53 protein-coding genes (1 of these 53 cut by a window edge) are annotated in these 56179 nt (G+C 65.3%); 34 read left to right on the top strand and 19 right to left on the bottom strand.

What is annotated here, in order from left to right:
* Together GGQ64_RS16995 and GGQ64_RS16990 are read left to right on the top strand one after the other, a co-directional pair.
* Positions 1-742, top strand: partial view of a TIGR02587 family membrane protein gene (locus tag GGQ64_RS16995; RefSeq protein ID WP_183806508.1) — the 3' portion only. The gene continues 122 nt to the left of window position 1, outside the view; 742 of the gene's 864 nt are visible here — the last part of the coding sequence; its start codon lies beyond the left edge, outside the window; the stop codon is at positions 740-742.
* Between the two features lie 35 nt (positions 743-777).
* Positions 778-1188, top strand: coding sequence for a TIGR02588 family protein (locus GGQ64_RS16990; protein ID WP_183806507.1), 411 nt, complete (start codon positions 778-780; stop codon positions 1186-1188).
* A 56-nt stretch (positions 1189-1244) separates the two neighbouring features.
* Here the strand turns inward: GGQ64_RS16990 and GGQ64_RS16985 are convergent, their stop codons facing one another.
* From GGQ64_RS16985 to GGQ64_RS16955, 7 genes are all read right to left on the bottom strand, one after another.
* Positions 1245-1583, bottom strand: coding sequence for a DUF2218 domain-containing protein (locus GGQ64_RS16985; RefSeq protein ID WP_183806506.1), 339 nt, complete (start codon positions 1581-1583; stop codon positions 1245-1247).
* Entirely contained in the window at positions 1583-2143 is a 561-nt protein-coding gene (locus GGQ64_RS16980; RefSeq protein WP_183806505.1) for a PadR family transcriptional regulator, read from the bottom strand. The genes GGQ64_RS16985 and GGQ64_RS16980 overlap by 1 nt, the downstream gene beginning before the upstream one ends.
* Positions 2144-2272: 129 nt before the next feature.
* A complete protein-coding gene (locus GGQ64_RS16975; RefSeq protein ID WP_183806504.1) occupies positions 2273-2983 on the bottom strand; it encodes a fumarylacetoacetate hydrolase family protein in 711 nt (236 codons plus the stop codon).
* A complete protein-coding gene (locus GGQ64_RS16970) occupies positions 2983-3735 on the bottom strand; it encodes an ABC transporter permease (protein WP_183806503.1) in 753 nt (250 codons plus the stop codon). The genes GGQ64_RS16975 and GGQ64_RS16970 overlap by 1 nt, the downstream gene beginning before the upstream one ends.
* A 6-nt stretch (positions 3736-3741) precedes the next feature.
* Positions 3742-4539 carry an ABC transporter ATP-binding protein gene (locus tag GGQ64_RS16965; RefSeq protein WP_183806502.1) on the bottom strand — a complete coding sequence of 266 codons (798 nt, stop codon included), beginning with the start codon at positions 4537-4539 and terminating at the stop codon, positions 3742-3744.
* Position 4540: 1 nt separating this feature from the next.
* A complete protein-coding gene (locus tag GGQ64_RS16960; RefSeq protein WP_183806501.1) occupies positions 4541-5383 on the bottom strand; it encodes an ABC transporter permease in 843 nt (280 codons plus the stop codon).
* Positions 5384-6373, bottom strand: coding sequence for an ABC transporter substrate-binding protein (locus GGQ64_RS16955; protein WP_246422737.1), 990 nt, complete (start codon positions 6371-6373; stop codon positions 5384-5386).
* A 248-nt stretch (positions 6374-6621) separates the two neighbouring features.
* On the opposite strand from GGQ64_RS16955, the gene GGQ64_RS16950 reads away from it, so the two are divergent.
* The 9 genes from GGQ64_RS16950 (at position 6622) to GGQ64_RS16910 (ending at position 17098) form a co-directional block, all read left to right on the top strand.
* Positions 6622-7296, top strand: coding sequence for a FadR/GntR family transcriptional regulator (locus GGQ64_RS16950; RefSeq protein ID WP_183806500.1), 675 nt, complete (start codon positions 6622-6624; stop codon positions 7294-7296).
* A gap of 83 nt (positions 7297-7379) precedes the next feature.
* Positions 7380-7784, top strand: coding sequence for a YkgJ family cysteine cluster protein (locus GGQ64_RS16945; protein ID WP_183806499.1), 405 nt, complete (start codon positions 7380-7382; stop codon positions 7782-7784).
* 193 nt (positions 7785-7977) lie between these two features.
* Positions 7978-9747, top strand: coding sequence for a sensor histidine kinase (locus GGQ64_RS16940; protein ID WP_183806838.1), 1770 nt, complete (start codon positions 7978-7980; stop codon positions 9745-9747).
* The gene (locus GGQ64_RS16935; RefSeq protein WP_183806498.1) at positions 9744-11090 is read left to right on the top strand and encodes a sigma-54-dependent transcriptional regulator; all 1347 of its coding nucleotides are present in this window, start codon (positions 9744-9746) and stop codon (positions 11088-11090) included. Before GGQ64_RS16940 ends, GGQ64_RS16935 begins: the two co-directional genes overlap by 4 nt.
* A gap of 210 nt (positions 11091-11300) precedes the next feature.
* The gene (locus GGQ64_RS16930) at positions 11301-12284 is read left to right on the top strand and encodes a tripartite tricarboxylate transporter substrate-binding protein (RefSeq protein WP_183806497.1); all 984 of its coding nucleotides are present in this window, start codon (positions 11301-11303) and stop codon (positions 12282-12284) included.
* A 169-nt stretch (positions 12285-12453) separates the two neighbouring features.
* The gene (locus GGQ64_RS16925; protein WP_183806496.1) at positions 12454-12915 is read left to right on the top strand and encodes a tripartite tricarboxylate transporter TctB family protein; all 462 of its coding nucleotides are present in this window, start codon (positions 12454-12456) and stop codon (positions 12913-12915) included.
* Between the two features lie 9 nt (positions 12916-12924).
* A complete protein-coding gene (locus GGQ64_RS16920; RefSeq protein ID WP_183806494.1) occupies positions 12925-14430 on the top strand; it encodes a tripartite tricarboxylate transporter permease in 1506 nt (501 codons plus the stop codon).
* A 66-nt stretch (positions 14431-14496) separates the two neighbouring features.
* The gene (locus GGQ64_RS16915) at positions 14497-15486 is read left to right on the top strand and encodes a Bug family tripartite tricarboxylate transporter substrate binding protein (protein WP_183806493.1); all 990 of its coding nucleotides are present in this window, start codon (positions 14497-14499) and stop codon (positions 15484-15486) included.
* A 238-nt stretch (positions 15487-15724) separates the two neighbouring features.
* Positions 15725-17098 (top strand): amidase, encoded by a 1374-nt coding sequence (locus GGQ64_RS16910; protein WP_183806490.1) that lies wholly within the window; start codon positions 15725-15727, stop codon positions 17096-17098.
* A 38-nt stretch (positions 17099-17136) separates the two neighbouring features.
* Here the strand turns inward: GGQ64_RS16910 and GGQ64_RS16905 are convergent, their stop codons facing one another.
* Together GGQ64_RS16905 and GGQ64_RS16900 are read right to left on the bottom strand one after the other, a co-directional pair.
* On the bottom strand, positions 17137-18198 hold the full coding sequence (locus GGQ64_RS16905; RefSeq protein WP_183806488.1) for an aldo/keto reductase: 1062 nt from the start codon (positions 18196-18198) through the stop codon (positions 17137-17139).
* A gap of 136 nt (positions 18199-18334) precedes the next feature.
* A complete protein-coding gene (locus GGQ64_RS16900; protein WP_183806486.1) occupies positions 18335-19426 on the bottom strand; it encodes a LacI family DNA-binding transcriptional regulator in 1092 nt (363 codons plus the stop codon).
* Positions 19427-19626: 200 nt separating this feature from the next.
* On the opposite strand from GGQ64_RS16900, the gene GGQ64_RS16895 reads away from it, so the two are divergent.
* The 6 genes from GGQ64_RS16895 to GGQ64_RS16870 all read left to right on the top strand — a co-directional run bounded on the left by GGQ64_RS16895 (position 19627) and on the right by GGQ64_RS16870 (position 26051).
* Positions 19627-20658 carry an ABC transporter permease gene (locus GGQ64_RS16895; protein WP_183806484.1) on the top strand — a complete coding sequence of 344 codons (1032 nt, stop codon included), beginning with the start codon at positions 19627-19629 and terminating at the stop codon, positions 20656-20658.
* A 24-nt stretch (positions 20659-20682) separates the two neighbouring features.
* On the top strand, positions 20683-21693 hold the full coding sequence (locus GGQ64_RS16890) for a substrate-binding domain-containing protein (protein ID WP_183806482.1): 1011 nt from the start codon (positions 20683-20685) through the stop codon (positions 21691-21693).
* A gap of 99 nt (positions 21694-21792) precedes the next feature.
* Positions 21793-23346, top strand: coding sequence for an ATP-binding cassette domain-containing protein (locus GGQ64_RS16885; protein ID WP_183806480.1), 1554 nt, complete (start codon positions 21793-21795; stop codon positions 23344-23346).
* On the top strand, positions 23343-24377 hold the full coding sequence (locus GGQ64_RS16880; RefSeq protein ID WP_183806478.1) for an ABC transporter permease: 1035 nt from the start codon (positions 23343-23345) through the stop codon (positions 24375-24377). The genes GGQ64_RS16885 and GGQ64_RS16880 overlap by 4 nt, the downstream gene beginning before the upstream one ends.
* A gap of 22 nt (positions 24378-24399) precedes the next feature.
* Positions 24400-25401 carry a dihydroxyacetone kinase subunit DhaK gene (locus GGQ64_RS16875; protein WP_183806476.1) on the top strand — a complete coding sequence of 334 codons (1002 nt, stop codon included), beginning with the start codon at positions 24400-24402 and terminating at the stop codon, positions 25399-25401.
* An 8-nt stretch (positions 25402-25409) separates the two neighbouring features.
* On the top strand, positions 25410-26051 hold the full coding sequence (locus tag GGQ64_RS16870; RefSeq protein ID WP_183806474.1) for a dihydroxyacetone kinase family protein: 642 nt from the start codon (positions 25410-25412) through the stop codon (positions 26049-26051).
* 69 nt (positions 26052-26120) lie between these two features.
* On the opposite strand, the gene GGQ64_RS16865 is transcribed toward GGQ64_RS16870, so the two are convergent.
* The 7 genes from GGQ64_RS16865 to GGQ64_RS16835 form a co-directional block, all read right to left on the bottom strand.
* Positions 26121-27839 carry a glycerol-3-phosphate dehydrogenase/oxidase gene (locus GGQ64_RS16865; RefSeq protein ID WP_183806472.1) on the bottom strand — a complete coding sequence of 573 codons (1719 nt, stop codon included), beginning with the start codon at positions 27837-27839 and terminating at the stop codon, positions 26121-26123.
* 55 nt (positions 27840-27894) lie between these two features.
* On the bottom strand, positions 27895-29430 hold the full coding sequence (locus GGQ64_RS16860; RefSeq protein ID WP_183806470.1) for an FGGY-family carbohydrate kinase: 1536 nt from the start codon (positions 29428-29430) through the stop codon (positions 27895-27897).
* 115 nt (positions 29431-29545) lie between these two features.
* Entirely contained in the window at positions 29546-30346 is an 801-nt protein-coding gene (locus GGQ64_RS16855; RefSeq protein ID WP_183806837.1) for a DeoR/GlpR family DNA-binding transcription regulator, read from the bottom strand.
* A 172-nt stretch (positions 30347-30518) separates the two neighbouring features.
* Entirely contained in the window at positions 30519-31466 is a 948-nt protein-coding gene (locus GGQ64_RS16850) for a D-ribose ABC transporter substrate-binding protein (protein ID WP_183806468.1), read from the bottom strand.
* 128 nt (positions 31467-31594) lie between these two features.
* Positions 31595-32635, bottom strand: coding sequence for an ABC transporter permease (locus tag GGQ64_RS16845; RefSeq protein WP_183806466.1), 1041 nt, complete (start codon positions 32633-32635; stop codon positions 31595-31597).
* 23 nt (positions 32636-32658) lie between these two features.
* Positions 32659-34203, bottom strand: coding sequence for a sugar ABC transporter ATP-binding protein (locus GGQ64_RS16840; protein ID WP_425488524.1), 1545 nt, complete (start codon positions 34201-34203; stop codon positions 32659-32661).
* Between the two features lie 2 nt (positions 34204-34205).
* Positions 34206-34862 (bottom strand): DUF2291 domain-containing protein, encoded by a 657-nt coding sequence (locus GGQ64_RS16835; RefSeq protein ID WP_183806461.1) that lies wholly within the window; start codon positions 34860-34862, stop codon positions 34206-34208.
* A gap of 867 nt (positions 34863-35729) precedes the next feature.
* Here GGQ64_RS16835 and GGQ64_RS16830 point away from each other — a divergent pair.
* The 6 genes from GGQ64_RS16830 to derI all read left to right on the top strand — a co-directional run bounded on the left by GGQ64_RS16830 (position 35730) and on the right by derI (position 42239).
* A complete protein-coding gene (locus tag GGQ64_RS16830) occupies positions 35730-37280 on the top strand; it encodes an FGGY-family carbohydrate kinase (protein WP_183806459.1) in 1551 nt (516 codons plus the stop codon).
* Between the two features lie 75 nt (positions 37281-37355).
* Entirely contained in the window at positions 37356-38867 is a 1512-nt protein-coding gene (locus GGQ64_RS16825) for a glycerol-3-phosphate dehydrogenase (RefSeq protein ID WP_183806457.1), read from the top strand.
* A 25-nt stretch (positions 38868-38892) separates the two neighbouring features.
* Positions 38893-39825: a sugar phosphate isomerase/epimerase family protein gene (locus tag GGQ64_RS16820; RefSeq protein WP_183806455.1), complete on the top strand. Its 933-nt coding sequence runs from the start codon at positions 38893-38895 to the stop codon at positions 39823-39825.
* A gap of 185 nt (positions 39826-40010) precedes the next feature.
* Positions 40011-40952: a sugar-binding transcriptional regulator gene (locus GGQ64_RS16815; RefSeq protein WP_183806453.1), complete on the top strand. Its 942-nt coding sequence runs from the start codon at positions 40011-40013 to the stop codon at positions 40950-40952.
* Between the two features lie 49 nt (positions 40953-41001).
* Positions 41002-41787, top strand: coding sequence for a triose-phosphate isomerase (locus tag GGQ64_RS16810; protein WP_183806451.1), 786 nt, complete (start codon positions 41002-41004; stop codon positions 41785-41787).
* Entirely contained in the window at positions 41784-42239 is a 456-nt protein-coding gene (gene derI / locus GGQ64_RS16805) for a D-erythrulose-4-phosphate isomerase (protein WP_183806449.1), read from the top strand. Before GGQ64_RS16810 ends, derI begins: the two co-directional genes overlap by 4 nt.
* Positions 42240-42329: 90 nt before the next feature.
* On the opposite strand, the gene GGQ64_RS16800 is transcribed toward derI, so the two are convergent.
* Together GGQ64_RS16800 and GGQ64_RS16795 are read right to left on the bottom strand one after the other, a co-directional pair.
* Positions 42330-43535, bottom strand: coding sequence for an HPP family protein (locus tag GGQ64_RS16800; RefSeq protein WP_183806447.1), 1206 nt, complete (start codon positions 43533-43535; stop codon positions 42330-42332).
* 251 nt (positions 43536-43786) lie between these two features.
* A complete protein-coding gene (locus tag GGQ64_RS16795) occupies positions 43787-44866 on the bottom strand; it encodes a sn-glycerol-3-phosphate ABC transporter ATP-binding protein UgpC (protein ID WP_183806445.1) in 1080 nt (359 codons plus the stop codon).
* A 133-nt stretch (positions 44867-44999) separates the two neighbouring features.
* On the opposite strand from GGQ64_RS16795, the gene GGQ64_RS16790 reads away from it, so the two are divergent.
* The 8 genes from GGQ64_RS16790 (at position 45000) to GGQ64_RS16755 (ending at position 52797) form a co-directional block, all read left to right on the top strand.
* On the top strand, positions 45000-45656 hold the full coding sequence (locus GGQ64_RS16790; RefSeq protein ID WP_246422735.1) for a GntR family transcriptional regulator: 657 nt from the start codon (positions 45000-45002) through the stop codon (positions 45654-45656).
* The gene (locus GGQ64_RS16785; RefSeq protein WP_183806441.1) at positions 45653-46642 is read left to right on the top strand and encodes an alpha/beta hydrolase fold domain-containing protein; all 990 of its coding nucleotides are present in this window, start codon (positions 45653-45655) and stop codon (positions 46640-46642) included. The genes GGQ64_RS16790 and GGQ64_RS16785 overlap by 4 nt, the downstream gene beginning before the upstream one ends.
* Before the next feature lie 27 nt (positions 46643-46669).
* Entirely contained in the window at positions 46670-47869 is a 1200-nt protein-coding gene (locus GGQ64_RS16780; protein WP_183806439.1) for an ABC transporter substrate-binding protein, read from the top strand.
* A 91-nt stretch (positions 47870-47960) separates the two neighbouring features.
* Entirely contained in the window at positions 47961-48887 is a 927-nt protein-coding gene (locus tag GGQ64_RS16775; protein WP_246422733.1) for a carbohydrate ABC transporter permease, read from the top strand.
* The gene (locus GGQ64_RS16770; RefSeq protein ID WP_183806437.1) at positions 48884-49717 is read left to right on the top strand and encodes a carbohydrate ABC transporter permease; all 834 of its coding nucleotides are present in this window, start codon (positions 48884-48886) and stop codon (positions 49715-49717) included. Before GGQ64_RS16775 ends, GGQ64_RS16770 begins: the two co-directional genes overlap by 4 nt.
* Positions 49718-49794: 77 nt before the next feature.
* A complete protein-coding gene (locus GGQ64_RS16765) occupies positions 49795-50676 on the top strand; it encodes a sugar phosphate isomerase/epimerase family protein (RefSeq protein WP_183806435.1) in 882 nt (293 codons plus the stop codon).
* Positions 50673-51668, top strand: coding sequence for a Gfo/Idh/MocA family protein (locus GGQ64_RS16760; protein ID WP_183806433.1), 996 nt, complete (start codon positions 50673-50675; stop codon positions 51666-51668). The genes GGQ64_RS16765 and GGQ64_RS16760 overlap by 4 nt, the downstream gene beginning before the upstream one ends.
* Before the next feature lie 22 nt (positions 51669-51690).
* Positions 51691-52797, top strand: a complete 1107-nt coding sequence (locus tag GGQ64_RS16755) for a mannitol dehydrogenase family protein (protein ID WP_183806431.1) — start codon at positions 51691-51693, stop codon at positions 52795-52797.
* Positions 52798-52825: 28 nt separating this feature from the next.
* Here the strand turns inward: GGQ64_RS16755 and GGQ64_RS16750 are convergent, their stop codons facing one another.
* Positions 52826-53848: an LLM class flavin-dependent oxidoreductase gene (locus GGQ64_RS16750; RefSeq protein WP_183806429.1), complete on the bottom strand. Its 1023-nt coding sequence runs from the start codon at positions 53846-53848 to the stop codon at positions 52826-52828.
* 266 nt (positions 53849-54114) lie between these two features.
* On the opposite strand from GGQ64_RS16750, the gene minC reads away from it, so the two are divergent.
* From minC to minE, 3 genes are read left to right on the top strand one after another with little or no spacing between them, the layout of a single operon-like run.
* A complete protein-coding gene (gene minC, locus GGQ64_RS16745) occupies positions 54115-54849 on the top strand; it encodes a septum site-determining protein MinC (protein ID WP_183806835.1) in 735 nt (244 codons plus the stop codon).
* Between the two features lie 32 nt (positions 54850-54881).
* Positions 54882-55697: a septum site-determining protein MinD gene (gene minD / locus GGQ64_RS16740; protein WP_183806427.1), complete on the top strand. Its 816-nt coding sequence runs from the start codon at positions 54882-54884 to the stop codon at positions 55695-55697.
* Positions 55694-55957 (top strand): cell division topological specificity factor MinE, encoded by a 264-nt coding sequence (gene minE / locus GGQ64_RS16735; RefSeq protein WP_183806425.1) that lies wholly within the window; start codon positions 55694-55696, stop codon positions 55955-55957. The genes minD and minE overlap by 4 nt, the downstream gene beginning before the upstream one ends.
* Positions 55958-56179: the final 222 nt, after the last annotated feature.

Below are 56179 nucleotides of genomic sequence, written 5' to 3'. Positions count from 1 at the left end.
GGGCTTCTACATCGACAGGTCCCGCCTCTTCCTGCTGCTTCTCGTCAATATCCCCCTGCTCGTCCTTTTGGCCCGCCGCATCGGCTTCGAGCGGACGACGACGCTGCGGGAGGCGATCCGCGATGCCAGCATCGCCTATTTCCTCGGCATGATCTCCAGCGGCCTCATCCTCTGGGCGATCGGGGTGCTGCGGTGGGACCAGTCGCCCGGCGAGATCGTCGGGACGATCGCCATACAGTCGGTCCCGGCCAGCATCGGCGCGCTGCTCGGGCGGAGCCAGCTGGGCGGGCCGGAGGTGGGCGACGAAGAGCGCGAGGACGACAGTGGCAGGGACGACGGCGGGGTCGAGACGAGCTATGCGGGCGAACTGTTCATGATGGCGGTGGGCGCGCTCTTCCTGTGCCTGAACGTGGCGCCCACGGAAGAAATGATCCTGCTCTCCTTCAAGATGACACCGTGGCACGCGATCGCCGTCATCCTCGCGTCGATCGCGCTGATGCACGGCTTCGTCTATGCGCTCTCCTTCATGGGTGGACATGACCTCGAGGCCGGTACGCCCGGTTGGCACGCGCTCGTCCGCTTCACCCTTCCCGGCTACCTCGTCGCGCTGGCCATCAGCCTCTATTGCCTCTGGACGTTTCACCGCCTGGACGATGTGGCGACGACGCAGGCGATGGTGACGGTCGTCGTCCTGAGCCTGCCCGGCGCCATCGGTGCTGCCGCGGCGCGTCTTATTCTCTAGGATTATCCTCCCGGTTTGCGAAGCAAGGAGACGTCATGACGAAGAGTTCCGTATCCGGACACACAGAGAGCCGCGATCCGCACGTGCTGGAATGGCTGACAGGAATGGTCTCCGCCGCCTGCGTCCTTGCCATGATCGGCTGGATCGGCGTCCAGGCGATCCGCCAGCGCGACGATGCGCCCGATCTCTCGGTCCGCGTTGTGCGCCAGGAGGCTCGGAGCGGGGGCTATCAGGTCGAGTTCGAAGTCAGCAACGCTGCCAGCGCGACCGCCTCCCAGGTGCTGGTGCGCGGCGAACTCCTCGACGGCGATGCCGTCGTCGAAACGGTCGAGACGACGCTGGACTACGTGCCCATGCAGTCGAAAGCGACCGGCGGCGTCATCTTCCGGCACGATCCTGCCGGTAGAACTGTTCGCATCGGCGCGGTGGGATATACAGATCCGTAAGCGATGATCGCTCCATGTCCCGTGTTGAGCGGGTGTGACCGGTCGCGAAGGGCCGACTATTTCGGCTTCTGCTCTTCGACCGAAGGGTCCGTTTGCCATTCAACGCTCAGTTCCTCGCGGAAGGCGAAGCGGACGAGGTGCCGGATGACTACGTCCTTCAGTTCGGCCATCTGTTGCGGATCGCCGGCGCCGAGCGAGATCCGCAGCGCCGTGGCATCCGCGGCGAGGCGGCATTCGCCGATCGCAAACGAGATCTGCCCCGACGTCGCGTCGAATTCGACCGGGCGCTTATGGGCAAAATGCTTGCAGAGCTGTTGCAGATACCGGCTGGCCTGTTCGGTGGGGATGGCAGTCGTGCTCGTGACCGGATGGGGGATCGACGGTGTGGTGTTCATCAGCTGCGCTCCACTGTCTGTGCGGCCTCGTCCAGCGCTGCGGCGATCGCCTGGATGGCCGCCTCGTCGAGCGGACGGCTCTTGAGCCGCAGGCGCATGGCGAGCTTGAGGTTCTCCATGGCCCGCAGCACCTGCAGCGGCAGGTCCTTCCTGCCGCCGGGCTCCATGGCGCGGCCGCGGGCAAGCAGATCGTCGAGAAGCTGGCGGTTTGCCGCCAGGAACGCCTTTCCTTCCGCGGTGATCCGGTAGCGCTTGCGCCCGCCCTCGATGGGTTCGACCAGCGCATAGCCCATGTCGTCCAGCCATGAGAGGGTCGGATAGATCACGCCCGGGCTTGGCGAGTAGGCGCCGCCGAACCGCTCCTCGATCGACTTGATCAGCTCGTAGCCGTGGCTCGGCGCCTCGGCGATCATGGCGAGCATCAAAAGGCGCAGGTCCCCGTAGTCGAAGAGCCTGCCGCGTCTGCCGCGCCCATGGTGGTCATGATGGTTGTGGTGGCCCGATCGGTCGTCGGACGGCGAAAAGGTGCGGCCGAAGCCAAAGTGTCCATGATGTCTCATGGATCCCGATATAGAACGCGATATATCGGAAATCAAGATATATCTAGAAAAAAGATATATCGGGAAATTTTGCGGCCGACTGAACCAGGGCTGGTGGTGGACGGGCGCGCCGGAGCGCGCCCGAAGCACTCAGGCAACCTTGAAGGTGATCTCGTCGACGCCTTCCACATGGGCGACCATCACGTCGCCCTTGACGATCCCGCCGACGCCGGCGGGCGTGCCCGCGAAGATCAGGTCGCCGGCCTGGAGGGTGAACAGCTTCGACAGGTAGGAAATCATCTCCGGCACTTTCCAGATCATCTGGTTGAGGTCGCCGCTCTGGCGAAGCTCGCCGTTGACCTTGCACCAGAGCGCGCCCTGGGTCGGATGGCCGATCTTTTCGACCGGGTGCAGCGGGCCGCAAGGGGCCGAGCTTTCGAAGGCCTTGCCGGTTTCCCACGGGCGGCCGAGCTTCTTGGCTTCGCCCTGCAGGTCGCGCCGGGTCATGTCGAGGCCGACGGCATAGCCGTAGACGCAGTCGAGCGCCTTATCGAGCGGGATGTTGTCGCCGCCGCTCTTCAGCGCCACGACGAGTTCGGCCTCGTGGTGGACGTCGTTGCTCTCCGACGGGTAGGGGAAGTCGTGGCCGGGCAGGACCAGGGTGTCCGGGTTCTTCTGGAAGAAGAACGGCGGCTCCTTGTTCGGGTCGTGGCCCATCTCGATGGCGTGGTCGGCGAAGTTCCGGCCGACGCAGTAGATGCGGTGCACCGGAAAGAGCGCCTGGCTGCCTGAGACCGGCAGGGTCGGAACGGGCGCCGGCTTGAAGACGTAAGCGGCGTTGATGGAAGTCATGTCGTTCATTATCGCGCTCCTGCGTAATACTCGATGCGTTTTTCGAAGTGTTCCACGACCGCGGACAGAACCATGGCTGCCGCGAAGAGGATGATTGTCAGAGCCCAGAACCGCTCCATGTCGAAGCTGCGGGAATAGAGCTCGAAGAGTTCGCCGTAGCCGATGATCGAGACGAGGATCTGGCCGATCACCACGCCCTTCACCCCGCGGATCAGCCCGATGCGGATGCCCGCAAGGATCTCGGGAAGGGCGGAGAGAAGAATGATCTTGGTGAAGATCGTGAAGCGCGAGGCGCCGTAGCAGCGCCCCATCTCGATCAGCGAGGGCGGCACCTGCATGACGCCGGCGCGGGCGTCGAGCACGATGATCCAGACGGCGAAGAGGAAGACGGTGACGAAGACCGTCGTCTCGCCGAGCCCGAACAGGATCATCAGGACCGGAACCAGGGCCGACAGCGGCGCGCTGACGAACATGTTCACCCACAGGCCGAAGATGTTGTCGACGATCTTGAACCGTCCCATGGCCACCCCGAGCGGCACGCCGACCGCAATCGCCATCGCCATGCCGAGGACGAAGGTGCGCAGCGTGATCAGCGTGGCGTTCTGCCACGACCCGGTCTGCACCAGCCCGAAGCCGGCTGCGATTATCGAGGACATGGGGGGGATCAGGAAGATGACGTCCATCCTGCCGACGATCTCCCAGACCAGCGCCCAGAAGATCAGCGAGGTCATCATCGGAATTTTAATGCCGAAGAGTTTCATGGCGCCTCACTCCGCATATTGCCTGAGCCCCTGCCAGATCTCCTCGACCACATCGAGATAGCCCTTGTCGCGCCGGATCACATCCGGTGCGGCGGAGCGGTCGATGGCGGGCTCGATGATCTGGGAGACACGGCCGGGACGCGGCGATAGGAGCACGATCCGGTCGGAGACATAGACGGCTTCCTCGATGGAATGGGTGACGAACAGGAAGGTCTTGCGCTCCTTGTCGACGAGGCGGAGCAGGTCTTCCTGGAACTTGCGCCGGTTCTGCTCGTCGACGGCGGAGAACGGCTCGTCCAGCAGCAGCACGTCGGCGTTGACCGAGAACGCGCGGGCGATGCCGACGCGCTGGCGCATGCCGCCGGACAGTTCGTGCGGATACTTCTCCTCGAAGCCGGACAGGCCGACCTCGTTGATGTAGTGCCTTGCGATCCTGTGGCGCTCGGCCTGTGGCATGCCCTTGAGCTCGAGGCCGAAGGCGACGTTGCGCAGCACGGTCGCCCAGGGCATCAGCGCGAAGTCCTGGAAGACGAAGGCGCGCTCGGGCCCTGGCCCCGTCACCTGCCTGCCGTTGACGATGACCTGGCCGGAGGTTGCGGGAACGAGACCGGCGATGATCTTGAGAAGGGTGGTCTTGCCGCAGCCCGACGGGCCGAGCAGGGTCGTCAGCTTGCCGCGCTCGAATTGGAGGTTGATGCCGCGAAGGGCCTCGACATCGCCGTAGCGCTTGCAGATGTCGCGCACTTCGACGACGGCGTCCGGCGTGGCGTTGTCGGCCGTCCGCAGGGGGATGGGGTTGGCCATGTCACTTTCTCCTCTTTTCGGGACGCAGGAAGCGCAACTCGACATACTGCAGGGCTGCGAGCGTCAGCGTCGACACGGCGATGATGGATGCCACGGCCGCATACATGTGGGCGTAATTGGCGACCGAGCGGTGATAGGTGATGAGGTCGCCGATGCCGGTGGGGGTGATCAGGAGTTCGGCGAGCATGACGCCGATGAAGCCGGCGGCGATGCCGAGCCGAAGGCCGGCGAACAGCACCGGCGTCGCATCGGGAATGACGATCTTGAAGATCTGCTGCATGCGCGTGCCCTGGAAGGAGCGGCACATGTCGACCAGCGACGGATTGACGTGGCGCACGGCCTTGTACGAATTGAGCACGATCACCGGCAGCGCCAGCATGATCACGGCAAGCGTCTTGGCGACGAGGCCGATGCCGTAGACGAAGGTGACCAGCGGCACGAGCGCGGCCATGGGGGCCGCCTGGAGCACGATGAAGACGGGCGCGAGCAGCCATTCGGCCTTGTCGGAGAGCCCCATGGCGATGCCGAGGCCGATGCCGAGGACGGCCGAGACGGCGACGCCGAGAAGGAGCGGCTGAAAGGTGATGAAGTAGGCGGGCAGCAGCGTGCCGTCGAGCGCCATCTCGATCAGGGCAGAGAGCGTTTCCAGGAATGTCGGAAAAGCGAAGCTGATCGGAACGCGGCCTGCGATCTCCCACGCTGTGAACAGGATTGCGAGCGACACGGCGACCCAGAAGGATTTCCGGCGCCGGGCGAAGTCGGCGAGCGTTTCGACGATGCTGGAGGAGCCGCTGCCGGCTCCTCCAGTCGCGCCCACCTTTTGCGGTGAAGCAGCCATGTGCATCTACTTGGTTCCGGTCTTTGCGAGCACCGCGTTCAGCGCGGTGAGGTCCCAGAAGTCCTCGACCTTCAGTTCCTCGGCCTTGCCCTCGAGCGCACCCGAGATGGTGTAGAAGTCGAAGTCGTCGCGCGCTGCGTCGGCGCCGCCGCCATTCAGCGGAAGCGTCGCGACGGCTTCCGTGAAGTAGGGCTCGATGTCGGCTATCATTTCCGGCGTGGCATCGGGCAGCAGTTTGTACTTCTCACGGAGCGCGATGGCCGCCTTGGGATCCGCCGCGACCTCGCGCCAGGTGGTGATGATGCTCTCGACGAGGATCTCGATGTCCTTCTGGTTCTTCGCCAGGTAATCGGTATTGGCAAAGAGCGCCTCGTCCGTTGCGCTGACCTCTCCCAGTGGCAGGAAGATGAACTTGCCGGGAGCTTCCTTTTCCAGGATGCGCTTGCCGGACGAGTCCACGATCGTTGCCTTGACGTTGCCCTGCAGCAGCGCCCCGGTCCGGACTTCCGCGCCCGGCACGTAGGAGATGTTAGAATAGGCGATGCCGTTCTTGTCGGCCATCAGTTTCATGATGGCTTCCGTGCCCGACCCGCGGGAGTGAACGGCGATCTCCTGGCCGTCCAGGTCCTTCCACTCCTTGTAAGCCTCGGAATTGACGACCGGGTAGAACTGCAGCTTGGAGAGCTGCATGAAGATGCGGATCGGCGCCTTGACCTTCTGCAGCAGCGCATAGGGGCCGCCGACGCCGATGTCGGCCTGGCCGCTGACCACGGCCTGGGCGGCGATGTCCTCGCTCTTCAGGAAGGTGACCTGGACGTCGACGCCCTTTTCCTTCGCCCGCTCGAGCGCGGCCAGAAGGTGCAGGGATTCGACGGTGGCGATATCGCCGAAGGCGACGCGCATGGGATCGGCGAATGCCCATCCCGGTATTGCGGTGGCAATGCAGAAGGCGGCGGCAGCCGCCGACGCCCTCATTCGTCTGGCAAACATGTTCATTTTCGTTCCTCCCAGAAATCGGGCTCCTCGACCCAATCTGGAACCAATTCTTCATTAATCTGATATTGTGTCAACGGGTAAGTGTTGTTGCATGGCAGCATCGAGGGGCGGCAGAAGCCTCTTACAGTGCATAAGTTATTGAATATAATTACGATAATAAAATTCAGATTCAAGGCTACCGATCGCGTTGACAGGGAGGAATATGTCTCATATAACCAAAACCAATTCAAAATTGGTTCTGATTGAACATGATCGAAATCACCGATGCGGCAGTTCTGACGAGGGTGCGCGATTTCCTGGCCACGGCGGCATTGCCCGACGACGGACGGCTTCCGCCCGAGCGGGAGCTGGCGCAGTCGCTCGAGGTCGGGCGGGGTGCCTTGCGAAAAGCGCTGGCGACCCTCCAGTCCGAGGGCGTCGTCTGGCGGCACGTGGGCAAGGGCACGTTCACGGGTGAGCGACCGATCGACACGGTCGCCGACATCAACGCCATGGTCCAGCGGACCAATCCGCTCGAGGTCATGAGCGCGCGCATCGCCTTCGAGCCGGAGGTGGCCCGTTGCGCCGCGCTGTATGCGACGGCGGGCCAGGTCGCGGAGATGCGAAGCTGCATGCTGAAAGCACAGCAGGCGCCGACCTGGCGGCAGTACGAGCAATGGGACAACAAGCTGCACCGGACGATCGGCGAGGCGTCGCAGAATTCGCTGCTGCTGGGCCTGCTCGATACGCTGAACGCCGTCCGCAGGGCCGTGACCTGGGGGAGGCTGCGCGACACGCCGTTGCGCCCGCCGGGCGACCACCACAGCTTCGAGGAGCACACCCGCATCGTGGCCGCGATCGCCGATCGCGACGGCGCCGGCGCCGCCGATGCCATGCGCCGGCACCTGCGCAGCGTCGAGAGCCACATGCGCGATCGTCTCTGACGGTCGATCATTCATCGCCCGGAATTCCCGAACGTAACCGGGCAGGGGTACCGGGGCGGGCGCCTTGCTGCTATGCGTCACGCATGGACATCCAGGCTCCCTCCTCCCCCGGCCGTTCCTGCGGGACGTGCACGCTCTGCTGCCGGCTGCCCGATATCGATGCGCTTTCGAAGCCTGCCAACGCGTGGTGTCAGCATTGCCGCGCGGAAGGAGGCTGCACGATCTACCAGGACCGGCCGCAGGTCTGCCGCGACTTTCTCTGTCTGTGGATGGTCGACGACGCGCTCGGGCAGGAATGGGAACCGGCACGCTCCCACATGATGATCTATCGGCAGGGGCCGCAAGTCACCGTCCTCGTCGATCCGGCCCATGCCGCAGTCTGGAGGCGGGAACCCTACTACTCCCGGCTCGAGACATGGGCGAAGGAGGCAGAGGCCGACCACGGATACGTCATCGTCTTCGCCGGGGACGACGTCTTCAAGATCTGATGCGCCGTTGCCCGTCCGCCGACAGGCCTCGGCACTGGAAGGCCATCAGACGTCTCTTGGAAATTGCGGCATTGCTCTCTAGACTTCGCCCGCGGCGGGAGGCCGCGGCGAGGGAGGGAGGAGCCCGCGTTTCGTGAAACAGCGTTTTCGTATCCTTGTCTGGCTCGTGTTCCTGCCAGCCGTCCTCTATGCGATGATCGTGCCGGGTGGGGCACTGGCGACCCGCAGCTACATGGACGAAGCGTCGTTGCAGGCGGGTTCGGCGCTTCGCCTCGCCGTCTCGGCGCTGCAGGGGCACCTCAGCCGCTACGAGCCGCTGCCGGCGCTGATTGCCGATCACGACGACATCAAGCACCTGATCAGCGACCCCGACGACCGGACGCTGCGCGAGGCGGCGAACGCCTATCTGAAAGACATCAATGGCCTGCTGGAATCCTCCGACATCTATGTGATGAAGATGGACGGCGACACGATCGCCGCCAGCAACTACGACGGGCCGACGAGCTTCGTCGGGCAGAATTTCAGCTACCGGCCCTACTTCCAGGACGCGGCCAAGGGCGGTCAATCGCGCTTCTATGCGCTCGGCACGACGTCGCTGAAGCGCGGCTACTATTTCGCCTCGCCGATCCGCGTGGACGAGGAGATCCGCGGCGTCATCGTATTCAAGGTCGATATCGATTCGATCGAGGGCTCCTGGCAGGGCGGCGAATACAAGATCTTCGTCTCCGACCCGGAAGGCATCATCTTCATGACCGGCAGCCCGGAATGGCGCTATTCGGCCATCCTGCCGCTGACACCGGAGCGGCTTGCGCGGACCCAGGCGTCGCGTCGCTACGCCGAGGCCGTGCTGAAGCCGCTGCCCTTTCACGCGGACGAGACGACGGGACACCGGCTGATCACCCTTGCCGACGGCGGCGCGACGCGCGAATACCTGACGCTTTCCCAGTACATGCCTGAGGCCGACTGGACCGTCAGCGTCCTGATGGACACGAGCTCGGTGCGCACCCAGGCACGCACGATGCTGATTGCGGTGCTGCTGTTTCTAGGCTTGGCGGGGCTGGCGATCGCGATCGTGATCCAGTGGCGGGCCCGGGCGCAGGAGCGCATGCGCATGCAGATCGAGGCGCGCAACGAGCTGGAGCACCGGGTCGAGCAGCGTACCGCCGATCTGGCGCGCGTCAATCGGCGCATCGAACTGGAGATCGCCGAGCGCCGGATGACCGAGCAGAAGCTGCGCGAGACCCAGGCAGACCTCATCCAGGCGGGCAAGCTCGCCGGGCTCGGCCAGATGTCGGCGGCGCTGTCGCACGAGCTGAACCAGCCGCTCGCCGCCGCCAAGACCTATGCCGACAGCGCGGCGATGCTGATCGACCGCGACCGTGTCGACGAAGCCCGCGACAACGTCCGGCGCATCTCCGGGCTGATCGACCGCATGGCATCGATCAGCCGGCACCTGCGGAACTTTGCCCGCAAGCCCAACGAGAAGCTCGGCCCGGTCGTCCTCTCGGCCGTCCTGACGGATACGCTGGAGATCGTCGCCGCCCGCCTGAAGTCCGCCGATGCGACGCTTCTGGTCGATCTCGGAAAGACCCCCGTGGTGGTCCATGCCGGCTCGGTGCGGCTGCAGCAGGTTCTCGTCAACATCATCACCAATGCCGCCGACGCGGTCGAGGGGCTGTCGGACCGGCGCATCCACATCGATGCCGTGCGCGACGAGGGCAGGGTGGCGATTACCATCCGCGACCATGGGCCGGGCGTGCCCGCGGCAATCGCAGAACGCATCTTCGATCCCTTCTTCAGCACGAAGGGCGTCGGCCGCGGCCTCGGGCTCGGCCTTTCGATCTCCTACAATATCGTCAAGGATTTCGGCGGCAGCCTCTCGGTTTCCAATCCGCCCGACGGGGGCGCCGAATTCCGCATCGCGCTTGACGCCGCACCGGCCATCAGCGAGGCCGCCGAATGAGCTCGAGCCGCATTCTCCTCATCGATGACGAAGAGGAAATGCGCCGTTCGTCGGCGCAGGCGCTGGGCCTGTACGGGCTGGACGTCGTCACCTTCGCCAATGCGGAACCGGTGCTGGAGCGCGTAGGCTACGGATTCGACGGCGTGGTGGTCAGCGATATCCGCATGCCGGGAATGGACGGCATGACGCTGCTGCAGCGTATCCGCGAGATGGATGCCGAACTCCCCGTGATCCTCGTCAGCGGGCATGCGGACGTGCAACTCGCGGTCACCGCCATGCGCGCCGGCGTCTACGATTTCGTCGAAAAGCCGTTTACCGCCCAGCAACTCGCAGCCATCATCCGGCGCGCGCTGGACAGGCGCAGCCTCGTCCTGGAAAACCGCCGCCTGCGCGCGGTCGCCGGCAAGCGCGATGACGTCGAGGCGCGCCTGCCGGGGCGCACCCAGGTGATGGTGGACCTACGCTACCGTCTCCGCGCGATCGGTGCGACCGATGCGGACACGCTGATCATCGGCGATACCGGCGTCGGCAAGGAGGTCGTGGCGCGTGCGCTGCACGACATCAGTGCCCGCGCCGACAGGCCGCTGATCGCCATCAACTGCGCGGCATTGCCGGAAAACCTGATCGAGAGCGAGCTGTTCGGCCATGAGGCCGGCGCCTTCCCGGGTGCGCTCCGTCCGCGATACGGCAAGTTCGAGCACGGGCGCGGCGGGACCATCCTGCTCGACGAAATCGGCTCGATGCCGATCGAGCTGCAGGCCAAGTTCCTGCGGGTGCTGCAGGAGCGCGTGATCACGCGACTCGGCTCGAACGATCCGGTGCCGCTCGACGTGCGCTTCATCGCGACGAGCAAGGTGAACCTCGAAGGCGAGGTAGCGGCGGCCCGCTTCCGCGCCGATCTCCTCTACCGGCTCAACGTCGCGACCCTGCACGTTCCCTCACTCGCCCAGCGCCGGGCGGACGTCCCGCTTCTCTTCCTCCAGCTCGTCCGCGAGGCGGCGGCCCGCTACGGCCGCAGCGACATGGAGGTGCCGCCGGAAACGGTGACGGAGATCGCCGGACGCAGTTGGCCCGGCAACGTGCGCGAACTGCGCAACGCCGCCGACCGGCTGGTGCTCGGCCTCGAACCGCAGCCGGAGGACGGGCCGGAGCAGAGCCAGCGGCTATCGGACAAGGTCGCCGCCTACGAACGGAGCCTCATCGCCAGCGCGCTTTCGGCCCATGGCGGCAGCCTGCGCCCGGTCTATGAGATGCTGGGGATCTCGCGCAAGACCCTTTATGAGAAGATGCAGAAGTACGGCCTCGACAAGAAGATCCGCGCCAATGGCGATGACTATGCGTGAGGGTGACCATGGACTGAGAGATGGGTGGAAATCCACCCATCGCAAGTTCTGTTTGTCCCCAATTTCACACATGCTGCGGCGCACGCGGCCAAATATTCGCATGAAAGACTTGGCTGGTTGGTTGTTCCAAGCGGCAGCTGTCCCACAGTTGCCCATCCATGATCGGGGCGGAGGGAGCCGCGCCGGCAGGTTACACTGGGGAGGACCGCAATGAAGGTACTGAAAACCGTATTCGGCATGACGGCAGCTGCCGCCATCGCACTCATGTCCACGTCGGCGTTCGCGCAGAGCTATCCAGACCGGGCGATCACCATGGTCGTTCCCTTCTCCGCCGGCGGTCCGACGGACACGGTGGCGCGCCTCGTCGCCGAATCCATGTCCAAGGACCTCGGCCAGCAGGTCCTGGTCGAGAACGTCGGCGGTGCCGGCGGCACGCTCGGAGCCGGCCGCGTCGCGCAGGCCGAGCCGGACGGCTATACGATCCTGCTGCACCATATCGGCATGGCGACGAGCGCCACGCTCTATCGCAAGCTCGCCTATGATACGCTGAACGCCTTCGAATATGTCGGACTCGTCACCGACGTGCCGATGACGATCGTCGCCCGCAAGGACTTCGAGCCGGCCGACCTCAAGGGTCTCGTCGAATACGTCAAGGCCAACAAGGATACCGTCACCGTCGCCAATGCCGGCATCGGCGCGGCCTCGCACCTGTGCGGGATGCTGCTGATGAGCGCAATCGACACGCCGCTCACCACCGTTCCCTACAAGGGCACGGGCCCGGCCATGACCGACCTGCTCGGCGGCCAGGTCGACATCATGTGCGACCAGACCACCAACACGACCAAGCAGATCCAGGGCGGCACCATCAAGGCCTACGCCGTGACCTCGCCGGAGCGCCTCCAGGTGCTGCCGGATGTGCCGACCGCCGTCGAAGGCGGCCTGGCAGACTTCCAGGTTGGCATCTGGCATGGCGTCTACGCTCCGAAGGGCACGCCCGCAGACGTCACCGAACGCCTGTCGAAGTCGCTGCAGGTCGCGCTCAAGGATCCGAACGTCGTCGCCCGCTTCGGCGAACTCGGCACGGTTCCCTCGCCGGAGGCCGATGCGACGCCGGCAGCCCTCAAGGCCAAGCTCGAGGGCGAGATCGCCCGCTGGAAGCCGGTGATCGAGGCGGCCGGCCAGTACGCCGACTAACGATGATCTTCGCATGGCCGCCCGCTGAGTTTGCGGGCGGCCATGCCGCATCCGGCGCCGAGGCCTGCAGCGGGGCTGCGGGTGCCGATGGTGAATTCTGCATGCCGCCGCGTCGGAGCTGTCCGGAACCGGCGGCACATTTGCGGTCGCGGCCGTGCCAGGGGGAAACATGAGATCATTGACATTCGACAGCACGAACGCGCTCTGCGGTGCGGTCTTCATCGGCCTGGGTGGCTTCTTCATCTATCAGAGCCTGAACCTCGATATCGGCACGGCGCTGCGGATGGGGCCCGGCTATTTCCCGCTGGTGCTGGCCATCATCCTCGCTCTTCTCGGCGTGGTCATTCTCGTGCAGTCGACACGGGTCGAGGGTGAGCCCTTCGGGCCGATCGCGCTGCGCGGCATGGCGTTCATCCTGCCCGCGCCCATCGTCTTCGGGCTGACGGTGCGCGGGCTCGGTTTCGTCCCCTCCCTGTTCCTCATCGCCCTGATCGCCGCCTTCGCCTCGGCGCGGATGAAAGCGCCGATGGCGGTCGTGATCGCGATCGCGATCACCCTCTTCTCCGTGGTCGTCTTCAGCTATGCGCTCGGCCTGCCCTTTCAGCGCTTCGGCCCCTGGGTCCGGTTCTAGGAGACGCACATGGATCTCTTCAGCAATCTCGCGCTGGGCTTCTACACGGCCGCCTCGCCTGAAAACCTCTTCTTCTGCCTGGTCGGCGTGTTGCTCGGAACGCTGGTCGGCGTCTTGCCCGGGATCGGTGCGACCGCGACGATCGCCATGCTGCTGCCGATCACCTTCCAGCTCGAGCCCGTATCCTCGCTGATCATGCTCGCCGGTATCTACTACGGCGCGCAGTATGGCGGCTCGACCACGGCGATCCTCATCAACATGCCGGGCGAATCGTCCTCGGCGGTCACCGCCATCGACGGCTACCAGATGGCCCGGAGGGGCAGGGCGGGTGCCGCCCTTTCGATCGCGGCGCTCGGCTCCTTCTTCGCCGGCACGGTCTCGACCTTCCTGGTTGCGATCTTCGCCATCCCGCTGACGGTGATCGCGCTGAAATTCGGCGCGGCCGAGTATTTTTCGCTGATGATCGTCGGTCTCGTGTCCTCGGTGGCGCTCGCGCACGGCTCGATCGTCAAGGCGCTGGCGATGGTTGTCCTCGGGCTGCTCCTGGGCCTCGTCGGCACCGACATCTATACCGGCGCGCCGCGCTTCACCCTCGGCATCCGCGAATATGCGGACGGGCTGAACTTCGTCGCGGTCGCCGTCGGCGTCTTCGGCGTGGCGGAAATCCTGCGCAACCTGGAAGGCGAGAAGACCCGCACCGTGCTGATGTCGAAAGTCAGCGGCCTGTGGCCGACGCGCGAGGACTTCAAGCGCATGGTCGGTCCCGTGCTGCGCGGCACCGTGATCGGCTCGGCGCTCGGCATCCTTCCGGGCGGCGGCGCCATTCTCGCGGCGTTTGCCTCCTACACGGTGGAAAAGCGCATTTCGGACAAGCCACAGGAATTCGGGCAGGGCGCGATCGCAGGCGTGGCAGGGCCGGAATCGGCCAACAATGCCGGTGCGCAGACCTCGTTCATTCCGCTCCTGACGCTGGGCATCCCGGCCAACCCGGTCATGGCGCTGATGGTCGGCGCCATGATCATCCAGGGGATCGTGCCGGGGCCGAACGTGGCCGCCGAGCAGCCCGCTCTGTTCTGGGGCATCATCGCCTCGATGTGGATCGGCAACCTGATGCTCGTCGTCCTCAACCTGCCGCTGATCGGCCTCTGGGTGAAGCTGCTCACCATCCCCTACTACGTGCTGTTTCCGATCATCATGGCCTTCTGCTCGATCGGGGTCTACAGCGTCAATTCCAACGTCTACGACCTCTACGCCGTCGCGTTCTTCGGCTTCGTCGGCTATGTGCTGGTCAAGCTGCGCTGCGAACCGGCGCCGCTGCTGCTGGGCTTCGTGCTCGGGCCGCTGCTGGAGGAGAACCTGCGCCGCGCCATGATCCTGTCGCGCGGCGACCCGACCACCTTCGTCACCCGCCCGATCAGCGCCATCCTGCTTCTGATCGCGCTGGCGGTGCTGGTGGTCGTGTTCCTGCCTTCGGTGAAGGCCAAGCGCGAAGAGGTCTTCCAGGAGGAGGACTGAACTCCGGGACGCATCCGGTCCACGACCGCACCTTCCATGAACCCGCTACAACGAGGAGAAGAGAAGATGACCAAGCTCCACCTGACGCGCCGCGGCACACTTGCCGCGGGCTTCGCGCTCGCTACGATGCTGGCGGCGGGTTCGCCGTCGCTGGCGGCGGACTTTCCCGACCGCCAGATCACCCTCGTCGTCCCCTTCGCCGCCGGCGGATCGACCGACGTGGTATCCCGTATCCTGGCGCAGAAAATGTCGGACGATCTGGGCCAGCAGGTGATCGTGCAGAACGTCGCCGGCGCCGGCGGCAATCTCGGCGCCGACAATGTCGCGCGCGCGGATCCCGACGGCTACACAATCCTGATGGGAACGGTCGCAACGCACGCGCTGAACCCGCTGATCCTGAAATCGACCCCCTACGATCCGCAGAAGGACTTCACCCCGATCTCGCTGCTGGTGCTGGTGCCCAACGTTCTGGTGGTGAACCCCGAGCTGCCGGCAAAGGACGTCGCCGAGCTTCTGGCGCTGCTCAAGGCCGAGCCGGGCAAGTACAGCTACGCCTCGTCCGGCAACGGCACCCCGTTGCACCTGTCGGGCGAACTCTTCAAGTCGATGGCCGGGGTGGAGATGGAGCACATCCCCTACAAGGGCTCCGGACCCGCGCTGAACGACCTGCTCGGCAACCAGGTCTCGATCATGTTCGACAACCTGCCGTCGTCGTCCGGGCACATCAAGAGCGGCACCTTGCGGGCGCTTGCCGTCACGACCAAGGAACGCGCGCCGTCCTTCCCCGAGGTTCCGACGATCGCGGAGACCATCCCGGGCTACGAGACCTATACCTGGAATGCACTCTTCGCGCCGCCCGGAACACCGGCAGACGTGGTCGCCCGCCTGAATGCCGCGGCCAACAAGGCGCTCGCCGATCCGGCGGTCGGCGAACGCATGAAGGAGTTCAGCGCCACCATCGTCGGCTCGACGCCGGAAGAACTCGGCGCCCATGTCGATGCAGAAATCGCCAAGTGGACGCCGATCGTGCGCGACGCGAAGATCCAGCTCGAATAGTTTCCGCGAACAGCGCCGCATGCAGCACGCCCCGGACCCTGAGCAGGCCCGGGGCGTGCTGCGTTTCAGGGGTGCCCTGTGTTTGCTGTTGACGGAACCGGCGGCAGGCTGTTGAACGCTGCTTGGGTGTTCGCAACGCGGGGCCGACGCCGATCCGGGGCCATACGGAATAGCGCTGGCGAACACGATTGCCATCTGCGCTGCCGATTGCCCGGTGGCGGTCAAGAGAGGACGGGGAATGACGAAGAACACCGGCCAGTCGATCGCGACCCTTTCGGCCCGCATCCAGTCGGGGACGCTGGATCCCGTCGCCTTGGCCGAGGAAACGCTCGATGCCATTGCCGGCTACGAGGATGGATCGGTCTTCGTCGCGCTGACACGGGAGCGGGCGCTGGAGGAGGCCGAGGCGGCGTCGCGGCGTGTTCGCGACGGCCGTTCGATCGGCATTCTCGACGGCATACCCGTCGCCTGGAAAGACCTCTTCGACCTCGAAGGTCTCGCGACGACTGCAGGCTCGAAGGTGCTGGCTTCTGCCGCACCCGCCACCCGCGACGCGGCCGTGGTCGAGGCGATGAAGGCCGCGGGCATGGCAGCGGTCGGCCGCGTCAACATGAGCGAATTTGCCTTTTCGGGCCTCGGCATCAATCCGCACTATGGCACGCCGCATAATCCGGCCTCGAAGGATGTCGCCCGCCTGCCCGGGGGCTCTTCGTCCGGATCGGGCGTCGCCGTCGCGGCCGGCATCGTTCCGGTCTCGATCGGGACGGACACCGGCGGCTCCGTTCGCATCCCGGCCGCCTTCAACGGCATCGTCGGTTACAAGGCGACGCGCGGGCGATACGATATGAGGGGCGTGTTTCCGCTGGCCGGCAGCCTGGATTCGCTCGGCCCCCTCTGCCGGACCGTGCAGGATGCGGTCTGGATCGACGCGGCCATGCGGGGACGGACTGCTTCCGAGGTGGTGCGGGGGACCGTCCGCGGGCTCTCGCTGGTGGTGCCGGAAACCGTGGTGTTCGACGATATCGAGGACGGGGTCGCGTCCGCGTTCGAGCAGGCGCTGGAGCGGCTGGCGCAGGCGGGGGCGAAGATCCGCCGGCAGGCGTTTCCCGTCTTCCCGGAGATTTTCCAGCTGGCGGCAAAGAACGGCGCCCTGGTCACCGCCGAAGCCTATGCAGTGCATGCGGCGCGCCTTGCCGGACCCGAGGCTGCAGGCATGGATCCGCGCGTCGTCGTTCGCACAAGGCTGGGCGAGAAGATCACCGCGGCCGGCTACATCGAGATCCTCCAGACGCGGGAACGGCTGATGGCCGAATTTGCAGCCGACATCGGCGCCGGCGAACTGATCGTGTCGCCGACGGTGCCGCACGTCGCCCCGCCGATCGCGCCGCTGATCGAAGACGACGCACTGTTCTTCAAGACGAACGGACAGACCTTGCGCAATCCGTGGATCGGCAACTTCCTCGACTGGTGCGCCGTATCGATCCCGTGCGGCACGGGCGATGCCGGCATGCCGGTCGGGTTCCAGATCGCGGCACTGCCGCATGAAGACCTGAGCCTGCTCTCCGCAGCACTGGCGGCGGAAGAGGTGATCCGGGACCGGCACTCCCGATAGGATCGAGGGAGGCCGGCCTCCCTCGAGGGGCGCCGTCTTCAGATCATGCCCAGATCCTCGTAGGCCTCGTGCAGCGCCCAGTCGCCCGGGCTGAACCGATCCCGGGCGAAATTGTGCTGGTGCCAATAGGGATAGATATAGGCCGGCCGGCTTGCCTTGTTGAGCCGGTCCAGTTCGCCGGTGTCGAGCTTCAGGTCGGCGGCGGCGATGTTCTCGATGAACTGCTGTTCTGTCAGGCCGCCCACCACGGCCGTTGCTATGGCCGGTCGCGACAAGGTCCAGGCGAGGGAGACCTGGGCAGCCGTCGCGCCCCGCTCCGCGGCGATCTGCTCCAGAACGTCGACGATCCTCCACAACCGCTCCTCGTCGCGGATCGGAGGTTCCGTCCAGCCGGCAGCCTGTCGCGACTGCGCCGGCGCCTTGTTGCGACCGAAGGCGCCAGACAGCAAACCGGCCGCCAGCGGGCTCCAGACCATGACGCCGAGGCCCTGGTCGACGGAGATCGGCAGGAGTTCGTATTCGGCTTCGCGCGCCTCGAGCGTGTAGTGGATCTGCTGGGTCACGAAGCGCGGGAGGTTCTTCGCCTCGGCGACGCCGAGCGCCTTCATGATGTGCCAGCCCGAATAGTTCGAGCAGCCGATATAGCGGATCTTGCCCTGTTGGCGGAGCGTGTCGAGCGCGGACAGCATCTCCTCCAGCGGCGTCTGCCCGTCCCATTCGTGCATGAAGTAGATGTCGATATGGTCGGTTCCGAGCCGCTTCAGGCTTAGCTCGCATTCGCGGATCAGATGATAGCGCGAGACGCCCTCGTCGTTCGGCCCGTCGCCGATACGCATGCGGGCTTTGGACGAGATCAGGACGCGATCGCGCTTGTCGTCGAGCGCCTCGCCGAGGATCTCCTCCGAGCGGCCGAGCGAATACATGTTGGCGGTATCGAACAGGTTGACGCCGCCGTCGATGCAGGCGTCGACCAGCCTTCGCGCCTCCCGCACGTCCTGGCTCGCCACCTTGGCGAAGGCACCCACGCCGCCGAACGAGAACGTGCCCATTGCGATGGCCGAGACCTTGAGGCCGGAGCGGCCGAGCGTCCTGTATTCCATGGTTCCAACTCCCGAGAATGGTTCTGTGTCGTGTTTCGTCAGGCTGCAGACGGGCGTCAGTCTGCCGTGATGCCGGCCGCGGCGCCGATGGACGGTGGCTGCGGCCGTGAAATCCTCCCTGTTCCTCCGCCCGGCGTCAGTCCGCGGGCAGCTTCGTCGCCCGGGCTTCTGACGTGCGGCGGTTCGCGGCCCTGGCGGCGCCCCGCTCGTGGCTTGCACGCAGCACCAGGTCGGCGCCGACCAGCATCTTCACCGGTGGTTGCGGCTCGGCGGCGTTGATCAGGTCATCGAGCATGGTGACGGCCAGGTAGCCGATCTTGCGTTTCGACACCTCGATGGTCGTCAGCGCCGGTTCCATGGTGGCGCTCTGAGGCAGGTTGTCGAAGCCGATGACCGAAACGTCGTCGGGGATCGAGACGCCGTGCTCCTTGAGCGCGCGGATGAAGCCGTAGGCGATGATGTCGTTGGTGCAGAAGTAGCATTCGGCGAGGTCCAGCCCGCCTTCGAGCTGCGCCCGGGTGTCGAGATAGGCGCCGTCATAGGTCGACTCGACCGAGAGGATGTCGGATTCGCGAACCTTCAGCCCGAGCCGCGCCATGTTGGTGAAAAAGGCGTCACGGCGGAGCCGGAAATTGGTGGTGTCGACGTGCGAGGCGACGAAGCCGACGCGCTCGTAGCCCTGCTTGTGGAAGCGCGCGAGCACCTTGTGCACCGCATCCTCGTTGTTCATGTCGACGAAGTTGGCATCGAGGACCGGGTAGAAGGTGTCGATGAACACTGTCGGCAGGCCGAGGCCCTGGATCAGGCGAATATCGGCTTCGGTCAGTTCCGTGCCGAGCGCGATCACGCCCGATATAGGGGCGCCGGCCAGCGATTCCGCCACCGCGCTGATCGGCTGGCCCTCGAAGCTCACCACTTCGAGCGTGTAGTTGCGCCGCGTCGCCTCGGCCGACATGCCGTCGATGTAATCGGAGATGAAAACGCTGTGGTCGCGATTCACGGTGTGGCCGTGCTTGGCGATCTTCAGGAAGCGCAGTGTCTCGCTCGGCTCCGCACTGCTTCTCGAGGCGCGGGGCACGTAGTTGAGGCTTGCGACCGCTTCCAACACGCGCGCCCGGGTCACGCCGGAAATCTCGCCCTTGCCGTTCAGGACGAGCGAGACGGTGGCCGGCGACACGCCCGCCGCCCCCGCAATATCCCGGATCGTCAATGCCTTCTGTTTCTTCATGCGTCCCCGAACGGCTCCCAGATTTTGCTGCAGACGCGAAGAAGTTTAGTAAACGCATCTGCAATATGTGGCGAGAGTTAGGCCAAAACCGACGACTTCGCAACCAGGATTCATCGAAAACAGGCTTGCGTTCCCGAATTTGCTTTGCTAATCCTTTAGTAAAGCTCGCGCTTGTTTAGTAAACATGGGAGGAGGAGACCATGCAGAAAACCGGCGGGCAGCTGGTCATGCTCGTTGCGATCAATGGCCTGCTGCTGGTTCTTGGCGCCATCATTTCCGGCGGCACCTTTCTTTCGCTTTTCAATCTTCAGTCCATGGCAAGCCAGTTGCCTGAAATCGGCCTGCTTGCGATCGGCGTCATGCTCGCCATGTGCGCCGGCAATGGCGGGATAGACCTTTCCGGCATCGCGCTTGCCAACCTCTCCGGCGTTCTTTCCGCCGTGATCGTGTCGTCCTTCCTTTCTGTTTCGGAAAGCGAGACGGTCTTCAGCCTGGCGTTCATCTTCGCCGCGGTGTCGATCGGGTGTGCCGGCGGCGTGATCAACGGCCTGCTGATCTCGAAGCTGAACATCACGCCGATCTTGTGCACGCTCGGCACGCAGATGGCTTTCATGGGGCTCGCCGTCGTCGTTTCGGGCGGCAAGGCCGTCATGGTCGGCAGCCCGGCGCTGCTCTCCAGCATCGGCAACGACATGTTCCTGGCGGTGCCGATCAGCTTTCTCATCTTCATCATCGCGGCCGGCCTGATCGCGGCGGCGCTGAAGTTCACTCCATACGGCTTGTGGCTGATGCTGATGGGCACCAATCCGAAGGCCGCGGTCTATGCGGGCTTTCCCAGGACCGGCGTTCTGGTCGCCACCTATGCGATCAGCGGCACGCTTTCGGGACTGGCGGGCGTGATCATCGCCGCGCGCAACGTCAACGTGAAGTTCGACTACGGCAGCTCCTACCTTCTGATCGCCATCCTGATCGTCGTCATGGCCGGGGTGAAGCCGGAGGGTGGCTACGGGCGGGTGGTCTGCGTGGTGCTGAGCGCGGTGGCGCTGCAGCTGATGTCCAGCCTGCTCAATTTCGGCGGCCTTTCCAATTTCGTGCGCGATTTCGCCTGGGGCCTGCTGCTTCTCGCCTTCCTGGCGGTCGGTCGATACGACCTCACCGGCTTCCTGTTTCCCGCCAGGGGGCAGCCCATTCCTTCGGTGCCGATCCCTCATGCGCCGAAGCAAGACAACTGAGGGAGATCTAATGTGGAGGAGAAAATGAAAACACTTTCCAAGAAGTTTCTGGCCGGCACTACCGTCGCGGCCGCGCTGCTTACCGGATCGGTCGGCACGCTGCTGGCGCAGGAAAAGCCCGTCATCGCCACCGTGGTGAAGATCAGCGGGATTCCGTGGTTCGACCGCATGAATACCGGCGTCGAAGCCTTCGCCGAGGCAAATGCGGACGTGGACGCAAGCCAGAGCGGCCCGGCCACCGCCGACTCCGCGCAGCAGCTGCAGATCATCCAGGATCTCGTCGCCAAGGGCGTCAATGCTCTCGCCGTCGTGCCGATGGACCCTGCCGTACTCGAAGGCACGTTCAAGCGGGCCATGGAACGCGGCATTGTCGTCGTCACCCATGAAGCCGACAACCAGGTCAACACCCAGGCGGACGTGGAGGCGTTCGACAACGCCGACTACGGCTCGGCACTGAACGAGCGCCTTGCCGAATGCATGAACAAGGAAGGCAAGTGGACGACCTTCGTCGGTTCGCTTGGCAGCCGGACGCACATGCAGTGGGTCGGTGCCGGCGAGGAGAATGCCAAGAAGTATTCCGGCATGCAGCTCGTCGATCCGAACAACGAATCCTTCGACGATGCCAACGGCACCTATGAGAAGGCCAAGGAAATCCTGCGCAAGCATCCCGACATCAAGGGCTTCCAGACGTCTGCCGGCAACGACGTGCTCGGCGTCGGCCGCGCGATCGACGAAGCCGGCCTGACAGGCAAAGTATGCCTCGTCGGCACCGGATTGCCGAATCCCTCGGCCGATCTGCTGGAATCCGGCGCGATCACCGCCATCGGTTTCTGGGATCCGCAGAAGGCCGGCATGGCCATGAATGCCGTCGCCAAGCTCCTGCTGGAGAAGAAGGAAGTGACCGACGGCATGGACCTCGGCGTCGAAGGCTACAACAAGGTCGCCGTCAAGAAGGGAGCCGGCGAAGGCCTGCTCGTCATCGGCAACGGCATGGTCCTGGCCGACAAGGCCACCTACAAGGACTTCCTGTTCTAGTCGCTCCCCACTAGACGGCCGGGGCGCTCTTCGCGAGCGCCCCGGCCGCGCGTGCTGCGCCATCGGCGCGGCCAGTGTCAATTCACGAGGGATACCGACGTGTCGGCGAAAGATAACAGCGGGAACGGCCCGGGTCCGTTCCTGGAGCTCAGGGACATCCAGAAATGGTTCGGCGGCGTGCATGCCCTTCGCGGCATCTCGCTGACGCTCGAACTTGGCCAGGCCTACCACCTGCTTGGCGAGAACGGCTGCGGCAAGAGCACCGTCATCAAGATCATGTCCGGCGCGCTGGAGCCGAGCGCGGGCGAGATCGTGCTGGACGGCCAGACGTATTCCGCGCTCACCCCGATCCAGTCGCTGGCCGCCGGCATCGAGACGGTCTACCAGGATCTGTCCCTGCTTCCGAACCTCACGGTCGCCGAGAACGTGGCGCTGAACGAGCAACTCGTCGCCGCCAACGGGCGCCTCGCCCGCCTCTTCGACCGTGCACGCCTCAGGCAGACCGCCGAAAGGGCGCTCGCTGCCGTCGGCCTGCCGACGGATCGCTTCTTCCTCGGCACCACGGTCTCCGACCTGCCGCTGGCCGCCCGCCAGCTCGTCGCCATCGCGCGCGCTATCGCCACGCGCGCCAAGCTTGTCATCATGGACGAGCCGACGACCTCGCTCACCCGGCGGGAGGTGGATAACCTTGTCCGCGTCGTCGAGCGGTTGCGCGCCGAGAACGTCGCCGTCCTGTTCGTCACCCACAAGCTCGACGAGTGCTATCGCATCGGTGGTCACGCTGTCGTCTTCCGGGACGGCCAGTGCGTCGCCCAGGGACCGATCGAGGACTATTCCAAGAAACAGCTCGCCGAGCTGATGACCGGCCGCTCCATCGGTTCGGAGCGCTACCGGACCGGCAAGCCTTCCGACACTGTCCTCTTCGAGGCCTCGAAGCTTTCCGCGCCCGGTGTAAAGGACATCAGCTTCAATGTTCGCAAGGGGGAGATCCTCGGGATCACCGGCCTTGCCGATTCCGGACGCAACGAGCTTGCCATGGCCATCACCGGTGTCGAACCGGCGAGCAGCGGCGCGATGACGCTCGACGGACGCAGTCTTGCAATACGCCGCCCGGCTGACGCGATTGCCCATGGCATCGGCTACGTGCCCGAGGATCGCCTCGCCGAGGGACTCTTCCTGGACAAGTCGATCCTCGAGAACGAGATCGCGTTGATCCTGAGCAGGCTCAGCAATGCCTTCGGCGTCATCGACAGGAACGAGGGCCGCACGATCGCCGCACGCCTTTCCGAAGAGATGCGCCTCAATACGAAGAACCTGGACCTGCCGGTGGGCGCCCTTTCCGGCGGCAACCAGCAGCGCGTCCTGATCGGCCGCTGGCTCAGCATCGCCCCGAAGCTGCTCGTGCTGCACGGCCCGACTGTGGGCGTCGACGTGGGCTCGAAGGACACGATCTATCGCGCGATCCAGTCCCTGGCCGAAGCCGGCATGGGACTTGTGATCGTCAGCGACGACCTGCCGGAACTGCTGCAGAACGCGGACCGCATCCTGATCATGAACAGCGGTCGCGTCGTCGCCGAGGTCGACGCCGGGCAGTCGACCGAGGACCAGCTTTACAAGGCAATGCTGACATCGAAATTGGAGGCCGTTCAATGAGCACTTCACGGATCGACGAGCTCTCCGAAAGCGCCTCCGCCGGCCGATCCTTCAGCCTGGGCGAACTCGTCCGCAGAAGGCCGGAAACGATCACCTTCATGCTGCTGGTTGCGATCTGCGTGATCGTCGCGATCATCAACCCCGCCTTCCTGCAGCCCTCGACGCTCATCGACATCGGCCGCGCAAGCGTGGTGATGGGGCTCTTCGCGCTGGGCGTCTTCATCATTCTCGCCGCCGGCGGCATCGACGTGTCCTTCACGGCGATCGCAGCCTTCACCATGTACTCGCTGACGGTGCTGGTGCTGAACCATTTCCCCGGCATGCCGATGGCGGTCATCATGCTGGTCGCGATCGGCGGCGGCGCGCTGCTCGGCATCATCAACGGGCTGCTGGTCCATCACCTGAACGTTCCCTCGCTGATCGTCACCATCGGCACGCAATACCTGTTCCGCGGGTTCCTGCTCTCCTTCATCGGCACGGTGTGGATCATGTCGCTGCCGCCGCAGATGGGCGCCTTCGGCCGCATGCCGCTCTTCCAGTTCGAATCCGCCAATGGCGCTATCGTCACCCTTCCGGTCTACTTCCTGTTCCTTCCGCTCGCGGCCTTCGTCACCTGGTGGATCCTGAACCGCACGTTGATGGGGCGCGCGATCTTCGCCGTCGGCGGCAACGCCAACATTGCAAGCCGCCTCGGCTACAGCCTGCGCACCGTGCACATCTTCCTGTTCGGCTATGCCGGCGCGCTTGCGGGGCTTGCGGGCATCATCCACGTCTGCGCCAACCGGCAGGCCAATCCCTTCGACCTGGTCGGAACGGAAATCAACGTGATCGCCGCCGTCGTGCTCGGCGGCGCGCGGATCACGGGCGGCACCGGCACGGTGCTCGGCACCATCCTGGGCGTTTTGCTGATCGTCGTGATCAACAGCGTGCTGGTGATGGTGGGTATTCCCAGTACCTGGCAGCGGCTCGTCGTGGGCAGCTTCATCCTGCTGGCCGCCGCCTTCTTCGTCACCCGCCAGCGCAAGAAATAAGCCTTACTTCAAAGAGGAACCCATGAAGAAGTTTCTGAACGAACCGAACAATTTCGTCGACGAGATGCTGGAGGGGATCTACAAGGCCCATCCCGCCGTCACCTATGCGGCAGACGACAAGCGATGCCTCGTCACGAGCAAGGTCAAGGCCGGCAAGGTCGGGATCGCAACCGGCGGCGGCTCGGGCCATCTGCCGCTGTTCCTGGGCTATGTCGGCGACGGCATGCTGGACGGTGCTGCGGTTGGGGGTGTCTTCCAGTCGCCCAGCGCCGAGCAGATGTATCAGGTCACCAGGCACATCGACCAGGGCGCCGGCGTTCTCTACATCTTCGGGAACTACAGCGGCGACATCATCAATTTCGACATGGCCGCCGAACTGGCCGATCTCGACGGCATCCAGGTCAGGCAGGTCGTCGGCAACGACGACGTCGCCTCCTCCGTCGTCGGCGAGGAGCACAAGCGCCGCGGCGTCGCCGGCATCTTTTTCGTCTACAAGGCGGCCGGCGCCGCTGCCGCCGAGGGCCTGTCGCTGGACGAGGTGACCCGTCTGGCGGACAAGGCGCGTCTCAGGACCCGCACGATGGGCGTGGCGCTGTCCAGCTGCGTGGTGCCGGAAATCGGTCACGCCACCTTTTCGATCGGCGAGGACGAGATGGAGATCGGCATGGGCATCCATGGCGAACCCGGCATCAGTCGAAAGAAGCTCGCACCGGCCGACAAGGTCATCGACGAAATGATGGAGCGCATCTTCGCCGAGCAGGACTACAAGCGCGGCGACGATGTGGCCGTCCTCGTCAACGGCCTCGGCGGCACGCCGATGGAAGAGCTCTACATTCTCTTCCGTCGCGTCTCGCAACTGCTGGAGGAGCGCGGCGTCACCGCCAGGCACGTCTGGGTCGGCGAGTTCGCCACCTCGATGGAAATGGCCGGCGCCTCCGTCTCGATCCTGCATCTCGACGAGGAGCTCGACCGGCTGGTCTCAGCGCCTGCGAATACGCCCTTCTTCAAGCACCTGGCAGGTTGAGGCCGATCATGGATAGGATCACGGCTTCCGACATTATCCGTCTGTTCGAGGCGTGGAAGGCGCTGTTCGCCCAGCAGCGCGAATTCCTCATCTCGCTCGACGGCAAGGTCGGCGACAGCGACCTCGGCATCACCATGAGCAAATCCTTCGCCGCCGCCGCCGAGGCGTTGGAAGTCGAAGGCGAGGCGGCAGGCATCTCCAAACTCCTGCGGACCGCGGGCGCGACGATGGCCCGGACCGCACCGTCGACAATGGGCACCCTGACCGCCACCGGCTTCCTGCGGGCGAGCAAGGCGGTCGAGGGCAGGGACGCGCTGGGGACGGCCGATATCGCCGCCTTCTGGCGCGCATTCCGGGATGGCGTCGCCGAGCGCGGCAAGGCCAAGGTCGGCGACAAGACATTGCTCGACGTCCTCGATCCGATTGCCGTGACGCTCGAGGCGCAAGCCGCGGTTGGCGCATCGCTGGCACAGGCGCTGGCTGCGACCTCGGCTGCGGCCGAACAGGCGCTCGAGGCCACGAAGTCCATGCTCGCCCAACACGGCAAGGCCGCCGCCTTCCAGGAAAAGACGATCGGCCTGCAGGACGCGGGAGCGACCGTCGGCTACTTCCTGATCAGGCGGATGGCGGAGTTCGTCGCCGAGGCGTAGTGGCCCGCGAGCGGCATACGGTGCTTTCGGCGGCCGCACAGGCAGGCTGCCGGAGACCGCCGTGTACGTTCATGCCGCCGGCTCCAGCTTCAGCTTCAGCCCGTGATAGCGCTCGAGCGTCCGGACAACGTCCTCGAGCTCTTCGGCCCTGCGTTCCATGGTCCACCCGAGTGCCGCCCCGGCGACTGCGACAATCGCTGCGAGATCGGCGGCCGTAAGTGCGCCCAGGATCGCCAGCGTCGTCCTCCGGAACACGATATCGCCCAGGTGCACGACGCTCTCGTTGCGCGCGATCCAGTCGATCTCGGCAAGGCTGTAGCCGGTCGCATCCGGCAGCCGCTCCTGATCCGAGTGCGGCGATCGATGCGACAGGATGGAAAGGGCGGTGGTTCCGTAACGGGACAGCAGTTCCTCTACCCTCTCTTGAGGGTGACCCGTCTGAAGCGCGACCTCTCTTGCCCATTCGGCCCGCTCCGCCGGTCCGGAGGGAAAGTCCTTTCCGCCGCCGATGGCGAGGTCGCGGGTCGACCTGTCGCGCGGGCGCTGCAGCCGCTTGAGGATCGTGTCGGCGACTTCCTCCGCAAAGCCGCGAAACGTCGTCCACTTGCCGCCGACGAGCGAGATGATGGCGAAGGGGCGGTCTGTCTCGGGCTCCCGCACCGGTGCGGAATGATCCCGGCTGATGAGGCCGGGCGCGGAGGCGTCGGAGGCCGGCAGGGGCCTTATGCCGCTGTAGCTGTAGACAACCTGGCTCCGGCTGAAGGAAAGGGCGGGCAGCAGCGAGGCGAGGCTTTCCAGGAAATAGGCCGTCTCGGTTTCCTCGCAGCGGACATTGTCGGGATCGTCGCTGGGAATGTCGGTCGATCCGACGAGCGCCAGGCCGAGATAGTCGTAGACGAGGCAGATACGTCCGTCGTCGGCCTCGAAATAGATCATGTGGCCATTGAGGCTCTTCACCAGTTCCGGATGGTCGAGCAGGATATGCGACCCCTTTGTTCCGCCGATCAGGTGGGAGGGCGCGCCGAGCGTTTCGTTCACCCGGTCGATCCAGGGGCCGGCGGCGTTGACGACGAGCTTGGGGCTGACGGACAGCGTGCTCCCATCGGGACGCTGGAAGGTCAGGTTACCGCCCTCGGCGGCGCGGAGCGAGGTGAAATTCAGCGCAGCCGTGTTCGGATTCGCAGCAATCCCATCGGCGACCAGCTCGAACACCAGGCGTTCCGGCCGGCTGATCTTTGCGTCGTAGTAGATGCCGCCGGCGACGATATCGGGTGTTACCTTCGGCATTTCGGCAAGCGCTCGCCTGCGCAGCAGGAGCCGGTGGCGCGGCATCACCTGGTTGCGCGAGCCGTAGAAATCATAGAGCGCCAGCCCGATCTTGATGAGCACGGCCCCGCGGCTGCGCGGCGCGATGGTCGAGCCAAAGAGCGTGCGAAGGGCTGCCCAGATCCCGCGCGTCCAGGAGAAGACCGGAATGAAGGTCGGCAGCGGTTCGACGCAGTGCGGCGCGTTCTTCAGGAGCAGGTTGCGCTCCAGCGTCGACTGGGCGACCAGCCCGAACTCCCCGGTCTCCAGATACTTCAGGCCGCCATGGATGAGGCGCGAGGGTGCGGCGCTCGTGCCGGAGCCGAAGTCGGCCTTGTCGACGATCAGGCAGGTGACACCCTGCAGGCACAGATCGCGGAAGAGCCCCGCGCCGTTGACGCCGGCCCCCAGGATGACGACGTCGACGCCACCCTCTGCCAGTTTCGAAAGGCGCAGGTCCATGTCGGCGGCGGTCTCGGTCATTTCGGATATTCCAGGTCTTCAGGCATGGGAAAGGGGAGGGACAAGTGCTGGGCAATCATCCCCGCGGCGGGCCGTCGGAGGCGGCGAGCGCCGAGATGCGCGGCCAGAGCGGTGTCATGGCGGAGGCGATGTCGCAGAACAGGCGGTAGCGCTCTTCGTAGTGACTGCTGCGGACGGGATCGGGTTGGCAGGTCCGGGACAGGCTTACGAGATCGCGAGGATCGCTCTGATGGTCGGGGAAGATGCCGACGCCGGCGCCCGCGCAAAGGGCTGCACCCCAGGCCGCAGATTCGTCCGTACCGGTGACGGTGACGGGCATGCCCAGCACGTCTGCGAACATCTGGGCGATGGCCGGGTTGCGGGAGATCCCGCCGGTCAAGCGCGCCTCCTCGAAGGAAAAGCCGTCGCGCAAGGCATCGACGTGGATGCGGTGGTTCATGGCGATGCCTTCGAGCACCGCGCGCAGCATGTCGCCGCGACCATGCCAGCCGCCGAGGCCGGTAAAGCCGGCGCTGGCGGCCGCGCCATAGGGCGAGCCGAACAGATAGGGATGGAACAGCGCCGTCGACGGACGCGCGAAGGCCGCCTCGATCTCGGGCGCGAGCAGGGCATGGACCGAGCGGCCGGAGGCCTCGGCCTGCGCGAACTCGGCTGCGCAGAGCCGGTCGAGGAACCAGTCGTAGTTGGCGGTCGAGGTCGGCGAGATCGACATGTTGTGCCACTGGCCCGGAACGATCGCATTGCGGCAGAACCACCGGCCGTCGACGCGCGGCTCGAAGGATACCGTCTCGTTGATCGAATAGGTTCCGGCGATCACGGCGACGATGCCGGGCTTGTGTCCGCCGACCCCGAGCGCAGATGCCGTGACGTCGTGCAGCCCGGCGACAACAGGGGTGCCCGCCGCAAGCCCGGTGCGCCGCGCGACCTCCGCCGTCACCCTACCGACCACCTCGTCGGAGCGGGCGGCAGGCGGCAGCGCGTTTCGCAGCGCATCCAGCCCGAAGAGCCGAAGGGCGTCCTGCGAATATTCCTGTGTGCGGACGTCGGTAAACGAGGTGCTGGCCTCCGTGCGGTCTGCCCCGATCGTGCCCGTCAGGCAATAACGCAGCCAGTCCTTGCAGCTCAGGATATGGGCGATCTTCGCAAATCGTGCCGGCTCGTTGTCGCGGACCCAGGCAAGTAGGGCCGCCGGAGCGGAGACGTGCGGCCCTTGTCCAGTCAGCGCGATCGCCTGCCGGGCGGTGCCGTCTTCCTGCCAGCGTTCGACGATCGCGCCCGCCCGGCTGTCAAGCGACAGCATCGCGGGGCCGAGCGGTCTTGCATCCGTGTCGAGGAGGTAAACGCCGTCGCCATGCGCGGTGGCGGCAATCGCCTGGATGTCCGATGCCGGCCGGCCGCTCGCACGGATCGCCTCTGCGATGGCCTCGGCGGTGGCGGTCCACAGTTCGTCCATGTCGCGCTCGACATGGCGGGGGAGGGGGATCGATTGCGACACCCGGCGGCGCGCGACGGCGATCGGCGTGCCGTCGATGTCGAAGATGGCAGCCTTGGTGACGGTCAGGCCGCTGTCGATGCCGAGGATGCTTGGCATGGGTAAACTCCAGGCGGACGCAAGGGTCCGGTACTATCTCGTCCTGTGGCGGTCCCTGTCTGGAACACGAGGACCCGTTTGACTTATGGCGGCGCCGTCCTGCAGCCCGGCCCCGTCAGGAGCGGACCGCGCCGGATCCGGCAACCACCACGTTGATGCCCTTCGACTGCAGCCGATCGAGATGCTCGACCGGCGTATCCTCGTCGACGATGACGACGTCGAACTCCGAAAGGGCCGCGAAACTGTGGAGGGCGCGCCGTTCGAATTTGGTGTGGTCGGCCACCAGAACCCGCCGGGCGGCACATTCGAACATAGCCCGCTTGGTCTCCACCATCTCCGCCGACTGGTGGAACACGATGTCGTCGGTGATGGCCGACATCGACATGAACGCAATGTCTGCCCGCAGCCGCCGGATCTCGCGGGTCGTCATGTGGCCCATGAAGGCGTTGCACCAGTTGTGGAACTGCCCGCCGAGGCCCAGAAGCGTCAGGTCGCGCACGCCCCTCAGCGCGTTCATGACATTGAGGGAGTTGGTGATTGCCGTCAGCGGCACCTTGGCCGGCAGGTGGGCGGTCATCTGCAGGACGGTCGTGGAATCGTCGAGGAAGATCGACTGGCCGGGCTCCACGAAGCGCATGGCCACCTCGGCCAGGTTCTTCTTCTGCGCCGCCTGGCGGTTGGCGCGATAGACGTCGCTGGATTCGATCAGACTGGTGGGAGCCGCCGAGACGATGCCGCGGGACTTGCGGAAGATACCGCGGCTGACGAGTTCGTCGACATCGCGGTGCGCCGTCATCAGGCTGATGCCGAAGCGTTCGGTGAGATCCTCGATGCGCAGCGATCCCTCGGCCATGACCGTCTCGGCGATCAATTGCCGGCGCACCAGCTGGCGGGCGTGCCTGCTGTCGCTCGGCATCGGCTCCGAAAGAAGCTGCTCGACATTCGCTTTCTTGGTCACGCTCGTTCCGCCATTCGCCCGGGATTGTAGATTGCCATCCAGACGATGCTCGATTGGAAGTTCTGCATGCCGCCGGCCATGTCGCCGGTGGAGGAAGAGGGGCGCCGGGCGGCGCCCCTCCACGCAGGTGTCACTCCGACAGGACGAACGGAGCGGTGTACTTGTCGACGTTGTCCTTGGTGATCAGGAGGCAATCGAACAGCTGCTTCTCGCTCTTGGCGCCGGTGGCGCCGGTCTTGATGAAGCTGTCGGCCTGCTTGACGGCTTCCTCGGAGAAGATGGCAACTGGCTGGAGCACGGTATACTGCAGGTCGCCGGCCTTGATCGCTGCGACTGCATCGGGCGAGCCGTCGAAACCGCCGACCTTGATGCCTGCCAGCTTGCCGGCTTCCTTCAAGGCTGCAATGGCGCCCAGCGCCATTTCGTCGTTGCCGCTGATGACGCCGATGATGTCCGGATTGGCCTGCAGCATGGACTGCATCTTGGCGTGGCCCTTGGTGCGGTCCCAGTCGGCCACTTCGCGGGCGGCCTTGACGAGGTCCGGATACTGCGTCAGCACGGTCTCGTAGCCGTTGGAGCGGGTGGCGGCATTGTTGTCCGAAGGCGCGCCGAACAACTCGACATAGTTGCCTTCCTGGCCGACGCTCTCGACCCACTGCGTGGCGCCGAGTGCGGCACCCTGGGCGTTGTTGGAAACGAGCTGCGCCTTGGCAAGGCCTTCCTGGTTGATCTCGGCATTGACGAGGAAGACCGGGATGCCGGCGGCAACGGCCTTCTTCACCGCGCCGACGGAGCCGTCGGCGTTTGCCGGATCGAGGATGATCGCGACCGACTTGTTGGTGATCGCGGTGTCGATCAGGTTGCTTTCGGTGTTGGTATCACCCTTGTGCGCACCGACGGTGGCCGTATAGCCCATCTTCTCGGCAGTTGCCTTGGCGACTTCGCCTTCGGTGTACCAGTAGGGGTTGGACGGATCGTTGACGATGATCGTCATCAGGCCTTCCGCCCATGCGGTGCTTGCCAGCAGCGGAACCGCGGCGACCGCCGCAAACAGAATACGCATACCCTTCTTGAACATGTCTCTCTCCCTTTTCAATCAGGTTGGGGGTGCCGGTCTCCCGGCGTTGCTTTCCGCAATCGGCTGGCCCTTAAGGGTCCGGATTGGCCGTCGTGGATAAGTTTCGTTTGCGTCCCTCCGGCCGGCCTCTAGCGGCGGCTGTACTGGATGCTGTTGAGGAGGACGGCGAGCACGATGACTGCGCCGGTGAAAACGGTCTGCCAGTAGGACGACACGCCGATGATGACGAGGCCGTCCGAAAGGAAGCCGATGACGAAGGCGCCGAGCATGGTGCCCTGGATCGTGCCGCGGCCGCCGGTGAGCGCCGCGCCGCCGATCACGACGGCTGCGATCGCCGTCAGCTCGTAGGTGGTGCCCGCGGTCGGGCCGGCCGAGGTCAGCTGCGACGACAGCACGAGGCCGGCGATGGCGGCGCAGATGCCCGAGAGCACGTAGACGGTGATCTTCACGCGCTTGACGGGGACGCCCGACAGCTCGGCGGCCCGCTCGTTGCCGCCCGAGGCATAGAGCCAGCGCCCGAAGGAGGTGCGGTTCAGCACCACCGCGCAGATGATCGCGAGCGCTGCCAGCACCAGCACGCCGATCGGAATGCCGAACAGGCGGTTGAAGCCCAGCCAGTCGAAGCCGGTGTTGCCGAGTTCGGGACGGCCGCTGAGGTTGTTGTAGGTCAGGCCGTTGGTCATCAGCAGCGCCACGCCACGGGCGCAATAGAGGACGCCGAGCGTTGCGACGAAGGCCGGGACCCTGAGATAGGCGATCAGCACGCCGTTGACGGCGCCGACGAAGGCGCCGAGCGCGCATGTCAGGACGACGACGGCCCAGACCGGCGGGTAGAGGATGACGCCGAGTTGCTCCAGTTGCACGCCCTGCATCAGGAAGCCGGCGATCACGCCGGAAAGCCCGAGCGTCGAGCCGACCGACAGGTCGATGCCGCCGTTGAGGATGACCAGCAGCATGCCGATCGCGAGCAGGCCGAAGATGGCCACGTGCGAGGACATGATGAGGAAGTTCTCGACCGTCAGGTAGTAGGGCGAAAGGATCGAGAAGACGACGATGATCGCAATCAGCGCGAAGAAGGCGCGTCCTTCCAGGAGCATCTGGACGAGGCTGGTCTTGCGCTTGGTGCCGTTCGAGACGGATTTCTTGTCGGTTGTGCTTGTGACTGACATGATCAGTGCTCCATGATTTCCGTCTAGTGAGCGACCACGGCCTCGCCCGAAGCGGCCATGATCTTCTCTTTCGTGACATTCGATCCGAACTCGGCGGAAATCTTTCCGCGGTGCATGACGATGATGCGGTGGGCGATGCTGAGGCATTCGCCGACCTCGGAGGTGGAATAGAGGACGGCGAGGCCCTGCCTGGCCCGCTCCGCCAGAAGCTTGAACACCTCGCCCTTGGCGCCGATGTCGATGCCGCGGCTGGGTTCGTCGAGAAGGATCACTTTCGGGTTGGTCGCGAGCATCTTGCCGATGACCACCTTCTGCTGGTTGCCGCCGGACAGCGATCCGATCGCGGCATTGCCGCCGTCGGTCTTGATGTGAACCTTGCGGATAGATTCCTCGACGAGAGCGCCTTCCGTGCTGCGCGAGGTGAAGAGGCCCTTGGTGAAGGTGCCGATGCTGGCGAGCGAGAGGTTGCGGCCCACCGTCATCGTCTGGACGAGGCCGTCGCGCTGGCGGTCTTCGGGGACCAGCACCAGGCCGAGCTCGATACGGTCGGCGATGCTGAGGTGGGAGATGTCCTCGCCCTCGAGCAACACCCGGCCACTCGAGGCCTTGAGGCGACCGGCGACGCATTCGAGAAGTTCGGTGCGGCCGGCACCCATCAGCCCGTAGATGCAGACGATCTCGCCGGCGCGGACATTGAGGGAAAGCCTGTCGACGACCGAATAGTCGGCGCCTGCGGGGTCGGGAACCGTCAGCCCCTCGACCGCCAGCGCGACCCTGCCCATCTCATGGCCTTCCGGCGGGGCGCCGAGATCGAAATTCTCGCCCACCATGTTGCGGACGATCCATTCGAGGTCGATGTCCTGGCGCCTGGCGAAGGCCGTCATGTTGCCGTCGCGCAGAACCACCGCATGGTTGGTGATCTGCAGCGCCTCTTCCAGGTGGTGGGAGATATAGACGATCGACACGCCCTTGCTGTTGAGATCGCGGATGACCTTGAACAACACCTCGACTTCGGTGGCGCTGAGCGCCGAGGTCGGCTCGTCCATGATCAGGATGCGGGAGTTCACCGACAGGGCGCGGGCGATCTCAACGATCTGCTGCTGGCCGAGGCGGAGGTCCTCCACCAGCGTCAGCGGGTCGATGTCTTCCTCGAGTTCTTCCATCAGCGCGCGGGTCTGGCGCTCCTCCTCGGCGAAATCGACGCCGGTGGGGGTGGTGATCTCGCGGCCCATGAAGATGTTGTCGCGCACGTTCATGTTCGGCGCCAGACTCAGTTCCTGGTGGATGATCGAGATGCCGCGGTCGCGCGCATCCGTGGACGAGGAGAAGCTGACCGGCTGGCCGTCGAGGAGGATCTCGCCGGAAGACGGCTGGACGACGCCGGAGAGGATCTTCATCAGCGTCGACTTGCCGGCACCGTTCTCGCCGAACAGCGTCGTCACCTGGCCGCGATGGACATCGAAGTTGACGCCCTTCAGCGCATGGACGCTGCCGTAGGACTTGGCGATGTTGCGGGCGGCGAGAACGACTTCGCCCGGATCTTCGGTGGGAGGGGAGACCTGGCTCATGCTCATTTCACTTCCAGCTTCACCGGCGTGACCAGCCAGCTCTTCGGATTGACGAGCTTGAAGACGCCCGTGATGTCGACCGTCTTGCCGGCGAGGCTTTCCACGTCGACGCCCGAGAGGACGGCCTTCTTCATCTCGTTGTTGAGCGCCGATCCGGCATCCTGGTATTCGATCTGGTTCCTGAACTGGCCGAATTCGATCGTGCCGGTCGCATCGCGCAGGTCCGTTCCGTTGACGGCCGGGCCGGTCTGCACGCGGACGGTCACCTCGCCCGGCAGGCCGTCGATGGTGACGGTGTGGTAGTTCGACTTGCGCTCGCCGACGGTTGCGGTGAAGGTCACGGGAATGACGGGACCGATGCTCGTCGCCACGCCGTACTTTTCGCCGGCAGCCTTCTTGTCGGCAGCGATCGCGGCCGCGACTTCCACGGCCGGGGCGGCGCGCTCCTCGATGTTCGCCTTCACCTTCGGAAACTCGTCCGCGCCATAGGTCTCGGCCGAAAAGCCCTGCTGCCGGACATCGTTTTCCGATCCGATCCGGACCACGGTCGTATCGAGGGCGATGGCGCCCAGGACGACGACGGCTGCGGCAAGGCCAGCGAGCGTCGCAGGCGAAAACCGGGTCGGTTTGCGAATGGTGACTTCGGTTGGTGTGCTCATTTCAATCGACCTTCACTGGAAATGCTGACGAAGCGGCCGCGCGGTCGGCGATGTCCGACCCGGCAGAGACCGGCCGCCATCGGCGTCCAAGCCGTTCAATCTGTCAGGATGTTCGTCCGATTGCTGCACGTAGAGTGTCCCGGCGGGCGAGAGCCCGTGCGTCGGCGATGATCATTGGGATTGCCTCCTCCTGTGGTTCGGGCGCGCTGTGTCCTCCACTCGCCCGTCTGTCCAAGAGCATTTCTGCCCGCCACTTCGGCGACTTATGATATCAAAATGGTACCAAAGTCGCCAATGATGTTATAATTACCGGGCGCTTTTTACCCCGGTCAAACACTCGTGCGTCTGCCTCCGCATGTGCCCCGTATTGCCGCAGCGCCCAATGGAATGGCTGCGCAACCGAAGATTTTTGCTGCAATGCCGCCCCGCAACCGGTGATCCAGTAATGGCTCGCTGTGTCAGATGCATGTATAAAGCATTGAAAAGCAGAGAAGATATTCCGCCTGAGTGTCCGTCGCTCCCTTCCCATTGGCGCCGCCTTGCCGGCGGGCGAACCGAAATCCAACCGGGCTGTGTCGCCTGGGGCTCTCATTTGATGTGGGCTATCTTATATGAAAAAAATTACGATACCAGCAAAATATTACGTTGATGATGATATGTTTGTGATATAAAACAGTCCCAACGACGAATGTCTGTTCGTATGGCTCCCTCGCTCTTGCCGGGGAGGGTGCGCGGGAAGGGCGTATCGAAGCTGATCGTGCCTTGGTGCCTGCCGTTTGGCGGGCATGAGCGGGCAGGGAGGATTTGACATGTATCTGGCGGGCGCCTTCATGCCCTCGTCCGTCCCGCACGGCGGGAGGGCTGCCCATGGCTGACGACAGCCGGGTGATCATCGGCATCGATGCGGGAACATCGGTCGTCAAGGCCGTTGCGTTCGAGATCGGCGGCCGGCAGCTGGCGTGGGCGTCCGCGCGCAACAACTACGTCATGGCAGAGGACGGGGCGGCCACGCAGTCGCTGGCCCAGACCTGGCAGGATTGCCTGACGGCGCTTCGCGGTCTTGCGGAAAAGCTTCCCGGCCTTGCCCGGCGAACGGCGGCGATCGCGGTGACCGGTCAGGGCGACGGTACCTGGCTCGTCGGCGCCGGCAACGAGCCGGTAGGCGATGCCTGGCTGTGGCTGGATGCCCGCGCGGCGCCGACGGTTCGGCAGCTTGCCGCCGGCGCCATGAACCGGGCGCGCTTCGAGGCCACCGGAACCGGCCTCAATACCTGCCAGCAGGGAACGCAGATGGCGCATATGGATCGGCATGCGCCCGATCTTCTTGGCCGAGCCGAGGTCGCGCTGCACTGCAAGGACTGGCTCTATCTGAACCTGACCGGCGTGCGCGCCACCGATCCCTCCGAGGCGAGCTTCACCTTCGGCAATTTCCGCACCCGCCACTATGACGACACCGTCATCGAGGCGCTCGGCCTTTCCCACCGGCGCGCGCTCCTGCCGGAGATCGTCGAGGGGACGCAGACCACGCATCCCCTGACGCCGGCCGCGGCTGCGGCATCGGGCCTGCTCGCCGGAACGCCGGTGTGCCTCGGCTATGTCGACATGGTGATGACGGCGCTTGGCGCGGGCGTCCGCTCCGGCGGCGAAAACGCCGCCTGTTCGACGATCGGCTCGACCGGGGTCCACACGCGCGCCAAGGCGGTCGCCGACGTCCAGCTCAATGCGGAAGGCACCGGCTATGTCATCGCACTGCCGCTGCCGGGGATCGTCACGCAGGTCCAGACCAACATGAGCGCAACCATCAATATCGACTGGGTGCTGCAGCTTGCTGCCGACCTGATGTCGGAGGGCGGCCGGGAGACGACCCTGTCCGATCTCATTCCCCGCATCGACGGCTGGTTTGCGGCCAGCGCGCCGGGTTCGGTGCTCTATCACCCCTATATCTCCGAAGCCGGGGAGCGCGGCCCCTTCGTCAATGCCGATGCCCGGGCCGGATTCATCGGCCTGTCAACGCGGCACCGGTTCCCGGACCTGGTGCGCGCCGTGGTCGAGGGCCTCGGCCTTGCGACGCGCGATTGCTACGCGGCGATGGGCGATGCGCCGGGCGAACTGCGCCTGACCGGGGGCGCCGCGCGCTCGTCGGCCTTGCGCGGCGTACTTTCAGCCGCGGTCGACGCGCCGCTGCGCGTCTCCGAACGCGAGGAGGCGGGGGCTGCTGGCGTTGCGATGATGGCGGCCGTCGCGATTGGGGCCTACCCCTCGATGGACGACTGCATCGCCGAATGGGTGACGCCGCTTCTCGGCCGACCCGAGCCGCCCGACGCGGAGCAGGCAGACCGCATGGACCGCCTCTACGGCGCCTACCGGCAGGCACGGCTGGGGCTTGTGCCCGTATGGGATACGCTCGCCGGACGCTAGCAGCATCTGCGAACCGTCGCGGGCGGCGGAACGGAACGACACGGGGTGCCGGACGCGCATCCGAAGGAGCAGGAAATGACAGAGAACACCATCTACGACCTGGTCGTCATCGGCGGCGGCATCAACGGTGCCGGGATCGCCCGCGACGCGGCCGGTCGCGGTCTGTCGGTCATCCTCTGCGAGAAGGACGATCTGGCGGAGGGCACGTCTTCGCGCTCCGGCAAGCTGGTCCATGGGGGCTTGCGCTATCTCGAATACTACGAGTTCCGTCTCGTCCGCGAAGCCCTCATCGAGCGCGAGGTGCTGCTGAATTCCGCCAGCCACATCATCTGGCCGATGCGTTTCGTGCTGCCGCACAGTCCCAACGACCGCCCGGCCTGGCTGGTTCGCCTCGGCCTGTTCCTCTACGATCACCTGGGCGGCCGCAAGCGCCTGCCCGGCACGCGCACGCTCGACCTGAGGCGCGATCCGGAAGGCGCGCCGATCCTCGACCAGTACACCAGGGGCTTCGAATATTCGGATTGCTGGGTGGACGATGCGCGCCTGGTGGTGCTCAATGCCCTCGATGCCGCCGAGAAGGGCGCCACCGTCCTGACGCGGACGGCCTGTTTCAGCGCCAAGCGCGACCAGGGCACCTGGATCGTGCAGATGCGCGACCAGACGACCGGCGAGGTCCGAACCGTCCGGGCGAAGGCGGTGATCAATGCGGCCGGCCCCTGGGTCAACGACATCGTCGGGCGCGTGGCCGGCTCCAACAGCCGGCGCAACGTCCGCCTCGTCAAGGGCAGCCACATCATCGTGCCGAAGTTCTGGAGCGGCCAGCAGGCCTATCTCGTCCAGAACCACGACAAGCGGGTGATCTTCATCAACCCCTACGAGGGCGACAAGGCGCTGATCGGCACGACCGACATCCCCTATGACGGCCAGCCGGAAGAGGTGAAGGCGGGCGAGAGCGAGATCGAGTACCTGCTCGCCGCCGTCAACCGCTACTTCAAGGAGAAGCTGCGCCGCTCCGACGTCATCGAAAGCTTTTCGGGCGTTCGCCCGCTCTTCGACGACGGCAAGGGCAACCCGTCCGCCGTCACCCGCGACTATGTCTTCGACCTCGACGAGACCGGCGGCGCGCCGCTGCTCAACGTCTTCGGCGGCAAGATCACGACCTTCCGCAAGCTTTCCGAGCACGCCCTGCAGCGGCTGGCGAAGTTCTTCCCGAAGATGGGCGGAGACTGGACGGCGGGTGCCGCGCTTCCCGGCGGCGAGATCCCGAACGCCGACTACATCGCCTTCGCCGAGACGCTGCGCCAGCGCTATCCGTGGATGCCGCGCGATCTCGTCAACCATTACGGCCGGCTTTACGGTTCGCGCACCGGAAAGGTCGTCGGCGGTGCGACGTCGGTCGCAGGCCTCGGCCGCCATTTCGGCGCCTCCCTCCACGAGGCCGAGGTGCGCTACCTGGTCGAGAACGAATGGGCGCGTCGTGCAGACGATATCCTGGTCCGCCGCACCAAGCAGGGCCTGCACATGAGCGAGCAGCAGAAGGCTGATTTCAGGGCCTGGTTCGAAACCGAGATCGCGCAGGCCGCGTGACGCCCGGGACCGACAGGAGAACGACATGGCCTTGACGCTTTCACTCAATACCAACCCGCTGGTGAACAGGTTTGCCGATCCCGACGACCTGATCGACACGGTTGCGCGCGACCTGAAGATCCGCGACCTGCAACTGACCCATGAGTTCATCAATCCGAGTTGGTCGGCGCCGGTGATCCGCCGCCTGACGCGACAGATGGATGCGGCCCTGCAGCGCACCGGCGTGCGGGTGACCTCCGGCATGACGGGGCCCTATGGCCGGCTGAACCATTTCGGCCACCCGGACCGCGACGTGCGGCGCTACTATGTCGACTGGTTCAAGACCTTCGCCGATATCACCGCCGATCTCGGCGGGACTTCGGTCGGCACGCAGTTCGCGATCTTCACCTACAAGGACTACGACGATCCCGCCCGCCGCGAGGACCTGACCAGGATCGCGATCGACTGCTGGGCGGAAGTGGCCGAGCACGGCAAGGCTGCCGGGCTCTCCTATGTCTTCTGGGAGCCGATGAGCATCGGGCGGGAGTTCGGCGAGACCATTTCCGCCTGCCTCGGCCTCCAGGAAAGACTGACAGCGGCGGACATGGCGATCCCGATGTGGATGATGGCCGACATCGACCACGGCGACGTCACCTCGGACAACCCGGACGACTTCGATCCCTATGCCTGGGCGCGCGCCGTGCCGAAGGTGTCGCCGATCATCCACATCAAGCAGAGCCTGATGGACAAGGGCGGGCATCGTCCCTTCACGGCGGAATTCAATGCCAGGGGCCGCATCCAGCCGGAACCGCTGCTCGCGGCCTTTGCCGAGGGCGGGGCCGCCGACAACGAGATCTGCCTGGAACTGTCGTTCAAGGAGCGCGAGCCGAACGACCGGCAGGTCTTGGAGCAGATCGCCGAGAGCGTGGCGTTCTGGGCGCCCCACATCGATGCCGGTGCAGCCGACCTGAAGGTCTAGACGACGCGCAGAGCCCAAAGCGGCTGCTCGATTTTCGGGTGCAGCGTCGTTTTCAGTCGACGTCCGGGGCCGAACAGTCCTATCAACCGCTTCGACGAAGCGGGAGGCGGGGTGCCGGGCGAAGCCCGGAGGGCACGAAGGAGCATGGATCTGAACGCCATGGAGAAGGAAGCCGGTAGCGACCAATGACGGATGCAGACGAATCACTCGCCGTGCGCGCGGCCTGGCTCCACTACGTGGCCGGGATGACCCAGGCCGAGGTCGCACGCCGGCTAGGGCTGCCGTCGGTCAAGACGCATCGCATGATCGCGCGCGCCGTGGCAGACGGCGTCGTGAAGGTGACGATCGACGGCGACATCGTCGAGTGCGTCGACCTGGAGATGAAGCTCGCCGAACGGTTCGGGCTGGCCTATTGCGAAGTGGCGCCCGATCTCGGCGAGGAGGGCATTCCGCTCAGGGCGCTCGGCCAGGCCGGCGCGGGATTCCTCAAGCGCGAGATCGAGCTGGGCGAAAACAGGGTGATCGGGCTCGGCCACGGGCGCACGCTGTCGGCCGCGGTGCATCACATGCAACGCCTTCATGCCAAGGGCCTGCATTTCGTGTCGCTGCTGGGCGGCCTGACGCGAAACTACACGGCCAATCCCTATGACGTGATGCATCGCATCGCCGAGAAGACCGGGACGCAGGCCTATGTCATGCCGGTGCCGTTCTTCGCCAACACCGCCGACGACCGCGAGGTGCTGCTGGCGCAACGCGGCGTGCGCGAGGTATTCGAGATGGCCAACAACACCGACCTGAAGTTCGTCGGCATGGGAACGGTCGATGCCGAGGCCCAACTCGTGCAGTCGGGCATGATCGAGGCCAGGGAGATCGAGGAGATCGCGGCTGCCGGCGGCGTGGGCGAAATCCTCGGCTACTTCTTCGACGGGCGCGGGCGTATCCTCGACACGACGCTGACCGCCCGCACGCTCGCCGCCTCCTTCCCGCAATCGAAGACGGACCGGCTGGTGGCGCTCGCCGGCGGGCTGGTCAAGGTCAAGGCGATCCGGGCAGTGCTCAACAGCCGCCGCCTGCATGGCCTGATCACGGACGAGCGCACTGCCCGCGCGCTTCTTGAAACGGAATGAACCGCACTTCGGACGGCGCCGGACGCCGCCTCAACATGGGACTTGAAACATGACGACTGCACCGCAATTCTGGATCGGCACCAGCTGGAAAATGAACAAGACGCTTGCCGAAGCGCGGCTCTTCGCAGAGGGCCTGCGCGCCGCCGACGGGGCACGTGATCCGCGGATCCAGCGTTTCGTCATTCCCCCGTTCACCGCGGTGCGTGAAGTCAAGGCGATGCTGGCCGACACCTCGGTCAAGGTCGGTGCGCAGAACATGCATTGGGCGGACCAGGGGGCATGGACCGGCGAGGTCTCGCCGGTGATGCTCAAGGACTGCAATCTCGATATCGTCGAACTCGGCCATTCCGAGCGCCGCGAACATTTCGGCGAGACCGACGAGACGGTGGGGCTCAAGACCGAGGCCGCCGTCCGCCACGGGCTCATTCCGCTGATCTGTATCGGCGAGACGCTGGAGGAGCGCGAGAGCGGCCGGGCCGCCGAGGTTCTCGCGCGGCAGGTGCGGGGCGCGCTTTCGAAGCTGTCGCCGGCGCAGAAGGCGGCCGAAATCCTGCTCGCCTACGAGCCCGTCTGGGCCATCGGCGAAAAGGGCATTCCGGCGACGTCCGACTATGCCGACACGCGCCATGCCGAAATCATCGCCGTTGCCGAGCAGGTGTTGGGCCGCAGGATCCCGTGCCTCTACGGCGGTTCGGTCAACCCGGGCAATTGCGAAGAACTGATCGCCTGCCCACATATCGACGGGCTATTCATCGGGCGCTCCGCCTGGAATGTCGAAGGCTATCTCGACATTCTCGGCAAGTGCGCCGCCAAACTCCAAGGAGAAAAACCATGAAACTTGCAGTAGCCGGAGACAGTGCGGGCGAAGGCCTCGCCAAGGTCCTTGCCGATCATCTGAAGGAGCGCTTCGATGTGCACGAAGTCTCGCGCACGGATGCCGGTCCCGACGCCTTCTATGCCAACCTTTCCGACCGCGTTGCCTCGGGCGTGATCGACGGCACCTATGACAGGGCCATCCTCGTCTGCGGCACTGGAATCGGGGTCTGCATTTCCGCCAACAAGGTTCCGGGCATTCGTGCGGCCCTGACCCATGACACCTATTCGGCGGAACGGGCGGCACTCTCCAACAATGCCCAGATCATCACCATGGGGTCGAGGGTGATCGGCCCGGAACTGGCCAAGGCCATCGCGGATGCCTACCTCGCCCAGACCTTCGACGAGAAGGGGCGCTCGGCCGGCAACGTCGAGGCCATCAACGCGGTCGACGCGAAGTACAACGTCCGCTGACCGGGCCATCGGCGGTGCCGCGCTTGCGCGCCGGCATCGCCGTTTCCTCAAGGAATATCGGACATCCGGCAGCACCCTTGCTGCGACAGCTCAGGCGACGTTGGCCCGGGGGCTTTCTTCTTCCGCAGACGCCTGCTCGGTGTGGCGCTGGAACAGGGCGGCGATCAGGTCGGACTGGGTGACGATGCCGACAACGCGGTTGCGCTCGTTTACGATCGGCATGTGATGGAGACCCATGTCGGCCATGGGCGGCACCAGCTTGGCGATCATCGTCTCGGGAAGCGCAGACTGCACCCGCCGCGTCATGATGTCGGCGACGATGCGCGGCGTCTTCGAACGGCCTCCGAGGACCAGGCGGACCTTGTCGCCGAATCCGAACCGCAGCTGCCCGTTTCGTCCAAGCGCGGAATTGTGCATGAAATCGGTCTGGGTGACGATGCCGACCAGTCCATCCGCTTCCGTCACGACCGGCAGCGCCTTGATCCGGTGCTCGAGCAGAAGACGCCAGGCCTCCCGCAGCGAGGTCTGCGGCGAGACCGTCGCCACGTCGCGGGACATGACCTCGCTGCAGGAGATCTCGCCCGAGCGGCGATGGTAGGCCCTTATCTGCGCCTGGTGCAGAAGCTCGTCCAGCACGTCGGAACTGATGTTGACCACCTCGTCATACTGCGCGAGCACGGCCTGGAGGTCCTCCGGCACGACGCCCAGGCGCTGCGTGGGAAGCGGATCGGCGGTGTGGTGCGGATTGGTGGCGGCTACGGGTGCAAGATGCGGATAGCGCCGCCCGGTCGCGTTGTTGAAGGCAAAGGCCACGAGCAGGATCAGGGCGGAATTGACGCCCACGGGTGTCAGGACGAACCAGTATCCGGCCTCGTGAACTGCCGGGCCGCCGAGAACGGCCGTCAATGCGACGGCACCGCTCGGCGGGTGCAGGCAGCCCATCATCATCATGGTCGCAATGGCGAGCGCCACCGCGACCGCGGCGGCGACGACCGGGTCACCGATCGCCAGTGCGCAGCTCACGCCGATGAAGGCGGCGATCATGTTTCCGCCCATAATCGACCAGGGCTGTGCGAGCGGGCTCGTGGGTGCGGCGAAAAGCAGGACCGCAGACGCCCCCATGGGAGCGATCAGCAAGGGCAGGCTCACGTCGCCGGATCCCACGGCCATCGTGCTGACGAGACCCGTCAGGAGAACGCCCACGAACGCCCCCGCAGACGATCGAAATCGTTCGTGCCGGCTGGTCGGGGCAATATTGGGGATCAGGCGCTTCAGAAAAGCACTGGCCTTGGACATGAATACTCGCAGGAAATGCACATGCGGCAGGGATTTGATCGATCAGATAGCATTTGCCTTTCCCGTGGGCATGCAAAATTGATCCAATTTGGGCAGTAAGTTCGAAAAATATGCAACGCGTCGGGCCGGTTGTGCCTGTTTCTTAGGCGACCGGCGACATAAGGGTCGGCCGCCTCGAGCAGGGCGGACGCGCGACGGCGGAGGGGCGAGCGACGCTTGGCGATAGCGCCGGGCGGCCATCGGTCCGGTCCTCAGTTGATGCGCAACCCTGTGGCATCGAAGAGGTGGGTGCCGGCCGCGTTGCCGCGGACATGGATCCGTTCTCCGACCCTGATCTCGGCTTCCCGCGGAAACTCCACGGTCAACATCCGGCTTTCGCCGATCTCGACATAGCCGTAGGTCTGGCTGCCCAGCCGTTCGACGACGGCGAGATCGCCGGTGAACCAGGCTTCCTCCGGCGGACAGCGAACGAGGTCCTCGGGCCGGATGCCGAGGGTCACGTCGGATGATGCCACCGCCGATTGAATGGGCGACGGCAAGGCAATCTGCCTGCCGGCCACGGTCAGCCTGGCCTCGCCGCCGTCGGTGCCTGTGACCTGCGCAGGCAGCGTGTTCATCGTCGGGCTGCCGATGAAGCGCGCAACGAAGAGGCTCGCCGGCCTATGATAGAGCTCCAGCGGCTTGCCGATCTGCTCGATCCTTCCCGCGTTGAGGACGACGATCCGGTCCGCAAGCGTCATCGCCTCGACTTGGTCATGGGTGACGTAGACGGTCGTCGCCTTCATGCGATTGTGGAGCTTGGCGATTTCGAGGCGCATCTCGACGCGCAGGGCGGCATCGAGGTTGGAAAGCGGTTCGTCGAAGAGGAAGGCGGAGGGTTCGCGGACGATGGCGCGTCCCATCGCCACGCGCTGGCGCTGCCCGCCGGAAAGCTGGGCCGGCCTGCGGTCGAGAAGAGGGGTGATCTTGAGGATGTCCGCTGCTTTCGAGACCCGCTCGTCGATAACCTTCTCGCTGGTGCCGCGCATCTTCAGACCGAAGGCCATGTTCTCGCGCACGCTCATGTGCGGGTAGAGCGCGTAGTCCTGGAAGACCATGGCGATGTCGCGCTCGGAGGGCGGCAGCGCGTTCACGACCTTGCCCCCGATGTCGAGAATGCCGCCGGAGATCTCCTCCAGTCCGGCGACCATGCGCAGCAGCGTCGATTTTCCGCAGCCGGAAGGGCCGACAAGAACCAGGAACTCGCCGCTCTCGATGTCGATGTCGATATCGTGGATGACGGCGAGCGAACCATATGTCTTGCGGATCTTTCTCAAGGCGATTGCGGTCACGGTTTTCTCCTCCGGCAGACATGTTGGCCCTTGACCAACATTATCGATATCAATATCAATAATGATACAAACGTCGGTTGGCAACTCCATGGAAGCTGCGATGTCCTATTTTTCGATAAGGCCGAGTGCCCGGATGAACGTTGCGAAGCCCGCCAAATCGGCGGCGGCCTTCAATGCGCTGAAGCGCGACATCATGCTCGGCGTGCTGCCGGCCGGTGCCGCGCTCACCGAGCTGGAGCTTGCTGCCCATTTCGGCTGCAGCCAGGGCACCGTTCGCGAGGCGCTGCTGCAGTTGCAGGAGGAGGGGCTCGTCCTGCGCCAGGGGCACAAGGGCACGCAGGTCTCCGAATGCACCGAAGACGAGGCCGTGGAGATGTTCCGCGTGCGCCGGCAGATCGAATGCAACGGCGTCCTGCGCGTGGTCCAGGCGCCAAGCCGCACGTTGATCGCCGACCTCAAGGAGTTGTTCGCGGAGATGCTGGACGCAGCACGGCGCGACGACGAGCTTGAAGTTGCCTCCGCGGACCGCGATTTCCATCGCCGGATTTTCCAGGATGCGCGTCTGCCGGCACTCGATCCGATCCTGCATCGCTGCCTCGTCCACAATCACCGTTTCAAGATTTCCCGTAGCACGCTGCCGCGCGACCTGGTTGCGACGGCCCAGCGCCATGCCGTGATCATCGAGGCGATAGAGAGCCGGGACCCGGTGCGCGCCGAGGAGGCGCTGCGCCACCATATCGCTACCATCGTCGATCTCGGCCCCAGCGTCTTCCCGGATCTCGTCCAATGATCGGCCAGGGCGCATTCGACGCGACGCTCTCGCCGGAAATGGCGGCCCTGATGGAGCGGCTGGCCGCTGCCGGTCCCCAACAGGATCCGACGCTGCTGCCGCCGACGGAGGGACGCGCCCTGTCGGAGGAGGGCAACCGTCGCTGGAACAGCGATCTGCCCGCAATGGCCTCTGCAACGGACTGTCGTGTCGAGGCCGACGCTGCCTTGGGGGCGCCCGGCTGCCGGATGCGCGTGCTCGTCCCTGAGGAGCGCGCTGCCGGTGCGATCCTATACGTCCATGGCGGCGGTTTCGCCTTCTGCAGCCCCGAGACGCACGAGCGCTGTGCCCGCTTGCTCGCCGCCGAGGCGGGCCTGCCGGTACTTCTGCCCGACTACAGGCTTGCGCCGGAAAATCCCTACCCGTCCGGTTTGCGGGACGTGGTGGCCTGCCTGCGCGCGGCCTTCACGGCGACGAAGGATGCCGGCGTCGTTCCGGGCCCGCTGATCGTCGCTGGCGATTCCGCCGGGGCGAATCTCGCCCTTGCAGCCCTGCTCCACGAACAGCGCGAGGCCCGGCGAACCCCGGTTGCCGGCGCTCTGCTTTTCTACGGCAACTACGCGATGGACTTTGCGTCGCCGTCCTACTCGGCGTTCGAGAACGGCCCGGGCCTGACGCGCGCCAAGATGCAGCGCTACTGGGCCTGGTATGCGGCGGCCGGAGCCGACATTTCCGGCGATCCGCTTGCCTGTCCGCTCGCTGCGAGCGACGAAGCGCTTGCGGCCCTGCCGCCGCTGCATCTGATGGCGGGAGGGGTCGACCCTCTCTTGTCCGACACGCTGAATCTGCACCAGCGCCTGCAGGCGCTCGGACGGAAGGAGACCGTCACGGTCGTGCCGGGCGTGGTGCATGGATTCCTGCAGAACACGATCGATCTCGCAGCGGCGCGGGAGGCACTTGCCGCTGCCGGGATCACAGCACGGAAGATGGCTGCCGCAACGGTCTAGCCGGCCGGAAATTCAACGGAGGAGACGATGATGAACTTCAAGAAACTCAGTATGGGCGTTGCACTCGCGGCAACGTTGTTGGCGTCCACGGCGTCCGCCGAAACGGTTCGCTTCTGGTATCATTTCGACAACCCGGAAAATCCGATGGCGGACCTCGTCGCCAAGTTCGAGGCGGCCAATCCGGGCATCACGGTCGAGGCGGAAAACGTGCCGTGGAACAGCTACTACGACACGCTCTACACCTCGCTTGTCGGCGGCAATGCGCCGGACGCGGCCATGGTCAAGCTGTTCGCCCAGCCGCGGCTGGCGGAGATGGGTGCGCTGGAACCGCTCGGCGACAAGATCGACGCCTGGCCCGGCAAGGCCGACCTGCTCGACAACCTGCTGGAGCTCAACAAGGGGCCGGACGGCCAGCAGTTCTACCTGCCGATCCAGTATGTGGTGCTCTATCTCTACTACCGCACCGACCTGTTCGAGCAGGCCGGCCTGAAGCCGCCGACCACCTGCGAGGAATTCCGCGACGCTGCGATCAAGCTGACCAAGGCGCCCGAGACCTACGGCTTCGGCCTGCGCGGCGGCAAGGGCGGATGGGACCAGTGGGGCGCATTCGTGCTGTCGCAAGGCGGCGAACTGAAGCCCGGCGGCCTGACCAACGATAAGGCGGTCGCGGCCAACCAGTGGCTGATCGACCTCTTCCAGAAGGACAAGGTCATCCCGCCGTCGGCCCCGAACGATGGCTTCCAGGAAATCACCGGCGCGTTCAAGGCCGGCACCACGGCGATGACCATCCACCACATCGGCTCGTCGAACGACATGGTCAAGGCGCTGGGCGACAAGGTTTCGGCCGTGCCGGTCCCCGAGTGCGGCGGCAACCGCTGGACTTCGTACGGCGACGAGTCGCTGGCGATCTTCTCCGCCTCCGAGGTGAAGGATGCGGCCTGGAAGTGGATCTCGTTCCTGGCCGAAGGCGAGAACAACGTCGCCTTCAACAAGGCGACGGGCCAGATGACCGTGACCAAGAGCGGCTCGGAAAACTGGAACCTGCATGAGCGCCGCTTCGTGGATGCCACCGTGCAGTCGCTGCCGTTTGCCCATGTGCTGCCGCAGACCCCGGCGACGTCGGAATTCGTCAACACCGCATGGCAGGTCGCCATGCAGCAGGCGCTGACGGGGCAGATCACCTCCCAGCAGATGATGGAGCAACTGGAAGGGCTCTTTGCGCAGTAAAAAGGCGCAGCCTCCAGCGCATCCCCCACCCGCAGCGTCAGGGCGGGTGGGGGATCGATGCCAGCCTCGTAAGGCAAGGAACTGAAATCCGATGACCGTGATCACCTCGCCCCCCGTATCTCCCGACATGGTCGCGCGCGCGCCCTGGAGCACGCGGCTGATGCCCTACATGCTACTGGCGCCGGCGGTGCTGGTGACGGTGTTCATTGTGTTCATGCCGATGGTGCAGGCGGTCGTGACCAGTTTCTACGACCTCATCCTGTGGAAGCCGAACGCCAGTCGCTTCGTCGGCTTCGGCAACTATGTGAAGCTGTTCGCCGATCCCGTCTTCTGGACGTCGCTGTGGAACACCGCGATCTGGATCGGCCTGACGGTGCCGCTGCAAATGGGGCTCGGCCTGATCACCGCGCTGCTTCTGAACCGTGAATTTCCCTGGCGCGGCCTTGCACGCGCGCTGATCATCATTCCCTGGGCGCTGCCGAGCGTCGTGATCGCGCTGATGTGGCGCTGGATCTACGACCCGAACACGGGCGTGCTCAACGACATCCTGATCTATCTCTCGATCGTGCAGAGCGCCGTTCCCTGGCTCGCCGATCCGAGCCTCGCCCTCTATGCCGTCATCGCCACGCTGACATGGCAGGGCTTTCCCTTCTTCGCGGTGATGATCCTCGCCGGCCTGCAGGGCATTCCGAGGAGCCAGTATGAGGCCGCCTCGATCGACGGCGCCAGCGCGTGGCGGCAGTTCCTGCACATCACGCTTCCCGGCATTGCGCCGGTGCTCGCGACGGCCGGGCTGCTGCGCGTCATCTGGGTCGCCAATTCCATGGACGTGATCTTCGTCATGACCGGCGGCGGCCCCGGATACTCGACCCACACGCTGCCGCTCTATGCGTTCGTCCGGGCGCGGCAGAACCTCGACTTCGGCTACGGCACCGCGATTGCCGTGACGTTCACCATCCTTCTTGGCGCGATCGTCGCCGTCTATCTGGCCCGCACCATGCGCGAGGTTGAGCGATGAACAAGCCAAGCACCGCACGCCGCATCCTGACGACGGATCTGCCCGTTCTTGCCATCGTGATCTTCGCCATGGCGCCGTTTGCCTGGATGGTCCTGACCTCGCTGACGCCGACGGCGGCCCTGAACGCGACCGGCGTATCGCTCTCGCCCGCCGGCTGGAGCCTCGACAACTACGTCCGCCTGCTGCGCCAGACGTCCTTCCTCGGCAACATGATGGACAGCCTGATCATCGCCGCCGGCACGGTCGTCCTCGGGCTGGTGGTCGCAGTGACCGCGGCCTACGCCTTCTCGCGCTTCCGGTTTGCCGGCCGCAAGCTCTTGATGCTGCAATTCCTGCTGATCAACATGTTCCCGGTCGTGCTTTTGATCCTGCCGCTGTTCGTGCTGATGAAGAATGTCGGTATCCTGGATACGCATTTCGGCCTGATCCTTGCCAACGCCACGGTGGCGATCCCCTTCGCCGTGTGGATGCTGACGAGCTATGTCGGCGCCATCCCGAAGAGCCTCGACGAGGCGGCCATGATCGACGGTTGCTCGCGGCTGAAGGCGCTGTGGCGGGTGGTGCTGCCGCTGACGATGCCCGGCATCATCTCCACCGGGATCTACATCTTCATCACCGCCTGGAACGAATATCTCTACGCGCTTACGCTCGGCGGCCGCAACGTCCGCCCGGTCACCGTCGCGATCCAGACGCTGATCGGCGAATACCAGATCGAGTGGGGGCTTCTCGCTGCCGGCGCCGTCGTCGGCGCCATGCCCGCAACCATCCTTTTCCTTCTCGTCCAGCGCCGCCTGATCGGCGGGCTCACGCAGGGTGCGGTGAAGGGCTGACATTTCCGTTGATCGCAGTTCCGGACGCAAAACCGCACCGCACTTTTGCTGGCACTGCTCTAGAAAGAGGACTGACCATGAACCCCGTCGGGTTGATCTCCATGCAATATGCGCGGCCTTTTACGGCCGAGCACTTCCCGCTGTTTTCGCAGATGCGCGAGCTCGGCTACGACTTCGTGGAACTGCTGGTGCCCGAGCCGGGCGAGCTGGACCTTGAGGATACGAAAAAGGCGCTCGACGATGCCGGTCTCTCCGTCGTGCTCGCCGCCCGCGTCAACCTGCAGCGCAACCTCTCGTCCGACGATGCGACTGCCCACCGCGCCGGCATCGACTACCTGAAATATACGGCGGACTGCGCGGCCGCACTTGGCTGCACCATCGTCGGCGGTCCGCTCACCGGCAACCCGCTGGTGTTCGCCGGCCGGCCGCCGCAGCCGGTTTCCGAAGAAGAACGCCTTGCCCGCAAGGCGCGCTGCGTCGCCGGCCTGAAGGAAGCGGGCGACCATGCGGGCAAGCTCGGCGTGATCCTTGCCGTCGAGCCGCTGAACCGCTTCGAGAGCGACGTGCTCTGCACGACGCAGCAGGCGATCGAGCTTCTGGATGCCGTCGATCATCCCGCCGTCCAGCTGATGCTCGACACCTTCCACATGCACATGGAGGAGGCCTCGATCGCCGAGGCGATCCGCCTCGGCGGCAAGCGCATCGTCCATTTCCAGGCGAACGAAAACCATCGCGGTTTCCCCGGCACGGGTGCGACCGACTGGGTCGCGGTGTTCCGGGCGCTGCACGAGATCGGCTACGAGGGTCCGGTCTCGCTCGAGCCCTTCCGCCGCAACGATGACCGTTTCGGCGTTCCCTTCGCGCAGTGGCGCCCGCCGCACGAGGACGAAAGCGCGCGGCTTTCGGCCTCTGCCGAATTCATCAAGTCCCACATCCTTTTGACGGAATATCGCCGATGACACTGAAGATTGGTTGGATCGGGTGCGGCATCCACGCTACCCAGATGCTCTTGCCCCAGCTCGTTCGCCACGACGTCGAGCTGGTGGCGCTCTGCGACATCGACGGCAAGCGCCTTGCGTCCGCCGGCCGGCAGTTCGGCGTCTCGAAGCTGACGAGCGATGCGGAGGAACTGATCGGCACCCGCGGCATCGACGCGGTCGGCATGGCGGTCGGTCCCGACCAGCATCTCGCCTTCGGCAAGATGGCGCTGGAGCGCGGGCTGCCGGTGTTCATGGAAAAGCCGCCGTCGGGGAGTGCTGCCGGTGCCCGCGAGCTGCTTGCGGCCTCGGAAAGGTCCGGCAAGCCGCTGCTCTTGGGCTTCATGAAGCGCTATTCGGCCGGCAACAAGATCGCAGCCAATATCCTGCGGTCGGGCCGCTTCGGCGACGTGCTGGGCCTGACCGGCTACTACATGACCGCGCCCGGCTATTTCGCAGGCAACGTGGACTATACCGGCTTCTTCCTGCACCATTGCGTCCACTACATGGACCTCGTCTCCTTCCTCGTCTCCCCGGTGACGAAGCTGACGGCGCGGAAGGTGGAGAAGGATCCGGGCAAGGTGCTGTTCCATATCAACTTCGACTTCGAATGCGGCGCGATCGGCACCATCGCCATGGGCACGATCCAGTCGCGCGGCGCGCCGGTGGAGCGCGTCGAGATCATGGGCGATCACCAGCGCATCGAGGTCGACAACGTCATCGAGGTCCGCTGGAACCGCAATCCGCCGTTCAAGGTGGACGATCCGCTGGCGACGCTTTCGGACACGGTCGACAGCCTGACGTGGAAGCCGAACTTCACGGCGGCTGCCAACGAGGACCCGAAAGGCTATTTCTCGCTGCTGGCCGACGTCGTTCCCGCGCTCGGCGGCGCGGAGACCGCGGCCCCCACCATCCATGACGGCGTCGTGGCGATGGAACGGCTGGAAACGCTTCGCCGCGAACTGGCACTCTGAGCGCAACAAGAAAAGGCAGGGCATGAAGACCCCCGTCATCCAGTTCGGCACCAGCCGGTTCCTGCAGGCCCATGCGGACCTGTTTCTGTCCGAGGGAACGCCCGCTGTCGCGATCACGGTCGTGCAGACTTCGGGTGATCCGGCAAGGGCAGGGCGGCTTACCGCCCTGGCTGCGTCGGAGGGTTATCCGGTGCGGATCCGCGGGCGTCAGGACGGCCGCGTGGTCGACGAAGAGCGCCGGGTCACCTCGGTCAGGCGCTGCCTGTCCATGACCGACCAGTATGAGGACGTCCAGCGCGTGTTCGTGGAGGAGGCGGACTACGTCCTCTCCAACACCGGCGACTCCGGATACGAGAGCAAGCCGGAGGACAAGCTTGCCGCCTTCTCGCCGGCGATGAGCTTTCCCGCCAAGCTTTACCATCTCCTCGCTGCCCGCCACGCCGGGGGCGGGCGTCCCCTGACCATCCTGCCGATGGAACTGATTGCCGACAACGGCAAGGTGCTGCGGGGGCTGGTCCTGGCGATCGCCGCGGCCAACAACGCGCCCGCCGGCCTGGTGCGCTATATCGGGGAGGAAACGACCTGGGCGTCGAGCCTCGTAGATCGCATAGTGTCTGCGCCGATCGAGCCGGCGGGTGCGGTGGCCGAACCCTATGCGCTGTGGGCGATCGAGCGGACGCCGGGACTGGTCGTGCCGAGCGCGCACCCCGCGATCCGGCTCGTGGACGATCTGCGGGAGATCGAGACGCTGAAGCTGCACATCCTCAATCTCGGCCATACCGCGCTGGTGGACATGTGGACCCGGCGCGGCGCGCCTGCGCAGGCGATCGTTCGCGAATTCATCGCCGTGCCCGAGGTCGAGGCCGAGCTTGGTGACATCTATCGCAGCGAGGTGCTGCCGGCGTTCGGCGCCCTTGGTCGCGGCGACGAGGCGGCGGCCTATCTTGCGACCACGCTGGAGCGGTTTGCCAATCCCTTCCTCGACCACAAGCTCTCGGACATCGCCCAGAGCCACGCCCAGAAGGTCCAGCGCCGGATCGTCGCCTTCATCGAGCTTGCCCGCGCGGCCGGCTACGAGGGCGACTTCCCGAAGCTTGCGGCGATCGTCGGCCGCGGCGGGGCTGCCTGAACCGTCGCCCGCCGCGGCCCGCTTTACGTTACCGCCAGCCGAGCGCCGGCGCGACATGCTTCAGGATCGCCTCGATGACATGGGCATTGTAGTCGACGCCCAGCTGGTTGGGGACGGTCAGAAGCAGCGTATCGGCTTCGGCCACGGCTTCGTCGGCGGCAAGCTGCTCCACCAGCCGGTCGGGCTCGGCGGCGTAGGAGCGGCCGAAGATCGCTCGCGTGTTCTCGTCGATGTGGCCGATCGAATCCTGCTCCTTGCCGCTCTGCCCGAAATAGGCACGGTCGCGATCGTCGACGAGGGCGAAGATGCTGCGGCTGACCGAGACGCGCGGCGTGCGGGCATGGCCGGCCTCCTTCCACGCCTCGCGATAGGCGCGGATCTGGGCAGCCTGCTGGACGTGGAACGGCTCGCCCGTCTCGTCGTCCTTCAAGGTCGAGCTTTGCAGGTTCATGCCGAGCTTGGCCGCCCAGACGGCCGTGGCGTTCGAGCCCGCACCCCACCAGATCCGCTCGCGCAGGCCTTCCGAATAGGGCTCCAGGCGTAGAAGGCCCGGCGGGTTGGGGAACATCGGGCGCGGGTTTGGCTTTGCGAAGCCGTTGCCCTTCAGCGCTTCGAGCAGCACCTCGGCATGATTGCGGCCCATGTCGGCGTCGGTCGCGCCGTCCTGCGGCTGATAGCCGAAGTATTTCCAGCCATCGATCACCTGCTCGGGCGAGCCGCGGCTGATGCCGAGCTGCAGCCGCCCGCCGGCAATCAGGTCCGCCGCACCCGCGTCCTCCGCCATGTAGAGCGGGTTCTCGTAGCGCATGTCGATGACCGCAGTGCCGATCTCGATCGTCTTCGTCCTGGCGCCCACGGCGGCAAGAAGCGGGAAGGGGGAGGCGAGCTGCCGGGCGAAATGGTGGACGCGGAAATAGGCGCCGTCGGCGCCGAGTTCCTCTGCGGCGACCGCGAGATCGATGGACTGCAGCAGTGCATCGCCCGCCGAGCGGGTCTGTGACTGGGGAGAGGGGGCCCAGTGGCCGAAGGAAAGGAAACCGATTTTCTTCATGATCTTGTCGTCCGGTGCTGCCTCGTCTGCGCCCTTGATGGCACAAGACGGGGCATGGCGACAGCCTTGGAAAACAGAACGCTCTGTTCAGCCAGGCGATACCTTCGGTTGCGACGCCGTCGCACGCGGTGGGAAGGCGCAACCACCGCTGGCCGGACGGTCCTCAACCGCCAAATTTTCCTAATGCGTTCTCCGGTGAACAGGCGCGCGTTAACCATTTGTTAACCGTGAATCGCGTAGGTATCGAGAACGAAAAATTAACGAAGATTTCCAACGTGTTAACAGACGCTCGCTCGATCCGTATCAAGGGCCGGTCCTTCCTGGCGCTCATGCTTTCGCCGGAACTGCCGCTCGCCGAATGGCTGGCACGCCTCGATGACCTCGCCGGTCGTTCGGCGGGCTTCTTCCTGGAGCGGCCGATCATTCTGGACGTTGCCGATCTCGACATCGACCGGCACCAGTTGAAGGCACTGCTGGACGAACTCGCCGGGCGCAACGTGCGCGTCATGGGCATCGAGGGCGGGCGGCCGTCGCTGTTCGAGCCCGGCATGCCCCCGGCGATGCGAGGCGGGCGGCCTGCCCCGGACATCGAGGTCCCGGCGGCCGAACCGGCGACAGTCGAGACCGCAAAGCCGGCCGACGTTCGCCAGGACGTGCAGATCGCAAGGGCGCCGGCATCGATGATCGTCAGGGAGCCTGTGCGTTCCGGCCAGTCGGTGATCTTTCCGGAAGGCGATGTCACCGTGATCGGATCCGTCGCCTCCGGAGCGGAAGTCATCGCCGGCGGGTCGGTGCATATCTACGGCACGCTGCGGGGCAGGGCACTGGCGGGGTCCGTCGGCAATACCGGGGCGCGGATCTTCTGCCGCCGCCTCGAGGCGGAGCTGCTGGCGATCGACGGCGTCTACAAGACCGCCGAGGACTTGGCACCTGCTCTTCGCGGCCAGGCGGTGCAGCTTTGGCTGGAAGGCGATTCGATCATGGCGGAGAGACTAAACTGAGCCGGCTGTCGGCCAGCAACAGGAGCGGGAAGATGGCGAAAGTAGTCGTGGTAACATCGGGCAAGGGCGGCGTCGGCAAGACCACGTCGAGCGCCGCGCTCGGGGCAGCGCTGGCCCAGCGCAACGAGAAGACCGTCGTCGTGGATTTCGACGTCGGCCTGCGCAACCTGGATCTCGTCATGGGCGCCGAACGCAGGGTCGTCTACGACCTCGTCAACGTGATCCAGGGCGATGCGAAACTCACCCAGGCGGTGATCCGCGACAAGCGTCTCGACACGCTCTTCCTGCTGCCCGCCTCGCAGACCCGCGACAAGGACAGCCTGACGCCGGAAGGCGTCGAACGGGTCATTAACGAGCTGAAGCAGCAGTTTGACTGGATCATCTGCGACAGCCCGGCCGGGATCGAGCGAGGCGCGACGCTGGCCATGCGCCACGCCGACGTCGCCGTGGTCGTGACCAATCCGGAAGTCTCGTCGGTCCGCGATTCCGACCGCATCATCGGCCTGCTCGACGCCAAGACGGAGAAGGCCGAGCGCGGCGAGCGGATGGAGAAGCACCTGCTGCTCACCCGCTACGATGCCCTGCGGGCCGAGCGCGGCGACATGCTGAAGGTCGATGACGTCCTGGAGATCCTGTCGATCCCCTTGCTCGGCATCGTTCCCGAAAGCATGGACGTGCTGAAGGCCTCCAACATCGGTGCGCCGGTCACGCTGGCCGACAGCCGCAGCGCACCCGCGCTCGCCTATCTCGACGCGGCCCGCCGACTTGCCGGCGAGACCGTCCCCATGACCATTCCGGGCGAGAAGCGCGGCTTTTTGGGCAAGATTTTCGGACGGAGGGCAGCATGAGCATTTTCAGCCTTTTCCGCAAGCAGACCTCCGCCCCGGTGGCGCGGGAACGCCTGCAGGTGCTTCTGGCTCACGAACGGACGTCTGTCGGACAGCCGGACCTGGTGGCGATCCTCAGGGAGGAAATCCTCGCCGTCATCGCAAAGCATGTCGAGATCGACGACGAACGCGTGAGCGTGAAGATGGACCGCGGCGAGCACGTCACCACGCTCGAGGTCGACGTCGAGATCCCGGTCACCGTGAACGTGCGCGCCGCCTGAAGGCCGGTGCAGCGATCCGCGAGGGAGGCCTCGCGGATCGGGAGCGACCGTTCGGACGACCGGAGACCGTGAAGAACCGACGTTCACAAATCGCTCTTCAAGCTTGAAGCCACCCGGCTACATATCGTGTCAAAGCCGGTTAGCAGTGCGACGTCGCCAGCCAGTTAGAAACGCGACACTGGCTCTGCCGATCAGCGCCCGAGCATGCGGCTGGTCGGGGTT

The sequence above is a fragment of the Mycoplana azooxidifex genome, from assembly GCF_014196765.1.
GTDB classification, from domain to species: Bacteria; Pseudomonadota; Alphaproteobacteria; order Rhizobiales; family Rhizobiaceae; genus Mycoplana; species Mycoplana azooxidifex.
This window is presented reverse-complemented; position numbering and strand designations above follow the sequence as displayed.

What these genes read in the sequence shown, in the direction of transcription:
- GGQ64_RS16985 (WP_183806506.1), bottom strand. Translation starts at nt 1,583, where the DNA reads ATGAACACCACACCGTCGATCCCCCATCCGGTCACGAGCACGACTGCC.
- GGQ64_RS16965 (WP_183806502.1), bottom strand. Translation starts at nt 4,539, where the DNA reads ATGGCCAACCCCATCCCCCTGCGGACGGCCGACAACGCCACGCCGGAC.
- GGQ64_RS16790 (WP_246422735.1), top strand. Translation starts at nt 45,000, where the DNA reads ATGAACGTTGCGAAGCCCGCCAAATCGGCGGCGGCCTTCAATGCGCTG.
- GGQ64_RS16925 (WP_183806496.1), top strand. Translation starts at nt 12,454, where the DNA reads ATGAGATCATTGACATTCGACAGCACGAACGCGCTCTGCGGTGCGGTC.
- GGQ64_RS16940 (WP_183806838.1), top strand. Translation starts at nt 7,978, where the DNA reads ATGATCGTGCCGGGTGGGGCACTGGCGACCCGCAGCTACATGGACGAA.
- GGQ64_RS16775 (WP_246422733.1), top strand. Translation starts at nt 47,961, where the DNA reads ATGACCGTGATCACCTCGCCCCCCGTATCTCCCGACATGGTCGCGCGC.
- GGQ64_RS16910 (WP_183806490.1), top strand. Translation starts at nt 15,725, where the DNA reads ATGACGAAGAACACCGGCCAGTCGATCGCGACCCTTTCGGCCCGCATC.
- GGQ64_RS16815 (WP_183806453.1), top strand. Translation starts at nt 40,011, where the DNA reads ATGACGGATGCAGACGAATCACTCGCCGTGCGCGCGGCCTGGCTCCAC.
- GGQ64_RS16830 (WP_183806459.1), top strand. Translation starts at nt 35,730, where the DNA reads ATGGCTGACGACAGCCGGGTGATCATCGGCATCGATGCGGGAACATCG.
- GGQ64_RS16840 (WP_425488524.1), bottom strand. Translation starts at nt 34,203, where the DNA reads ATGAGCCAGGTCTCCCCTCCCACCGAAGATCCGGGCGAAGTCGTTCTC.
- GGQ64_RS16955 (WP_246422737.1), bottom strand. Translation starts at nt 6,373, where the DNA reads ATGAACATGTTTGCCAGACGAATGAGGGCGTCGGCGGCTGCCGCCGCC.
- GGQ64_RS16850 (WP_183806468.1), bottom strand. Translation starts at nt 31,466, where the DNA reads ATGTTCAAGAAGGGTATGCGTATTCTGTTTGCGGCGGTCGCCGCGGTT.
- GGQ64_RS16975 (WP_183806504.1), bottom strand. Translation starts at nt 2,983, where the DNA reads ATGAACGACATGACTTCCATCAACGCCGCTTACGTCTTCAAGCCGGCG.
- GGQ64_RS16905 (WP_183806488.1), bottom strand. Translation starts at nt 18,198, where the DNA reads ATGGAATACAGGACGCTCGGCCGCTCCGGCCTCAAGGTCTCGGCCATC.
- GGQ64_RS16760 (WP_183806433.1), top strand. Translation starts at nt 50,673, where the DNA reads ATGACACTGAAGATTGGTTGGATCGGGTGCGGCATCCACGCTACCCAG.
- GGQ64_RS16935 (WP_183806498.1), top strand. Translation starts at nt 9,744, where the DNA reads ATGAGCTCGAGCCGCATTCTCCTCATCGATGACGAAGAGGAAATGCGC.
- GGQ64_RS16770 (WP_183806437.1), top strand. Translation starts at nt 48,884, where the DNA reads ATGAACAAGCCAAGCACCGCACGCCGCATCCTGACGACGGATCTGCCC.
- GGQ64_RS16825 (WP_183806457.1), top strand. Translation starts at nt 37,356, where the DNA reads ATGACAGAGAACACCATCTACGACCTGGTCGTCATCGGCGGCGGCATC.
- GGQ64_RS16895 (WP_183806484.1), top strand. Translation starts at nt 19,627, where the DNA reads ATGCAGAAAACCGGCGGGCAGCTGGTCATGCTCGTTGCGATCAATGGC.
- GGQ64_RS16920 (WP_183806494.1), top strand. Translation starts at nt 12,925, where the DNA reads ATGGATCTCTTCAGCAATCTCGCGCTGGGCTTCTACACGGCCGCCTCG.
- GGQ64_RS16875 (WP_183806476.1), top strand. Translation starts at nt 24,400, where the DNA reads ATGAAGAAGTTTCTGAACGAACCGAACAATTTCGTCGACGAGATGCTG.
- GGQ64_RS16810 (WP_183806451.1), top strand. Translation starts at nt 41,002, where the DNA reads ATGACGACTGCACCGCAATTCTGGATCGGCACCAGCTGGAAAATGAAC.
- GGQ64_RS16800 (WP_183806447.1), bottom strand. Translation starts at nt 43,535, where the DNA reads ATGTCCAAGGCCAGTGCTTTTCTGAAGCGCCTGATCCCCAATATTGCC.
- GGQ64_RS16990 (WP_183806507.1), top strand. Translation starts at nt 778, where the DNA reads ATGACGAAGAGTTCCGTATCCGGACACACAGAGAGCCGCGATCCGCAC.
- GGQ64_RS16890 (WP_183806482.1), top strand. Translation starts at nt 20,683, where the DNA reads ATGAAAACACTTTCCAAGAAGTTTCTGGCCGGCACTACCGTCGCGGCC.
- GGQ64_RS16960 (WP_183806501.1), bottom strand. Translation starts at nt 5,383, where the DNA reads ATGCACATGGCTGCTTCACCGCAAAAGGTGGGCGCGACTGGAGGAGCC.
- GGQ64_RS16945 (WP_183806499.1), top strand. Translation starts at nt 7,380, where the DNA reads ATGGACATCCAGGCTCCCTCCTCCCCCGGCCGTTCCTGCGGGACGTGC.
- GGQ64_RS16785 (WP_183806441.1), top strand. Translation starts at nt 45,653, where the DNA reads ATGATCGGCCAGGGCGCATTCGACGCGACGCTCTCGCCGGAAATGGCG.
- GGQ64_RS16755 (WP_183806431.1), top strand. Translation starts at nt 51,691, where the DNA reads ATGAAGACCCCCGTCATCCAGTTCGGCACCAGCCGGTTCCTGCAGGCC.
- GGQ64_RS16900 (WP_183806486.1), bottom strand. Translation starts at nt 19,426, where the DNA reads ATGAAGAAACAGAAGGCATTGACGATCCGGGATATTGCGGGGGCGGCG.
- minD (WP_183806427.1), top strand. Translation starts at nt 54,882, where the DNA reads ATGGCGAAAGTAGTCGTGGTAACATCGGGCAAGGGCGGCGTCGGCAAG.
- GGQ64_RS16820 (WP_183806455.1), top strand. Translation starts at nt 38,893, where the DNA reads ATGGCCTTGACGCTTTCACTCAATACCAACCCGCTGGTGAACAGGTTT.
- GGQ64_RS16860 (WP_183806470.1), bottom strand. Translation starts at nt 29,430, where the DNA reads ATGCCAAGCATCCTCGGCATCGACAGCGGCCTGACCGTCACCAAGGCT.
- GGQ64_RS16980 (WP_183806505.1), bottom strand. Translation starts at nt 2,143, where the DNA reads ATGAGACATCATGGACACTTTGGCTTCGGCCGCACCTTTTCGCCGTCC.
- GGQ64_RS16915 (WP_183806493.1), top strand. Translation starts at nt 14,497, where the DNA reads ATGACCAAGCTCCACCTGACGCGCCGCGGCACACTTGCCGCGGGCTTC.
- GGQ64_RS16950 (WP_183806500.1), top strand. Translation starts at nt 6,622, where the DNA reads ATGATCGAAATCACCGATGCGGCAGTTCTGACGAGGGTGCGCGATTTC.
- minE (WP_183806425.1), top strand. Translation starts at nt 55,694, where the DNA reads ATGAGCATTTTCAGCCTTTTCCGCAAGCAGACCTCCGCCCCGGTGGCG.
- derI (WP_183806449.1), top strand. Translation starts at nt 41,784, where the DNA reads ATGAAACTTGCAGTAGCCGGAGACAGTGCGGGCGAAGGCCTCGCCAAG.
- GGQ64_RS16845 (WP_183806466.1), bottom strand. Translation starts at nt 32,635, where the DNA reads ATGTCAGTCACAAGCACAACCGACAAGAAATCCGTCTCGAACGGCACC.
- GGQ64_RS16765 (WP_183806435.1), top strand. Translation starts at nt 49,795, where the DNA reads ATGAACCCCGTCGGGTTGATCTCCATGCAATATGCGCGGCCTTTTACG.
- GGQ64_RS16835 (WP_183806461.1), bottom strand. Translation starts at nt 34,862, where the DNA reads ATGAGCACACCAACCGAAGTCACCATTCGCAAACCGACCCGGTTTTCG.
- GGQ64_RS16780 (WP_183806439.1), top strand. Translation starts at nt 46,670, where the DNA reads ATGATGAACTTCAAGAAACTCAGTATGGGCGTTGCACTCGCGGCAACG.
- GGQ64_RS16930 (WP_183806497.1), top strand. Translation starts at nt 11,301, where the DNA reads ATGAAGGTACTGAAAACCGTATTCGGCATGACGGCAGCTGCCGCCATC.
- GGQ64_RS16855 (WP_183806837.1), bottom strand. Translation starts at nt 30,346, where the DNA reads ATGCCGAGCGACAGCAGGCACGCCCGCCAGCTGGTGCGCCGGCAATTG.
- GGQ64_RS16865 (WP_183806472.1), bottom strand. Translation starts at nt 27,839, where the DNA reads ATGACCGAGACCGCCGCCGACATGGACCTGCGCCTTTCGAAACTGGCA.
- GGQ64_RS16750 (WP_183806429.1), bottom strand. Translation starts at nt 53,848, where the DNA reads ATGAAGAAAATCGGTTTCCTTTCCTTCGGCCACTGGGCCCCCTCTCCC.
- GGQ64_RS16970 (WP_183806503.1), bottom strand. Translation starts at nt 3,735, where the DNA reads ATGAAACTCTTCGGCATTAAAATTCCGATGATGACCTCGCTGATCTTC.
- GGQ64_RS16870 (WP_183806474.1), top strand. Translation starts at nt 25,410, where the DNA reads ATGGATAGGATCACGGCTTCCGACATTATCCGTCTGTTCGAGGCGTGG.
- GGQ64_RS16880 (WP_183806478.1), top strand. Translation starts at nt 23,343, where the DNA reads ATGAGCACTTCACGGATCGACGAGCTCTCCGAAAGCGCCTCCGCCGGC.